Source organism: Cellulosimicrobium sp. Marseille-Q8652 (assembly GCF_965112045.1).
The window spans coordinates 57672-113997 of sequence record NZ_CBCOPS010000002.1 but is presented as its reverse complement, the minus strand read 5'-3'; the positions used below and the strand labels follow the sequence as shown (position 1 = coordinate 113997).

General features: G+C 73.8%; 51 protein-coding genes, 1 tRNA gene and 1 riboswitch (2 of these 53 only partly in view). Of the genes, 21 read left to right on the top strand and 31 right to left on the bottom strand.

What is annotated here, in order from left to right; genetic code table 11:
* Together ACWPWV_RS10525 and ACWPWV_RS10520 are read right to left on the bottom strand one after the other, a co-directional pair.
* Positions 1-1862 carry the 5' portion of a GH36-type glycosyl hydrolase domain-containing protein gene (locus tag ACWPWV_RS10525; protein ID WP_454042943.1) on the bottom strand. The gene continues 607 nt to the left of window position 1, outside the view, so only the first 1862 of its 2469 coding nucleotides appear in the window; it begins with the start codon at positions 1860-1862; the stop codon falls past the left edge of the window.
* A gap of 97 nt (positions 1863-1959) precedes the next feature.
* The gene (locus tag ACWPWV_RS10520; RefSeq protein WP_454042942.1) at positions 1960-4224 is read right to left on the bottom strand and encodes an NTP transferase domain-containing protein; all 2265 of its coding nucleotides are present in this window, start codon (positions 4222-4224) and stop codon (positions 1960-1962) included.
* Positions 4225-4414: 190 nt separating this feature from the next.
* On the opposite strand from ACWPWV_RS10520, the gene ACWPWV_RS10515 reads away from it, so the two are divergent.
* Positions 4415-5047, top strand: a complete 633-nt coding sequence (locus ACWPWV_RS10515; RefSeq protein ID WP_454042941.1) for a 5-formyltetrahydrofolate cyclo-ligase — start codon at positions 4415-4417, stop codon at positions 5045-5047.
* A gap of 244 nt (positions 5048-5291) precedes the next feature.
* Here ACWPWV_RS10515 and ACWPWV_RS10510 read toward each other — a convergent pair whose 3' ends face one another.
* Positions 5292-7877: a penicillin acylase family protein gene (locus ACWPWV_RS10510; protein WP_454044519.1), complete on the bottom strand. Its 2586-nt coding sequence runs from the start codon at positions 7875-7877 to the stop codon at positions 5292-5294.
* Between the two features lie 191 nt (positions 7878-8068).
* On the opposite strand from ACWPWV_RS10510, the gene ACWPWV_RS10505 reads away from it, so the two are divergent.
* From ACWPWV_RS10505 to mscL, 3 genes are all read left to right on the top strand, one after another.
* Entirely contained in the window at positions 8069-8398 is a 330-nt protein-coding gene (locus ACWPWV_RS10505; RefSeq protein WP_454042940.1) for an FmdB family zinc ribbon protein, read from the top strand.
* A gap of 151 nt (positions 8399-8549) precedes the next feature.
* Complete coding sequence (locus tag ACWPWV_RS10500) at positions 8550-9275, top strand: RcpC/CpaB family pilus assembly protein (RefSeq protein ID WP_454042939.1); 726 nt, start codon at positions 8550-8552, stop codon at positions 9273-9275.
* Positions 9276-9472: 197 nt separating this feature from the next.
* Complete coding sequence (gene mscL, locus ACWPWV_RS10495) at positions 9473-9949, top strand: large conductance mechanosensitive channel protein MscL (protein WP_454042938.1); 477 nt, start codon at positions 9473-9475, stop codon at positions 9947-9949.
* Between the two features lie 31 nt (positions 9950-9980).
* Here the strand turns inward: mscL and ACWPWV_RS10490 are convergent, their stop codons facing one another.
* From ACWPWV_RS10490 to ACWPWV_RS10480, 3 genes are all read right to left on the bottom strand, one after another.
* Positions 9981-10211: a hypothetical protein gene (locus tag ACWPWV_RS10490; RefSeq protein WP_454042937.1), complete on the bottom strand. Its 231-nt coding sequence runs from the start codon at positions 10209-10211 to the stop codon at positions 9981-9983.
* A 43-nt stretch (positions 10212-10254) separates the two neighbouring features.
* Positions 10255-14412: a hypothetical protein gene (locus ACWPWV_RS10485; protein WP_454042936.1), complete on the bottom strand. Its 4158-nt coding sequence runs from the start codon at positions 14410-14412 to the stop codon at positions 10255-10257.
* Positions 14413-14857: 445 nt separating this feature from the next.
* Positions 14858-15898, bottom strand: coding sequence for an NAD(P)-dependent alcohol dehydrogenase (locus ACWPWV_RS10480; RefSeq protein WP_454042935.1), 1041 nt, complete (start codon positions 15896-15898; stop codon positions 14858-14860).
* A gap of 323 nt (positions 15899-16221) precedes the next feature.
* Here ACWPWV_RS10480 and ACWPWV_RS10475 point away from each other — a divergent pair, with 323 nt between their 5' ends.
* The gene (locus tag ACWPWV_RS10475; RefSeq protein ID WP_454042934.1) at positions 16222-17316 is read left to right on the top strand and encodes a hypothetical protein; all 1095 of its coding nucleotides are present in this window, start codon (positions 16222-16224) and stop codon (positions 17314-17316) included.
* Positions 17317-17355: 39 nt separating this feature from the next.
* Positions 17356-17721, top strand: coding sequence for a hypothetical protein (locus tag ACWPWV_RS10470; RefSeq protein WP_454042933.1), 366 nt, complete (start codon positions 17356-17358; stop codon positions 17719-17721).
* Positions 17722-17737: 16 nt separating this feature from the next.
* Here the strand turns inward: ACWPWV_RS10470 and ACWPWV_RS10465 are convergent, their stop codons facing one another.
* From ACWPWV_RS10465 to ACWPWV_RS10450, 4 genes are all read right to left on the bottom strand, one after another.
* Positions 17738-18310, bottom strand: coding sequence for a mycothiol transferase (locus ACWPWV_RS10465; RefSeq protein ID WP_454042932.1), 573 nt, complete (start codon positions 18308-18310; stop codon positions 17738-17740).
* A gap of 74 nt (positions 18311-18384) precedes the next feature.
* The gene (locus tag ACWPWV_RS10460; RefSeq protein WP_454042931.1) at positions 18385-18546 is read right to left on the bottom strand and encodes a hypothetical protein; all 162 of its coding nucleotides are present in this window, start codon (positions 18544-18546) and stop codon (positions 18385-18387) included.
* A gap of 104 nt (positions 18547-18650) precedes the next feature.
* A complete protein-coding gene (locus tag ACWPWV_RS10455; RefSeq protein WP_454042930.1) occupies positions 18651-20879 on the bottom strand; it encodes a DEAD/DEAH box helicase in 2229 nt (742 codons plus the stop codon).
* 332 nt (positions 20880-21211) lie between these two features.
* A tRNA-Arg gene (locus ACWPWV_RS10450) sits at positions 21212-21284 on the bottom strand.
* 116 nt (positions 21285-21400) lie between these two features.
* On the opposite strand from ACWPWV_RS10450, the gene uriH reads away from it, so the two are divergent.
* Complete coding sequence (gene uriH / locus ACWPWV_RS10445; protein WP_454042929.1) at positions 21401-22360, top strand: uridine-preferring nucleoside hydrolase UriH; 960 nt, start codon at positions 21401-21403, stop codon at positions 22358-22360.
* A gap of 210 nt (positions 22361-22570) precedes the next feature.
* On the opposite strand, the gene ACWPWV_RS10440 is transcribed toward uriH, so the two are convergent.
* The 4 genes from ACWPWV_RS10440 to ACWPWV_RS10425 are packed head-to-tail and all read right to left on the bottom strand — an operon-like array spanning position 22571 to position 25739.
* Positions 22571-23356: an amino acid ABC transporter ATP-binding protein gene (locus ACWPWV_RS10440; protein ID WP_454044518.1), complete on the bottom strand. Its 786-nt coding sequence runs from the start codon at positions 23354-23356 to the stop codon at positions 22571-22573.
* 46 nt (positions 23357-23402) lie between these two features.
* A complete protein-coding gene (gene ehuD / locus ACWPWV_RS10435) occupies positions 23403-24044 on the bottom strand; it encodes an ectoine/hydroxyectoine ABC transporter permease subunit EhuD (RefSeq protein ID WP_454042928.1) in 642 nt (213 codons plus the stop codon).
* Positions 24041-24769 carry an ectoine/hydroxyectoine ABC transporter permease subunit EhuC gene (gene ehuC / locus ACWPWV_RS10430; protein ID WP_454042927.1) on the bottom strand — a complete coding sequence of 243 codons (729 nt, stop codon included), beginning with the start codon at positions 24767-24769 and terminating at the stop codon, positions 24041-24043. Before ehuC ends, ehuD begins: the two co-directional genes overlap by 4 nt.
* A gap of 4 nt (positions 24770-24773) precedes the next feature.
* The gene (locus ACWPWV_RS10425; protein ID WP_454042926.1) at positions 24774-25739 is read right to left on the bottom strand and encodes a transporter substrate-binding domain-containing protein; all 966 of its coding nucleotides are present in this window, start codon (positions 25737-25739) and stop codon (positions 24774-24776) included.
* A 376-nt stretch (positions 25740-26115) separates the two neighbouring features.
* Here ACWPWV_RS10425 and ACWPWV_RS10420 point away from each other — a divergent pair, with 376 nt between their 5' ends.
* Entirely contained in the window at positions 26116-26880 is a 765-nt protein-coding gene (locus ACWPWV_RS10420; RefSeq protein ID WP_454042925.1) for a GntR family transcriptional regulator, read from the top strand.
* Positions 26881-26890: 10 nt separating this feature from the next.
* On the opposite strand, the gene ACWPWV_RS10415 is transcribed toward ACWPWV_RS10420, so the two are convergent.
* The 4 genes from ACWPWV_RS10415 to ACWPWV_RS10400 all read right to left on the bottom strand — a co-directional run bounded on the left by ACWPWV_RS10415 (position 26891) and on the right by ACWPWV_RS10400 (position 29530).
* Positions 26891-27700 (bottom strand): hypothetical protein, encoded by an 810-nt coding sequence (locus ACWPWV_RS10415; protein ID WP_454042924.1) that lies wholly within the window; start codon positions 27698-27700, stop codon positions 26891-26893.
* A complete protein-coding gene (locus ACWPWV_RS10410) occupies positions 27697-28065 on the bottom strand; it encodes a PadR family transcriptional regulator (RefSeq protein WP_454042923.1) in 369 nt (122 codons plus the stop codon). Before ACWPWV_RS10410 ends, ACWPWV_RS10415 begins: the two co-directional genes overlap by 4 nt.
* Positions 28066-28157: 92 nt before the next feature.
* Positions 28158-28694: a dihydrofolate reductase gene (locus ACWPWV_RS10405; RefSeq protein ID WP_454042922.1), complete on the bottom strand. Its 537-nt coding sequence runs from the start codon at positions 28692-28694 to the stop codon at positions 28158-28160.
* 17 nt (positions 28695-28711) lie between these two features.
* Entirely contained in the window at positions 28712-29530 is an 819-nt protein-coding gene (locus tag ACWPWV_RS10400; protein WP_454042921.1) for a thymidylate synthase, read from the bottom strand.
* A 155-nt stretch (positions 29531-29685) separates the two neighbouring features.
* On the opposite strand from ACWPWV_RS10400, the gene ACWPWV_RS10395 reads away from it, so the two are divergent.
* On the top strand, positions 29686-29949 hold the full coding sequence (locus ACWPWV_RS10395; protein WP_251150233.1) for a GlsB/YeaQ/YmgE family stress response membrane protein: 264 nt from the start codon (positions 29686-29688) through the stop codon (positions 29947-29949).
* A gap of 75 nt (positions 29950-30024) precedes the next feature.
* Here the strand turns inward: ACWPWV_RS10395 and ACWPWV_RS10390 are convergent, their stop codons facing one another.
* Positions 30025-30747, bottom strand: coding sequence for an alpha/beta fold hydrolase (locus ACWPWV_RS10390; protein ID WP_454042920.1), 723 nt, complete (start codon positions 30745-30747; stop codon positions 30025-30027).
* An 83-nt stretch (positions 30748-30830) separates the two neighbouring features.
* On the bottom strand, positions 30831-31781 hold the full coding sequence (locus ACWPWV_RS10385) for an alpha/beta hydrolase (protein ID WP_454042919.1): 951 nt from the start codon (positions 31779-31781) through the stop codon (positions 30831-30833).
* A 231-nt stretch (positions 31782-32012) separates the two neighbouring features.
* Here ACWPWV_RS10385 and ACWPWV_RS10380 point away from each other — a divergent pair, with 231 nt between their 5' ends.
* Entirely contained in the window at positions 32013-33368 is a 1356-nt protein-coding gene (locus ACWPWV_RS10380; RefSeq protein ID WP_454042918.1) for an NAD(P)/FAD-dependent oxidoreductase, read from the top strand.
* 112 nt (positions 33369-33480) lie between these two features.
* A complete protein-coding gene (locus tag ACWPWV_RS10375; protein WP_454042917.1) occupies positions 33481-34854 on the top strand; it encodes a DNA polymerase IV in 1374 nt (457 codons plus the stop codon).
* A 66-nt stretch (positions 34855-34920) separates the two neighbouring features.
* Here the strand turns inward: ACWPWV_RS10375 and ACWPWV_RS10370 are convergent, their stop codons facing one another.
* A complete protein-coding gene (locus ACWPWV_RS10370; RefSeq protein ID WP_454042916.1) occupies positions 34921-35829 on the bottom strand; it encodes an RNA polymerase sigma-70 factor in 909 nt (302 codons plus the stop codon).
* 55 nt (positions 35830-35884) lie between these two features.
* Positions 35885-36619, bottom strand: a complete 735-nt coding sequence (locus ACWPWV_RS10365; protein WP_454042915.1) for an SDR family oxidoreductase — start codon at positions 36617-36619, stop codon at positions 35885-35887.
* 168 nt (positions 36620-36787) lie between these two features.
* Here ACWPWV_RS10365 and ACWPWV_RS10360 point away from each other — a divergent pair, with 168 nt between their 5' ends.
* From ACWPWV_RS10360 to ACWPWV_RS10350, 3 genes are all read left to right on the top strand, one after another.
* A complete protein-coding gene (locus ACWPWV_RS10360; protein WP_454042914.1) occupies positions 36788-37300 on the top strand; it encodes an OsmC family protein in 513 nt (170 codons plus the stop codon).
* Between the two features lie 61 nt (positions 37301-37361).
* Positions 37362-38246: a hypothetical protein gene (locus ACWPWV_RS10355; RefSeq protein ID WP_454042913.1), complete on the top strand. Its 885-nt coding sequence runs from the start codon at positions 37362-37364 to the stop codon at positions 38244-38246.
* Positions 38243-38728, top strand: coding sequence for an SRPBCC family protein (locus ACWPWV_RS10350; protein WP_454042912.1), 486 nt, complete (start codon positions 38243-38245; stop codon positions 38726-38728). The genes ACWPWV_RS10355 and ACWPWV_RS10350 overlap by 4 nt, the downstream gene beginning before the upstream one ends.
* A 32-nt stretch (positions 38729-38760) precedes the next feature.
* On the opposite strand, the gene ACWPWV_RS10345 is transcribed toward ACWPWV_RS10350, so the two are convergent.
* Positions 38761-39618: a PadR family transcriptional regulator gene (locus ACWPWV_RS10345; protein ID WP_454042911.1), complete on the bottom strand. Its 858-nt coding sequence runs from the start codon at positions 39616-39618 to the stop codon at positions 38761-38763.
* A gap of 302 nt (positions 39619-39920) precedes the next feature.
* On the opposite strand from ACWPWV_RS10345, the gene ddaH reads away from it, so the two are divergent.
* The 6 genes from ddaH (at position 39921) to ACWPWV_RS10315 (ending at position 46130) form a co-directional block, all read left to right on the top strand.
* Entirely contained in the window at positions 39921-40805 is an 885-nt protein-coding gene (gene ddaH / locus ACWPWV_RS10340) for a dimethylargininase (RefSeq protein WP_454042910.1), read from the top strand.
* A gap of 38 nt (positions 40806-40843) precedes the next feature.
* Positions 40844-42094, top strand: a complete 1251-nt coding sequence (gene rocD, locus ACWPWV_RS10335) for an ornithine--oxo-acid transaminase (protein ID WP_454044517.1) — start codon at positions 40844-40846, stop codon at positions 42092-42094.
* Between the two features lie 10 nt (positions 42095-42104).
* Positions 42105-43379, top strand: coding sequence for an aminotransferase class I/II-fold pyridoxal phosphate-dependent enzyme (locus tag ACWPWV_RS10330; protein WP_454042909.1), 1275 nt, complete (start codon positions 42105-42107; stop codon positions 43377-43379).
* Between the two features lie 177 nt (positions 43380-43556).
* Positions 43557-44558 carry an ATP-binding cassette domain-containing protein gene (locus ACWPWV_RS10325; protein ID WP_454042908.1) on the top strand — a complete coding sequence of 334 codons (1002 nt, stop codon included), beginning with the start codon at positions 43557-43559 and terminating at the stop codon, positions 44556-44558.
* Positions 44558-45406, top strand: a complete 849-nt coding sequence (locus ACWPWV_RS10320) for an ABC transporter permease (protein WP_454042907.1) — start codon at positions 44558-44560, stop codon at positions 45404-45406. The genes ACWPWV_RS10325 and ACWPWV_RS10320 overlap by 1 nt, the downstream gene beginning before the upstream one ends.
* A gap of 205 nt (positions 45407-45611) precedes the next feature.
* Positions 45612-46130: a pyridoxamine 5'-phosphate oxidase family protein gene (locus ACWPWV_RS10315; protein WP_454042906.1), complete on the top strand. Its 519-nt coding sequence runs from the start codon at positions 45612-45614 to the stop codon at positions 46128-46130.
* A gap of 90 nt (positions 46131-46220) precedes the next feature.
* On the opposite strand, the gene ACWPWV_RS10310 is transcribed toward ACWPWV_RS10315, so the two are convergent.
* The 3 genes from ACWPWV_RS10310 to ACWPWV_RS10300 all read right to left on the bottom strand — a co-directional run bounded on the left by ACWPWV_RS10310 (position 46221) and on the right by ACWPWV_RS10300 (position 49225).
* On the bottom strand, positions 46221-47165 hold the full coding sequence (locus ACWPWV_RS10310; protein ID WP_454042905.1) for a universal stress protein: 945 nt from the start codon (positions 47163-47165) through the stop codon (positions 46221-46223).
* 175 nt (positions 47166-47340) lie between these two features.
* Complete coding sequence (locus ACWPWV_RS10305) at positions 47341-48102, bottom strand: C40 family peptidase (RefSeq protein WP_454042904.1); 762 nt, start codon at positions 48100-48102, stop codon at positions 47341-47343.
* 50 nt (positions 48103-48152) lie between these two features.
* Positions 48153-48313: riboswitch (cyclic di-AMP (ydaO/yuaA leader) on the bottom strand.
* Positions 48314-48514: 201 nt separating this feature from the next.
* On the bottom strand, positions 48515-49225 hold the full coding sequence (locus ACWPWV_RS10300; protein ID WP_454042903.1) for a metal-dependent transcriptional regulator: 711 nt from the start codon (positions 49223-49225) through the stop codon (positions 48515-48517).
* Positions 49226-49373: 148 nt separating this feature from the next.
* Between ACWPWV_RS10300 and serC the strand changes: the two genes are divergently transcribed.
* Entirely contained in the window at positions 49374-50531 is a 1158-nt protein-coding gene (serC, locus tag ACWPWV_RS10295) for a phosphoserine transaminase (RefSeq protein ID WP_454042902.1), read from the top strand.
* Between the two features lie 388 nt (positions 50532-50919).
* On the opposite strand, the gene ACWPWV_RS10290 is transcribed toward serC, so the two are convergent.
* From ACWPWV_RS10290 to ACWPWV_RS10270, 5 genes are all read right to left on the bottom strand, one after another.
* Positions 50920-52266, bottom strand: coding sequence for an MFS transporter (locus tag ACWPWV_RS10290; protein ID WP_454042901.1), 1347 nt, complete (start codon positions 52264-52266; stop codon positions 50920-50922).
* Positions 52263-52721 carry a MarR family winged helix-turn-helix transcriptional regulator gene (locus ACWPWV_RS10285; RefSeq protein WP_454042900.1) on the bottom strand — a complete coding sequence of 153 codons (459 nt, stop codon included), beginning with the start codon at positions 52719-52721 and terminating at the stop codon, positions 52263-52265. Before ACWPWV_RS10285 ends, ACWPWV_RS10290 begins: the two co-directional genes overlap by 4 nt.
* A 196-nt stretch (positions 52722-52917) precedes the next feature.
* A complete protein-coding gene (locus tag ACWPWV_RS10280) occupies positions 52918-54393 on the bottom strand; it encodes an NCS2 family permease (protein WP_454042899.1) in 1476 nt (491 codons plus the stop codon).
* A 77-nt stretch (positions 54394-54470) separates the two neighbouring features.
* Entirely contained in the window at positions 54471-55154 is a 684-nt protein-coding gene (locus ACWPWV_RS10275) for a hypothetical protein (protein ID WP_454042898.1), read from the bottom strand.
* Positions 55155-55172: 18 nt separating this feature from the next.
* Positions 55173-56326: the 3' portion of a sugar transferase gene (locus ACWPWV_RS10270; RefSeq protein WP_454042897.1), read on the bottom strand. 364 nt of this gene lie beyond the right edge of the window; 1154 of the gene's 1518 nt are visible here — the last part of the coding sequence; the start codon falls outside the window, past its right edge; the stop codon is at positions 55173-55175.

Genomic DNA, 56326 nt, shown 5'->3' with positions numbered 1-56326 from the left:
CGCACGGCGTCCATGGACGCCTCGCCGCGCTCCTGCGTCGTGATGCCCGCGATGACGGGCCACGCCTGGTGCTCGAGGAAGATCTTGCCCTCGGCGTTCTCCGCCGAGCCGATCTTCACGCCGTCGCGCGTGTAGCCGCGGATCCACCACCGGCCGTCCCAGAGCTGGGTGTCGGCGACCTTCGCGATGCGCTCGCGCTCGGCGGTGAACCGCACGACGTCGGCCTCCGCGCGCTCGTCACCGGCCGCGGCCAAGGGCTCCGCGATCTCGAGGAACGCGCCGATCGCCCATGCGTGGAGGAACGTCACGAGCGACGTCTCGCCGCCACCGAGGTTGAGGCAGTCGTTCCAGTCCGCGCGCAGGCCGAGCGCGACGCCGTTCTGACCCACCTGCTCGGCGGAGAACTCGAGCGCCCGGACGAGGTGCTCGTACACCGTGGCCGGGGTCCCCTCGGCGAACGGGATCTCGAGGTCGAGGAACGCCCGGTCCCCCGTCTCCTTGACGTACTCCACGACCGACGGGACGAGCCACAGGTGGTCGTCCGAGCACGTGTCCTCGAGACCGTGGACGAGGTCCTTCGGGTCGACGGTGGGCACGATGGTCGGCGACGGGACGTCGGGCAGCTTCTCGGCGTCGGGGTCGAAGGCCTTCGGGTCGAACAGGTGCAGCCCGTAGCCGGCCTCCGTCTGGGCGCGTAGGAGCTCGACGATCCGCTGCCGCGTCTTCGTCGGGTTCGAGTGGACGACGCTCAGGACGTCCTGGGCGGTGTCGCGGTAGCCGAGGCCCGCACGCCCGCCGACCTCGACGAACGACGCGAACCGCGACCACTGCACGCACGTCTCCGCCTGGAGCAGCGTCCACGTGTTGATCATCGTGTTCATGCCCTCGTGGGGCGTGCGGATGCGCAGCGCGTCCTGCTTGGCCCTCCAGTACGCCGCGAGACGTGCGCGCTCGGCGTCGACGGCCGGGACGTCGGCGTGCAGGTCCGCGTACTTCGCCTGCATCGCCCGGCCGGCCGCGTCGCGCGAGCCGTAGCCGAGCAGGTGGACGAGGCGCTTGGTCTCGCCGGGCTGGAGCACGATCTCGTGCTGCAGCGCCGCGCAGTGGTTCTGGGTGGTCGCGGAGGTGTTCGTGCCGTGCCCGCGCTCGACCGCGACCGGGTTCGCCTCGGTGCGGTACGGGCCGATGAACGAGTCCCGCAGCGAGTCGTACGACGACGGCGTCTCGCTCGACGCGAAGTAGTGGAACGTCCACGGCTCGTAGAAGAAGTCGTACTCGACGATCCCGTCCTCGTACGAGGAGCCCGACGAGTACAGCGACATCTGCAGGTTCTGGTTGTCGATCGTGATGGTGTGGAAGCTGAACTCGACGTAGCCCGTGACGGTGAGCCGCCGCTCACGGTCCGTCGTGTTCGTCAGGCGCACGTCCCACACCTCGACGTCGTCGTCGAGAGGGACGAAGACGGTCTGCTCGGCGTCGACGCCCTTGTACTCGGCGCGGAAGGTCGTGTACCCCATGCCGTGGCGCGTGGTCCACCGGCCGGCGCCGCCTGCCGGGTCGAGCTCCTCGTCCGGACCGACGAACGGCTTGCCCACGGGCTGCCACGACACCGACCAGTAGTCCCCGTCGTCGGCGTCGCGCACGTACACGTAGTGGCCGGGGCGGTCGAGCGGCACGCCGTTGGGGCGGAAGCGCGTGATGCGCCCCTGCTGCGAGCTCTTGTAGTACGAGTACCCGCCCCCGGTGTGCGACAGGACCGTGCACAGGTCCTTCGTGCCGAGGTAGTTCGTCCACGAGACGGGGACGTCGGGGCGCTCGACGACGTACTCGTCGCGCGCGGTGTCGAAGCGGCCGTAGCGCATCGTTGCTGGGGTTCCTCTCCGGGGGTCCTGCTGGGGTGGTCGTACGTGCCCGACGACGCGCGGCCACTCGTGAGGGTGCGCGTCGTCGGGTGCGGGCTCAGACGCCGGCGGTCACGAAGCCGCGGAGCCAGTCGAGCAGCTCGCCGGCCTTCTCGGGCGTGTCCGCCTCGACGAACATCCGCAGCACGGGCTCGGTGCCGGAGAACCGCAGGAGCGCCCAGTTGTCGCCCTCGAGGAGGATCTTGGTGCCGTCGAGGTGGGAGACGGACACGACGGGGTACGGCCCGACGTGCGTGAGCGGCTCCGCGGCGAGCCGGCGAGGCACCTCGACACGCATCTCGGGCGTCGCGGGCACGCCGGCCTCGAGCGTGTGCAGGCGGCCCGTGATCGCGTAGACCGTCTCGCGGAGCTCCGAGATCCGCTTCCCGGTCCGGGCGAGCATCTCGGCGACGAGCGCGCACGCGAAGATGCCGTCCTTGCCGAGGATCCAGCCACGGATCGTCAGACCGCCCGACGACTCGCCGCCGAGGACCGCGCCGATCTCCTCCATGCCGGCCGTGACGTGCTTGAAGCCGACCTTGACCTCGCGGGACTCCTCGCCGAAGTGGGCGGCGAGGCGGTCGAGCAGGTGCGTCGTCGCGAGGTTGCGCACGACGCCGCCCTTCTCGCCGCGCACCTCGTGCAGGTACCAGTACAGGAGCAGCAGCAGGTCGTTGGTCGAGATGTACTCGCCCGTCTCGTCGACGATGCCGATGCGGTCGGAGTCGCCGTCGGTCGCCATGCCGAGGTCGTAGCGCCCGCCGCCCTGGCGGATCATCGACACGAGCGTGCTGAGCCGCTGCAGGTCGGGCGCCGGGGCCACACCGCCGAAGAGCGGGTTGTGCGCGGCGTGGATGAACTCCGAGCGCACGCGCATGTCGGACAGGATCGTGCCGAGCGTGAGCTGGCTCGTCCCGTACATCGGGTCGACGACGACCTGCAGGTCCGACCCGCGCACGGCCTCGACGTCGATGATCCGCTCGATCGCGTCGACGTAGGGGGCGGTGAGGGCGCGGTCCACGACGACTCCCGTGCGCCGCGCGACGTCGATGTCGAGCGTGATGACGTCGTCCACGGAGAGCGCGTTCGCCTCGTCCTGGTACCGGTCCGTCTCGTCGTCGAGCGGCAGGGACCCGTCCTGGCGGAACACCTTCATGCCGTTCCACTCGGGCGGGTTGTGGCTCGACGTGACGATGATCCCGTACGCCGCGCCGAGGTACGGGGCGGCGAACGTCACGAGCGGGGTGGGGACGTCGTCGGGCAGGAGCGTGACCGCGATGTTGTTGCCCGCGAAGACCTCTGCCGCGGCGACCGCCGACTCGCGCGACAGGAACCGGCGGTCGCCGCCGATCACGACCCCCTTGCGGTCGAGCCCGCGGCGCACCGTCTCGTTCGCGATGGCCTGGCACAGGCGGCGCACGTTCGCGAGGGTGTAGCCCTCCCCGATGACCGCACGCCACCCGCCGGTCCCGAACACGATCTTCGTGTCCGTGTTCTTCGTCGGGACGAACAGCCGCTTGAGGACGACGTCCGCGGCCTCCTGCAGCTCGCCGGGCGTGTTGATGCCCCGGACCTCGTCGGTGTCGTAGATCCGGTACGACGAGATCCGTCGACCGGCACCGATGACGCGGCGCGCGAGCTCGGTGAGCCGGTGCTCGCCGTCCGCGGCCATGGCCTCGAGCTCGCCGAAGAGCAGGCTCGGCGCGGCGACGTACGCGCCCACGTTGACCTCGGGCCGGTCCCCCAGCGGCGCACCGGCGCGGTCCTCGGGCTCGAGGACCGCGCTGATCTGGTCGCCCGCGCGCACCACGAGCCCGGAGCTCGGCTGCGGGTCGTCGACGACGGCCGAGAGGAGCGACAGGTCCGCCCGGGTGAGCGCGTGCCGCGTGAGCAGGCCGAGGAGCGACTCCGACCGCAGCAGCGGCGTGTCGGCGTAGGCGACGAGGACGGGCCCGTCGGCGCCCGGGCCCAGGACTGACGCGATGGCGCCCCGGGCCGCGAGGACCGCGTCGCCCGTGCCGCGCGGCTCGCGCTGCTCGACGTAGACCACGTCCTCGCCGAGCAGCTCGCGCACGGTCGGGTCGTCGGGCGAGACCACGACGACGACGCGACCGGGGTCCACGACCTTGCGCACCGTCGCGACGGCGAGCTCGACGACGGTCGCGTCCCCGAGGGGCCGCGTGAGGAGGTCGCGCGACGCGGCGTCGTGCCCGGCGGCCAGGACGACCGCCGCACGGTCCGCGCGGACGGGCGCCGCGGCGGACGCCTGCGTCGTGGGAGCGGCGGACGGGGTGGGCGTCCGGAAGGTCGTCGGCGCGGTCATGGCGTTCCCTCTGGTCGGCGCAGGCCGGCCCTGACACGAGCGACGACGCTTTTGTCAGGAGTCCGTACTAGTACGCCTCGATCATAGGTCCGCCCGGACCGTCGAGGGAACCCCGTACCGGTGCGACACCGCGCGAGACATCCCCCGCTCGGTGGACGGCTCAGCGCGGCCGCCGGGTGACAATAGGGACATGAGTGGCCCGGACCAGCCCTACCCCCTGCACGGAAGCATCGAGGTCGAGGACGCGAAGGAGATCCTCCGCAAGGCCATCCGGACGAACCGGCAGTCCCGCTCGGAACGGCTCCGCAAGGAAGCGGCCGTCGCCATCGCGGACGTGATCGAGACGATCCCCGACGTCGCGGCGGCGACCTGCGTCGCGACCTACGCCGCCCGACCCACCGAGCCCGGCACGGCCGAGATGCTCGAACGACTCTCCGCGCGCGGCGTCCGCGTGCTGCTGCCGGTGCTCGGCGCCGGGCTGCAGCGCGACTGGGCCGAGTACGACGGCCCGGCGGACCTGCAGGTCCGCGCCCCCGGACGCCCGCCCGAACCCGGCACCGCTCCTCTCGGGCCGGAGGCTCTCGCGCTCGCCGACGTCGTCGTCGCGCCCGCGCTCGCCGTCGACTCGCGCGGCGTCCGGCTCGGTCAGGGCGGCGGATGGTACGACCGCGCCCTCGAGCACACCCGGCCCGGCGCGAGGGTCGTCGCCGTCGTCTTCCCCGAGGAGGTCTACGACGCCGCCGAGCGCCCCCTTCCGCTCGAGCGGCACGACAAGACCGTCGACGCCGTCGCGACCCCCCTCGGCTGGCGCTGGCTCCCCTGACCCCTGGTCTTCAGTGCGCGGCCGTGGCCGGGCCCGGTGGTCGGGCCGGGTCACGCCGCCGCGCCGTCGGACAGGTGACGGGCAGGACGAGCGGCGGGGTCGAGGTGTGCGCGAAGGGCGTGGAAGCGCGCGAGAGAAGGCGACCGACTGCTCGAGGTGACGGCGCGCCGGCCCGAGCACACACCTCGACCCGCCGCGGGCACGACCCGCAGGCACGACCCGAGGGCGCGACCCGACTCGCGCGCTAAGGAACGAGTCGGAGCTCGTCCGTCCCGGCGTCGGCGACGGCCTCGACGGTGAAGGGCCACGCGAAGGTCTCGCCGCGGGCCCACGTGCCGAGCTGGTCGTCGTAGTGCTTCGACGCGGGGTGGCCCGACGCGCCCGTCACGGTGACCCACGTGGAGCGGTCCAGGTCGGCGAGGTCGACGACCATGCGCATGGACGGTCCGGCGGTCACCTCGAAGGAGCCCGACGCCGCGTCCCACGCCGTCGCGTTGACGATGGACGACCCGCCCGGCATGCCCACCGGGTCCGGGTTGACGTAGTCACGCACGGGCGCCGGGATCGACTGGCCGCCGAGGACGGGGTGCTCGAGCTCGAGCTGGTGCAGCTTGCCCCAGGCCCAGTCGGCGGGCTGCTTGCTCTGCTCGACGGTCAGGTCGAGCCGGGCCGAGATGAGGGCCTGCGTGAGCACCTCGTCACGGGTCTCGACGACGCTGACGGTCTGCCGGTCGTCCCAGAACGCGTCGGTGGGGTTCTCGACGAGCCGCTGCACGACGGCGAGCCACCGGCTGCCGCCGCTCGGTCGCGCCGACTCGGGCAGCTCGTCCCAGAACGTCAGCTGGAGCAGGTTGCGCCACACGGCGGCGAAGTACGCCGCGGCGGCGGAGTCGGTGTCGGTCCGGTAGTCCCAGTCGGCGAGGAGCTCCTGCCCCTGCGCCGCGAAGTCGTCGTCGATGTCCTGGTCGAGCAGGATCGGGACGAGCGCCTCGGCGTACGGGCTGCGGTCGTCGAGCTGGATCTCGTTCATGGTGTCGACGCCGATCGCCCGACCGGCCGCGATCTCCTCCTCGAGGAGGTGGCGGATGCGCTGCGAGCGGAACCCGTAGTCCCAGTCGGTCGTGAGGAACGGCTCGAGGCCGGCGGGCAGCACGGCCTGGTTGGCGGCCACGACGAACCCTTCGGCGGGGTCGACGACCCGGGGCATCTGGTCGCTCGGGACGTAGCCCTGCCAGTCGTAGCGCGCGTCGGACCCGTCGCGGGGCCACGTGCCGTCGGACGGCACGGCGGAGTCGGGGACCACCTGCCGGACCGGGATCTTCCCGGGGGCCTGGTACCCGATGTGACCGTCGGCGGTGGCGAAGACGATGTTCTGCGCGGGCACCTCGAACAGGGCCGCGGCCGCCTGCATGTCGTCCGCGTCGGCCGCGAGGTTGAACGCGAACACCGCGTCGGCGGTGCGGCCGGGCTCGAGCGCGGTCCACTGCAACGAGACGGCGTACTCCCCCAGGCGCGTGTCGGGCGCGGGGGTGTCCTCGGCCGACGCGGTCGCGGGGATGACGGTCGAGACGATCGGGCCGTGGACCGTCGAGCGGATCTCCAGCTCGACGTCGTCCCCGCCGGCGACCTCCAGGGTCTCCGTGCGGATGTCGAGCGGCTCCCACGTGTCGCCGCGCAGGTACGTGTCGTCGCGCACGCGCTCGACGAAGAAGTCCGTGACGTCCGCGCCCATGTTGGTCAGGCCCCAGGCGAGCTGGGCGTTGTGCCCGATGACCACGCCCGGGAACCCGGCGAAGGAGAAGCCCGCGACGTCGAAGGCGCAGTCGGGGCCCACGGACGTGCAGTGCAGGCCCACCTGGGCCCAGATGCCGGGGGCGGAGAGGCCGAGGTGCGGGTCGTTCGCGAGGATCGGCTGCCCGCTCTCCGTGTGCTCGCCGGACACGACCCACGAGTTCGACCCGGTGCCCTCGCCGCGCCCGATGAGGACGGGGACGGCGGCGAGCGCGCGGTCCGCCGACGCGATGGCGGCCTGCAGCCCCTCGGACGAGTACGTCTGCGCGGCCTCCGGCGAGATGTCGGCGGAGACGCGCTGCGGGTTCTCCAGCTCGCCCGGCTGGAGGACGGTCGCGTTGACGTCCGACGGGTACGCCGGGAAGAGCTCGGCGACGCGCGCGGGGTCCTGCAGGGTCCCGTACGCGAGCGCCCGGTCGAGCTCGTCGTCGTAGTTGCCGCGCAGGTCCCACGCCATGGCCTTGAGCCACGCGAGAGAGTCGACCGGGTCCCACGGCTCGGGCTCCGCGACGTCGACCTGCAGGCCGAGCACCGTGTACTCCAGCGCGATCTCGCCCGGGCTGCGGTTCTCGAGGTACGCGTTGACGCCCTCGGCGTACGCCTCGAGGTACGCCCTCGTCTCCGGGGCGACGATCTCCCACTCCTGCTCCGCGACGTCGCGCCACCCGAAGGTGCGCGTGACCTTGTCGGCGGCGATCGCGTCGGGGTTGTCGCCGACGAGCTCGGTGAGCCGCCCGGACGTGACGTGGCGCCGGTAGTCCATCTCGAAGAAGCGGTCCTGCGCCTGGACGAAGCCCTGGGCGCGGAAGAGGTCCTCGGGGGTGTCGGCGTAGATCTGCGGGATGCCCTGCGCGTCGCGGAGCACGGTGACCTCCGCGCCCAGGCCGGGGAGCGTGATCTCCCCGTCCGCCTGCGGGAGCGGCCGGCGCACCGTCGTGACGACGAGCACCGTCACCGCCACCAGCACGACGACGACCAGGGCCGCGACGACGACGAGCACGCGCCGACCGGTGCGCCGCGCCGGGCGCGAACCGGTCATGGTCTCGGGGTCGTCACCGGCGGGCTTCTCGACGGGTTCGTGCGCAGACACGGTGCGAGACTACCCCGGCCCGGGTCGCCGCCCTGTCCGCGTATGATTAGCACTCGGAAGATTCGAGTGCCAGCGAGTGTTGACCTGACGGCAGAGGCCCGGCCGCCGTCGAGGCGCCGTCACGTGAACGAGGAGAACCCGTGCCCACCTACGCGTACACCTGCACCGCCTGCGGTCACGCCTTCGACATCCACCAGTCGTTCACGGACGACGCCCTCACGGTCTGCCCGGAGTGCTCGGGCCGCCTGCGCAAGGTGTTCTCGCCCGTCGGCGTGACCTTCAAGGGGTCCGGGTTCTACCGGACCGACTCCCGCTCCGGCGGGAAGTCCACCTCGGCGTCCACGAGCGCGAAGAGCTCGACGAGCGGCAGCACGAGCACCTCGACCACGTCCTCCGGATCCTCCTCGACGAGCTCCTCGTCGGGCTCCTCGTCGACGTCGTCGTCGAGCTCCGCCCCGAGCGCCTCCTGACCGAACCGGTCCGCCGAGCGACAGGTTGCCGCGCTCGGTCGACCACAGGCCTGCGCCGTCCGGGCATCGCCCGCACCGCCACCCAGCCACCACCGCCGTCGTCCACAGGGACGACGGCGGTCGTGCGTCCGATCCCGCTAGCGTCGCGGCCATGTCCTCGCCCCCTCGCCGCGGCGTCCCCGTGCCCGACGACGCGCGCGCCCGTACCCGTTCGGCGCGCCGTCGTGCCGGCGTGCTGTGGTGGCGCCTGCGGTTCGTCGTCGCCGCCGTGTGCTGCGGCGCCGCCGCGGCCGCGGCCGTCTCGGCCCTGCGTCCCGAGCCGCCGCCGACCGTCCCGGTCGTCGTGACCGCGCGCGAGGTCTCCGCGGGCGACGAGCTCGGCGCGTCGGACGTCCGGGTCGTCGAGGTGCCCCTGGGCCTCGCTCTCGAGGCGCTCCGGTCGACCGACGACGCCGTCGGGCGGTCCGCGTCGGTGCGCATCGCGCCCGGCACCGCGCTGCAGGAGTCGCTCGTCGCAGCGGGGGACCTCGTCGCCGCCGCCCCGCCCGGGACGGTCGTCGCGCCCGTGCGACTCGACCCGGGCGTGAGCGGGCTGCTCGCGCCCGGGGACCGTGTCGACCTGCTCCTCGCGTCCTCGACGTCGGGGCTGACCGGCGTGGCCGGTGAGCCGGTCCCGGCCGACGGGACCGACCCCTACCTCGCGCGCGGCGCCGTCGTCGTGCCCGGCCGGACCGAGGAGTCCGCCGCGGGCGGTCTGCTGGGAGCCCAGCCCACGACGGCCGAGCGGGTCGTCCTCGTCGCGGTGCAGCCCCAGGAGGCCGAGCGCCTCGCCGCCGTGGCCGGCTGGGGCCAGGTGACGGCGGTCCTCGTCCCCTGACGGCGCCCCCGAGGTCTGTGCCGTTCGAGGCCGGGACCGCCGTCGCACCCGGTGGTCGGCGTTTGCTCCCCGTGGTCGGCGTTGGGAGGATCTGCCGTGCACCGGCTGCGCTCCTGCACCGGCTGCACCCACTGCATCACATGCACTGACGTGGCGCCGCCGCCACGCGGCCCCACCGAGGTGAAGGAGACGACGGGATGAGCGTGCTCAACGGGTTCAAGGAGTTCGTGCTGCGCGGGAACGCCATCGACCTGGCGGTCGGCGTCGTCATCGGTGCGGCGTTCACCTCGATCGTCACCGCGATCGTCGACGGCCTGATCAGCCCGCTCATCGCGATGATCTTCGGCAAGCCCGACATCTCGAACATGTGGAAGATCGGTCCCGTCAACGAGGCGACGATCAACATGGGCCTCATCCTCAACGCGATCCTGCAGTTCCTCCTGGTCGCCGTCGCGATCTACTTCGTGATCGTGCTGCCGATGAACCACCTCGCGGCACGACGGAAGCAGGACGTGGAGCCCGAGCCCGCCGCGCCCGCGGAGGACGTCCGCGTCCTCCAGGAGATCCGCGACCTGCTCGCCGCGCAGGCCGCCGCACCGGGCCACGGCGGACCGAGTGCACCGGGCGCCGGCCCGGCGGGCGGTGCGCCCGGCGGTCCCGCCGACCGGTTCTGACCGGCGCACCCTCCCGCGCGCGTCGCGCCCGTCAGTGCTTGCCGTAGTGCGGCGGCACGTCCTGCAGCAGGCGGTCGTCGTTCGGGCCGGCGGCGGGCGCGGGCCGTGCGTCGTCGCCCCAGCCGCCCGGGCGCTCGTCGGCGCTCGCGCCGGGGACCGACGTCGTCTCCGTGCCGCGGCGCACGGCACGGCGCGGGCGCCGGGCGCCGGGACGGGCCGACGTCGGCTCCTCGTCGGTGTCGTGCTGGGCGGCGGAGGTCATGTGCTCATCGTCGCACCACGCCGCCCGTGCCGGGCACCGACCGTCAGAGGTCGTCGTCGCCGTGGTCCGCGTCGTCGTCCAGCACCGGCACGACGACGATCCGGTCGCCACCGCCGGTCTGGGCCACCCCACCGGTCTCGGGGAGCCGCGCGTCGCGCACGCCCTGCACGACGCGCCGGATGCGCTCGGCCTCCTTCGCGGGGTCGAGGAACGCGGCCGCCGACCACACCTGCGCGACGGTCCACCCGATCCGTTCGAGCCGCTCGGCGATCTGCCGGTCCCGCACGCGGACGCTGCGCTCGGCCACGTACGCGGTGTCGTCCGTGAGGACGGCGACGAGCAGCTCGCCGGGGAGGTCCGGGTGCCCGACGACCAGCGGGATCCGGTCGCCGTCGCCGACGCCGTAGTCGGTCTCGACCACGAGGCCCGCGCGCCACAGACGCTCCGCGAGGTCGAGCACGAGCCGGTCCGGGGTGCCGCCGACGTCGACGCCGTTGCCGAGCGTGACCTGGTCGGCCACGCCGTTGCGCTGCTCGGCGAGGTCGAGGACCTCGGCCAGGAGCTTCGCGCCGCCCCCACGCAGGCGCTCCGGGTCGAGGTCGGCTGCCGTGAAGCACGACACGACGTGCAGACGGCGCCGCGTCGCGCCGACGGTGTCGAGGAGCATCGCCTCGCTGCCGGGCGTGTTGAGGATGCCGAAGCGGTGGAGCACGCGACCGTGCGGCGTCCGCCCGAAGCCGACGGACAGCACGATCATGTCGCGCACGAGCCCCGCCACGCCCGAGACGTCCGCGACGACGACCGGCTCGGGGCGCGACGCGGAGAAGAACCCGGCGAGCGCGGGGTTCTGCCGCACCTCGGCGAGCAGCGCCTCGCGGATGCGGTCGGCGTGCAGCGGCGTGACGGTGACGATCGCGAGCGACTCGTCCGGGCGGGTGAGCGCGTGCTCGATCGCGACCTCGACCACGCGGTCCACCTCGGCCTGCGTGCTCTCGACCGCGCCCGACGTCGGGTCGGGCATCCCGGCGCCGTCCACGACGTCGAGCCGGACGAGCGCCTCGGCTCGCGGCAGGGGCGCGGGCCGCAGCACGCCGGCGTAGCCGTGCTCGGCGAGGAACGTCGTGACGTACGGGTCCCGGCGCGAGCCGTCCGCCAGGAGCGTGACCGTGGGGAGCAGGTCGGCGAGGTCCCGGACGGTCGCGGCGGACGACGCCCGCGGGTCGCCGACGGCCACGACCTGGCGCCCGCGCGCGAGCGCCGAGAGGACCAGCTCGACAGGTGCGTGCTCGATCGCGTCGAGCACCACGAGGTCCACCGTGCGCGTGGGCGGGAGGAGGTGGGGCACGAGGGTCGGTGTCGCGACGACGACGGGCCGCAGCCGCCGCAGCACGTCCGGGTGCTTCTCCGCGGTCTCGCGCAGGCTGACGAGCCGTCCCTCGAGCAGCTCGGTGAACAGGTCCTCGGCCTCGTCGCGGTGCTCGCGCATCGCGGTGGCGAGGTGCTCGCGCACCGCCGAGCGGACGGGAGCGGCGAGCGACGCGACGTGCGCCCGGTCGAGCTCGCGGAACCGCCGGGCGAGCGCGTCGAGACCGGCGCCGTCCTGGCCCGCGAGGGCGTGGTCCTGCGCGAGGACCTGCTCGAAGACCGAGCTCCACCAGGCGAGCTCCAGCTCCGGGCCGACGAGCTCGGTCTCGACGCGCCGCTCGGCGAGGTCGGCGAGGAGGTCGTCGAGGCCGGCGGCGGACAGCCGACGCAGCACCGCCGTGCGGGCGGGGAGGCGGTCGAGCGACTCCGTGTCCTCCGCGAGCGTGTCGAGGCGCGCGGCGAGGTCGACGAGCGGGAGGTCGAGCAGGCCCGCTCCCTGCGGTGTGCCGGCGAGGACCGGCTCGATCTCCTCGACGTCGATGCGCACGGCCTCGTGCGTGTCCTCGATCGCCGCGAGCCCCTCGGGGAGCCGCGGCCAGCCGCCGCCGGGAGCCTGCGTCTGCCAGACCGCGCGCTGCGCCTGGACCTCGACCAGGGCCGCGTGCAGGTCCGGGACCCGGACCCCCGGGCGGACCATGTCCCTCGCCTGCCGGCGCAGGCGGCGGCGGGCGAACCACCCCATGTCCACGCCGTGCGCCTCGCGCCACTGCCGGGTCGCGGTCGCCTCGACCATGTCCTGGGCGGTGCGCTCGAAGATCATCGGCTGGAACACGTCGAGCGTGCCGCGCATGCCGCCGAGCATGCGGAGCTGGTCGCCCCACTGCCGCAGCGTCGTGGCGGGCGTGAGGCCGGTGACCTCGGCGACCCGCTCGACCTCGGCCCGCAGCTGCGGGAGCGTGTGCGTCCGCACGCGCTCGACGCGCACGAGCACGTCCTGCGCCTCCTGCCGGGTCGTGAGGTCCGCCCCGTACCAGGGGGTCGACGTCGCGCGCGTCGTGAACGCCCCCAGCTCGGCGGCGTCCCGCAGGTCGTCGGCGAGCTGGTCGCGCTGCGGCCCGACGGCGAGCACCACCTCCGGCGCGAGGCGCACGGTGGTGTCGGGCGCGGGTCGCTGCGCGACGATGCGGGCGAGCGCCTGCAGCGCGTCGTAGGCGGACACGTTCCACGGTTCGCGGACGAGGTGGAGCGCCTCGATGTACCCGGCGAGCCGGGCGCGGGAACCGAGCAGGGCGTCCCGCGTGCGCTCGACCTGGTCGTCGTCCGCCGGCTCCGGCTCGGTCGCCATCGCGGAGAGCAGGCGGTGCGAGACCGTGGCCCGCCAGGTGGGGTCAGGCGCGACGTCGAGCACGAGGCCGCCGAGCCCGAGGCTCTCCAGGCGCGCGACGAGCGCGTCGGCGGCGCGCCGGTGGCCCGGGACGTACAGGACCTGGCGACCGCTCGCCGCGGCCTCGGCGACGACGGCGGCGAGCGTCCCGGCGACGTCGGACCCGGCGGGCGCGTCGACGAACAGGTGGGAGCCGGTCGCGAGGGCGTCGACGACGTGGCGCTGCGAGGGGTCGAGGTCGCCCACCCCGCGCTCCAGCTCGGGGTCGGCGTCCCCGACCCGCGGGCCGGGGAGGTCGCGCCGCACGGAGGCGGCGACGGCCTCGTCACCGGCGAGGGCGGCGACGATCTCGTGCCGCTCGAGGCCGGCCACGAGCTCGTCGAGGTCGTCCACGAGGACCTGGCCGGGGTGCACGAACGTGCCGGCGAGCACGCGGTGCGTGAGCCCGAAGTCGCCCAGGACGGCACGACCGAGCGCCGCGATGCGGTCCGTCGCGTCCCCGGGGTCGAACCCGGCGCCGGTGAACGTGCTGCGCGCGAGGGTCACCGGGTCGAGGAGCGCGCCGTGCGCGCGCAGCGTCCGGGCGAGGAGGGGGTTGATCTCGGCCGTCGGCTCGAGCGTGAGCTCGTAGTCCGTCTCGCCGTCCCCGCGCGGCGTGACGGTCAGGGGACGCAGGAGCACCGGGGCCCGCACGGTGCGCACGCCCGCGTCCTGGGGCTCGGGCGCGGAGCCCGCGCTCTCGTCGGCGTCCGCGGGTCCCGCGGCGTCGTCCGACGGCCCGGGCACCGTGGCGGGCGCGTCACCGCTCGCCGCGTCGGGGACGACGGCGGGCGCGACCCCCGCGGCGTCGTCGTCCGGCACGACGGCCGGTCCGGCGTCCGGCATGGCGTCGGGTCCCGCCGGGACGACCTCGATCGTCGTGGCGCCGGGGCGCGAGGCACGGCCGGCGACCCGCGCGAGCGCGCCGACGTCGTCGGCCGGGCGGGACGGCGACGGCTCGCTCTCCGTCCACGTCGCGACACCGATCGCGAGGTACGTGGGTGCGACGCCGTAGCGCTGCGCGTGCTCCGCGGCGCGGACGACGACCGCCCGCGCGCGACGCCGCGCCGCGGGCAGCGACCCGCCCTCCCGGAAGAGGTTGGACAGGCGCGTGGGTCGGCCGGCGAAGAGCTGCGCGACACCGGACGGGTGGGCGGCGGTGAGATCGACGACGGCGTCGCCGAGGAGCGAGATGTCGGCGAGCGACGAACCTCCGGCGAGCTCGACCAGCCCGGCCCGCCAGCGCGCGACGGCCTCGTCGACGAGGTCGGCCGTGGTGGGCTCCGGCACGAGGACGGGCCGGGACGGCCGCGCGTCGTCGACGTCCGGGGGCGTCTGGTCCGGGTCGGTGGGCAGCCGAGCAGGATCGGCCACGTTCCGGGCGGCTGAGCTGGTGCGGGCTGCGGCATTCACGCTCTGACGCTAACCGTGCCGGACCGGCGCCGGGTCGAGGCACGCCGGGAGAGGTGCCTCCCGCCACACGGCTCCGGGCGCGGCACCGTTCCCGCCAGGCGTCACGACGACGACGAATGACGGCCCGGGGCGGACCAGGACGGCCGTCCGGACGACTTCCTGGAGAAGTCCTGGGAAATGGGCGCGGGAGGCGTTCTTCGGAGGAATGCAAAGAGCCCCGGACCAGGGTCCGGGGCTCTGCCCTCCGGCTCAGCGGCCGGGACGTGGAAACGGAGCGCACCGCGCAGGGGGCAGGCGATGCGCTCCGTCGGGCACTATTTTGCACGCTCCACGGAGGCGCGTCAACTCGCCTCCGGGTGAAGCGTCGAAGCCCTCCAGGATGGGTCCCGCGGCTGCAACAACGCATCTGGACGTCCGTCCATGTCGCGCAGCGGAATTCGCGTCGTCAGAACCGCACGACGGCACGCCCGCGCAGCGTCCCGTCCCACAGCCTCGCGTACGCGGTGGGGGCGTCGTCGACGCCGAACTCCTCCGTGTGGACGGTGAGACGGCCCTGCTGGGCGAGCTGCAGCACCTCGAACAGCTCCTGCCGATAGCCCCAGTACGGCACGAGGAAGGACGCCTCGTACGGGGACTGGAAGAAGCCCACCTTCGCCGCCGGGGAACCGTGCCCGATTCCCACGAGGGTGAAGTCGCCGCCGACGCCGAGCAGCTTCTGGCCGAGGTCGATGGTCGGCTGGACGCCGGCGAAGTCGACGACGAGGTCGGCCCCGCGACCGCCCGTGAGGTCCTGGACGGCCTCGACCGCCGCGTCGTCCGACAGCAGGGCGTGGTCCGCGCCGACCTCGCGCGCGAGGGCCAGCTTCTCGTCGTTCACGTCGAGCGCCACGACCTGGGCGCCGCTGAGCGCCTTGAGGATCTGCACACCCACGTGGCCGAGGCCGCCGACGCCGAGCACGACGGCCGTCGTGCCGGCCGTGAGCTTCGGCAGCGACCGCTTGATCGCGTGGTACGGCGTGAGGCCCGCGTCGGTGAGGGGCGCGGCCTGGACCGGGTCGAGGTCGCCGATCGGCACGAGGTGGCGGGGCGAGTCGACGATCATGTACTCCGCCATCGCGCCGGGTGCACCGAGCCCCGGAGGGGCGATGCCGAGCTCGGCCGCGCGCAGGCAGTAGTTCTCCTGGCCCGCGGCGCACCGCTGGCACACGCCGCAGCCCCACGGCCCGTAGACCGCGGCCGCGGTCCCGACGAGGCCCGGGTCGACGCCCGCCCCGACCGCCTCGACGACGCCGGCCCCCTCGTGGCCCAGGGTGAGCGGCAGCCCGTAGGCGTACTGGTCCGCGGGCTGCTCCATGACGAAGACGTCGGAGTGGCACAGCCCCGCGGCGGAGACCTTGAGCAGCACCTCCCCCGGCTTCGGCTCTGGGGTCTCGATCTCCACGACCTCGGGTCGTGCGCCGATCTCTCGGTACTGGACGGCCTTCATGGCCACTCCTCTCGCCTGGCTGTGCTGCTGTCGCCGGGCGGCCCACCGAGGGGACGGTTCGGGGACCGCCCGGCCCTTCCACCATAAACCTGAACACGCGTCTAGGTTCAGGGACGTTGGTCACTCCTCGGGTGCCGTCACACGATCTCCTCCTTCCGACACGTCCCGGTCACCTGCGCCCGCGGGCGTGCCCACACCACGTGGCTACCCTGGAAGCACGCCCGCATCCGACGCCGGACCGCGGAGCGCCCGGCGCACGCGCCGGCCGGAGGAGAGCGGGCGGGACCAGACACCCGACCCGGAAGACGCGGACCACAGACGACGTGACGACCTCCCCCAGCACCCGCCCCTCCTCGGGCGTGCCCGACGGCGCGCCCCAGGCGCCCGACGAGAAGGCCCCCGAGGCGCCGAGGCTCTCGCTCACGCAGATGATCGCGAGCGCCCTCGCCGCCGTGAGCACGACGGTGCTGCTCTCCTACTTCGGCATCGCCGGGACGATCATCGGGGCCGGCGCGGCGAGCATCATCACCGTCGTGGCGAACTACGCGTACACGCGCTCGATCCAGAAGACGCACGAGCAGCTCAAGCCCGTCGTCAGCCACCTCGCGCCCCGTCCTCGCGGCGGGACGGCGAAGCTGCCGGCCGTCCCGCGTGGCGACGACACGCAGCCGCTCCCCCGGCCGCGCTCCGCCGCGCCCGACGACGCGGCGGTCGTCTCACGGGGCAGCGTCGCGGCCGAGGACGGCGGACCGGGACGAGTCACGGCCACGGCGGGCACGGCCCTCCCCATCGACGACGCCGCCCCGGCGTCCGACGACGACGCTCGCCCCGGCCCGTGGTTCCGCCTCATCGACCGCTACGGGACGGGCAAGGTGCTCGCCGTCTCCGCCGCGGCGCTCTTCGTCGTCGTCATGGGCGTCGTGCTCGTCGCCGAGCTCGTGATCGGCAAGCCGATCTCCGACGCCGTGCGCGGTCAGGAGGGGTCGGGGACGTCGATCAGCCGGACGACCACGACCGACGACGGTGGGAGCGAGCCCGGGACGGGGACCGTGACGCCTCCGCAGGAGCTGCCCGACAGCGGCACCACGACGCCGTCCCCCGACCCCGCCGCGCCGTCCGACGACACCACCGAGGTGCCGACGGACGAGCCCTCGGGCACGCCGACCGAGGCCCCCACCGACGAGCCCACCGATCCGGTCACGCCCACGCCGGAGCCCACGGAGCCGACGGAGCCGACGGCCCCCGGCGCCGGCGAGACCGGCGGCACGGGCTCGACCGGCAGCGGGACCGGAGCGGGCGGGACGGACACGGGTGCCGACGGCACGTCGGCCGGTTCCGGCGGTTCGTCCGGCGGGACGACGGGCGGCTCGGCCGAGCCGGCCCCGGCGCCGTCGGCCTCGGTAGCGCCCGGCGCCTAGCCGGTCCGCGGGCCCTCCGCATCGAGGAGGATGGTCCGCATGGCCCGACGACGCGTCTCGACCCGGTCCGCTCTCACCGTCCTCATGGCACCGGCGCTCCTCGCGCTGGCCACGCCCCTGGCCGCCTGCGGCGGTGGAGCCGACGGCGTGCCTGACGGGGAGCCGGACGTGACGGGCGTCGTCGAGCGCACGGGCACTGACGCCGTCCTGACGGAGCCGTCCGACGACTACTTCGACGGCATGAGCCTGACGTCGGCGGAGACGTCGTTCGTCGGTGCGGACGGGGAGCCGATCGAACCCGCCGCGCTCGCCTCGGGCGACGCCGTCGAGGTGTGGATCACCGGCTCGTGCGCGGAGTCGTACCCCGTGCAGTGCGAGCTGGTCGCGGTGCGGGTCGTCGGCTGACGCCGGCCGCCCCGGCTCACGCCTCCGGGGAGTCGCGCGGGAGCATCGGCCAGTCGCGCGGCGGGTCCTCGCCGACCCGCCCGTCGATCGCCTCGCGCAGCAGGTCCATGTGACCGGTGTGCCGCCCGTACTCCTCGATCATGTCGTGGAGGTGGCGCCGCACCGTGGGACGGGCGTCGCCGAACTCGAGGTGCCCCGGCTGGTCCAGCCCGCCGTCGGCCACGAGCTCCCGCAGCCGGACGCGCGAGCGCCCGACCGCGGCCTCCCACAGCCCGTACACCTGCTCGGCCGACTCGGCGGGGTCGACCGTGAACTGCCAGCGTGCGACGTCCTCCTCGGGCACCGAGAGGAACGTGACGGGGGGCCGCCCCGACATGCGCCAGCAGAACACGTCGTCCTCGCACACGGCGAGGTGCTTGAGCAGGCCGCCGACCGTCAGCTCGGACGTCGGGACCGCGCGGGCGCGCAGCTGCTCCACGTCGAGGCCGTCGGCCTTCCAGCGGAACGTGGCACGGAGCCGTTCGAGGGTCCCGACCAGGTGCTCGACGTCGGTGCCGGCGAGCGGCGGCTCCCAGCTGGGGTCGGTCATGGCACGTCCTTGGTCTCGACGATGTGACCTGCCTCACGGTACGCCGGACCACCGACGACGCCCGGGCCGTGACCTCAGGGCCGCGGTGCCGGCCCGGCGGGCCCTTCCCGCTTCGTGACCTTCGCCAGCAGCTCCCTGGCCTTGCGCTGGTTCTCCGGCTTCGACATCTCCCGCTGGGCGACGCGAGCCGCCTTGAGCGCGACGCCGCTCTTCATCATCTTGTCGAGGAATCCCATGGCTCGCCCTTCTGTCGCGGTGTTGTGCGAGCGTAGGGCGAGGCGCGCGGGCACGCGCGTGCAGGACAGGTCCGCCACGGGACGGCGACGCGGCCTTCCGGGGATCAGCCCTCGCCGTCGGCGACGAGAGCGTCGGTGAGCATCCCGACGAGGGCGTCGAGCTGCACGTCCGTCGACGACGAGACGTCCTCCTCACGCGCCCCGTCCAGCGCGCGCGCCGCCAGGCCCGACTTGCTGTCGATCAGCTGGGCGATCCGGGCGTCGATGGTCTGCGCGGCGATGATCCGCCACGCGGTGACGGGCTCGGACTGGCCGATGCGGTGGATCCGGTCGATGGCCTGGGTCTGCTCGGCGTCGGTCCAGGACAGCTCGGCGAGGACCATATTGGACGCGACCTGGAGGTTGAGCCCGACGCCCGCGGCCGTCAGCGAGCACACGGCGATCGACACGTCGGGGTCGTCGACGAACGCGGCGATGTTCTTCTCGCGCACCCGGGGCGTCTGGTCGCCGCGGATCGAGGCGTAGCGGATGCCGCGCTGGGCGAAGACCTGCTCCGCCTCGTCCATGACGTCGACGTGCTTGGCGAAGAACACCACCTTGCCGACGTTGCGGGCGAGCTGTGCCGCGTAGTCCGCGGCCGGCCCGGCCTTGGCCTGGCCGATCCTGCGCACCATGGTGAACACGTTCTCGCCGCCCGCCTTCGAGCTCGAGTCCTTGAGCTCCGCGGCCGCCACGCGGCGCGCGAGGTCCAGGTCGATCTCGCCGCCGACCGTGTCGGCGGCGCCGTCGCCGGCGCGCGCCGCCAGGGCGGACCGGTAGCGGTCGGCGAGCCGGCGTGCGAGCACGGTCTCGGCGGCGCGGATCGAGCGGCCGGCCGCGCCGTCGAGCTCGACCGGCAGGTCCGCCACCCGGCGGGCGGGGATGTCGGCGACCACGTCGACCTTGCGGCGACGCACGATGCCCATGTCGATCACGGCGCTCCGGGCGGCGGCGTAGAACCCGCGGTCCGCCGGGGTCAGACCGGTGTCCTCCAGGGCGGTCATCAGCTTCCCGAGCGGCTTGGTGTCGTCGATCCAGCCGAGGAACTGCCAGATCGCCCGGAAGTCCTCGATGTCGTTGATGAGCGGGGTGCCGGTGAGGGCCATGAGCAGCGGCCGCGCGGTGCGGGTCCGGATCCGCTCGGAGAGCGCGAGGACGTGCTGGGAGCGTTGCGATCCCTTGTTCTTGATGAAGTGCGCCTCGTCGACGACCATGCCGCGGAAGCCCAGGTCGCCGAGCCAGCCGACGTGCCGGTCCAGGAGCTCGTAGTTGACGATGACGACGTCCGCGAACGCGTCGACCTTGTCGCCGTCACCGTGGACGACCGTGGCGCGGCGCAGCGGCGTCCACATCCCGACCTCGTGCGCCCAGTTCGTCTTGACGACGTTGGGGACCACGACGAGCAGCGGGAACGCGTCCGCCGCCTGGGCGGCGAGCAGCGCCTGCGCCGTCTTGCCCAGCCCGGGTTCGTCGGCGAGGAGGAAGGTGCGGTGGCCGCGGGCCGTGGCCGCGACGACCTGGGCCTGGTGCGGCATGAGCTCCCGGCCGAAGGACGCGGACAGCGAGCGGGCCTCGGGCAGCGCCATGCACGCGGGTGCGCCAGGGCCCGCCTGCTCGAAGGACCGGAAGAGCGGCTCGAGCAGCTCCCAGCCGGCCAGGCGGCGCGCCCGCGCGGCCGTCCGCTCGGCCGCGGCCTCGAAGTCCGGCGCGAGGAACGGGTTGGCCAGCTGGCGGGAGATCACCGACCGCGGCACGACCCGCTTCTCGGCGGGGGCAGCGGCCGGCGAGGTCGGCTGGGCCGAGGATGCAGGCTGGGCCGACGAGGCCGACGAGGCCGCCGAGGCCGACGGCGCAGCGGGCGCGGTCGGCGCAGGATCCTCGGGCGGCTCAAGCCCGCCGGCGCGCATCACGGTGGCCTTGTAGTCGCGCGCCGCGTCGGAGACCCGGGCGTCGTCGGCGAGCAGGGTGAGCAGCGAGGTGTCGCGGACGGCGATCTTGGCGAGGAGCGTCGCCACCCCGTCGAGCCGCTTGAGCTCCTGGTCGCGCTTGCCCGCGGTGAGCGAGCCGTCGGCCATCACCCGGGCGCGCTCCTCGCGCACGAGCAGGGCGACGACCTGGAACTTCGTGCGCACCGCCGGGCGCGTCGGCGGTCGCCGCACGGCGCCGTCGAGCTCGCGCGCGATACCCGCGAGCACCGGGACGATGCCCTTCTCGGTGGGCCGCTGGGTGCGCCGGCGCTGCGCGCCGGGGTCAGGGCGCGCGCGACCTGACCGCCGCTGACCTGCTCGAGCCACGTCTTCTCCTTCGTTCCACGTATACAGCGACGGCGGCAGCATGCCGGGTCGCGACCGGCCCACCCCGGCACCGCCGCGCAACGTCCCGGCCACGGGGGACGAGGCCGCGCAGCGCGGCGACGGCGTCGCACGACCCGCGCGTGCAGGCGGGACCTGCTGCGTCCCCCCCCCGACGTCCCGCAGCACGAGACAGCCTCCGGGGCGGGCCCCTCGTCCTGGGCAGGACGGCACCGTGACGATCCCGACGACGGCCCTCACGACGGCTGGACGACGCGTGCACCCGCTCGCCCAGACCTGACCGGGACGAGCGCTGCCTGAACACACCCACCCTGTGCGCCTGGGCAGATTCGAACTGCCGACACCCGCTTTAGGAGAGCGGTGCTCTATCCCCTGAGCTACAGGCGCGTGGCCCCGGGGACAGGACCGGAGGACAGCCTAGCCGCCAGGTGCCGTCCGACGCGAAGCACGCCCCGCGCCGCCGGGCACGTGCCGGGCGTGCTGCGCCGCGCGAGGATGGGCGCGTGACCCTCCAGCCCACGAACCCGCGGAAGATCGTCCTCGACTGCGACCCGGGCCACGACGACGCCGTGGCGATGCTCCTCGCGCACGGCTCCCCCGCGATCGACCTCGTCGCCGTGACGACCGTCGCGGGCAACCAGACGCTCGAGAAGGTGACGCGCAACGCACTCTCGGTCGCGGAGGTCGCGGGCATCCACGTGCCGGTCGCCGCGGGCTGCGACCGCCCGCTCGTCCGGCCGCGGATCGTCGCTCCCGACATCCACGGCGACTCGGGCATGGACGGCCCGGTGCTCCCCGCCCCGCGCCGCGCCGTCGACCCGCGGCACGCCGTCGACCTCATCATCGAGACGGTCCTGGCGGCGGGACCCGGCGAGATCACGCTCGTGCCGGTCGGGCCGCTGACCAACGTCGCGACGGCCGCGCGCAAGGAGCCGCGCATCGTCCCGCGGGTCCGCGAGGTCGTGATGATGGGCGGGGCGTTCCACGGCGGGAACCGCACGCCCACTGCCGAGTTCAACGTGCTCGCCGACCCGGAGGCCGCGCACGTCGTCCTCAACGAGGCGTGGCCGGTCACGATGGTCGGCCTCGACCTCACCCACCAGGCCGTGGCCACGCCCGACGTGCGCGACCGGCTCGCCGCCCTCGGCACCGGACCGGCACGCTTCGTCGGCGAGCTGCTCGACTTCTACGGCGGCACCTACAGCGCGACCCAGGCCTTCCCGCACCCGCCGGTCCACGACCCGTGCGCGGTCGCGTACGTCGCCGACCCGACCGTCATGACGACGCGCCGCGCGCCGGTCGACGTCGAGCTCACCGGCACGCTCACCACCGGCATGACCGTCGTCGACCTGCGCGGCGACGAACCCGCCGAGTGCCGCACCCAGGTCGCCGTCACGCTCGACCACGACCGCTTCTGGACCCAGGTCGTCGACGCCCTGCGCCGCATCGGTGACCCGGCCTGACGCCGAGCATCCACGTGGCCCGCCCGGAGAACCGGACGGACCACATGACGGTGTCGATGATGCACTGAGCGGCTGACGGTGGAGCGAGGGCTGGGGCGGGTCGTGGCGGGCGATGACTGAACAGCCGGGAGCGCCGTGCCGGGCCGCGGATGGTAGACCCGCCCCGCCCCTCGCGGAACCGTCGGCCGCGGACCCGAGCACGGGCGAACGTCAGCCGAGGACGGCCTTCAGGAACTCCTGCGTGCGCTCGTGGGTCGGGTTCGTGAACATCGTCTGGGGGTGCGCCTCCTCGATGATGCGGCCGTGGTCGAACATGAGCACACGGTTCGACACGTCGCGCGCGAACTGCATCTCGTGCGTCACGAGGAGCATCGTGATGTCCGTCGTCTCCGCGATCTCCCGCAGGACACCGAGGACGTCGGCGACGATCTCGGGGTCGAGCGCGGACGTGACCTCGTCGAGGAGGAGGATCTCCGGGTCCATCGCGAGCGCCCGTGCGATGGCGACGCGCTGCTGCTGACCGCCCGAGAGCTGGTTGGTCCGGAAGTCGCGCTTGTCCGACATCCCGACCTGCTCGAGCAGCTGCTCCGCGCGGGCGACCGCCTCGCGCTTCGGCTGCTTGAGCACGTGGACGGGCGCCTCGATGATGTTCTCCAGCACCGTCATGTTCGGGAACAGGTTGAACTGCTGGAACACCATCCCGACGCGGTTGCGCACGACGCGCCGCCGCTTCTCGGGGACCTCGACGCGCTTCTCGCCGCGGTACTCGTGCGTGTACGGGTCGCCGTCGATGAGGAGGAGCCCGCCGTCCGACTCCTCGAGGGTCATGAGCAGGCGCAGGATCGTCGTCTTGCCGGAGCCCGACGGGCCGATGAGCGTCACGCGGTCGCCCTTCGCGACGCTGAAGCTCAGGCCGTCGAGCACGACGTTGTCGCCGAACCGCTTGACGACGTCGCGGAACTCGATCGCGGGGGTCACGCCCGGGGTCGTCGGCACGGTGCCCTCCGGGGAGGTCGTCGGGTCGGTCAGGGAATCGGTCACGTCAGGCAAGGCGCCTCTCCATCCGTCGTACGAGGAGCGACGTCGGGTAGCTCGCCGCCAGGAAGATCAGGCCGACCAGGGTGAGCGGCTCGATGTAGGAGAACGTGTTCGCCCCGTAGTTCTGCGCCGCGGCGAACATCTCGACCACGTAGATGGCGAACAGGAACGGGGTCTCCTTGAACATGGAGATCGCGTAGTTGCCGAGGCCCGGCAGGGTCTTGCGGATCGCCTGCGGCAGCACGACGGCGCGCCACGTCCGCCCGCGCGGGAGGTTGAGGGCCGTGGCCGCCTCCCACTGCCCGCGCGGCACCGCGTCGATGCCGGCGCGGTAGACCTCCGACATGTACGTCGCGTAGTGCACGCCCAGCACCGCGCACCCGATGGCCAGCGTCGGGACCGTCGGCAGCAGCAGCGCGGCGAACACGAGCTGCACCAGCAGCGGCGTCGACCGGATGAACTCGACCACGACGCCGACGGGCACGGTGACCCACCGCGACCCGGACCGCCGCACGAGCGCGACGAACAGACCGAGCACGGAGGCGATCGCCATGCCGACAACCGTCGCGGCCAGGGTGGTCCGGAAGCCCTCGAGGAGGGCGGGCAGCACCTCCCAGGCGCGTTCCCAGCTCCAGACGTCGCTCATGCCGCACCTGCCTTCGCCGTCGTGGGGACCGGTGCCAGTCGCAGCACCTCGCGCAGGCTCGGGCCGGCCCCGAGCCGGTTCTTCGCGCGCACCTCGAGCGCGTTCATCCCGAGCGTCAGCAGGTAGGCGATCGCGAAGTACACGAGCAGGCCGACCGAGTAGGAGAACACGGTGTCCTGCGTGGTGCGGCGCAGCTGGTCGGTGAAGAAGTTCACGTCGTGGAGGAAGATGTAGGTCGCCAGCGCCGAGCCCTTGAGGAGCTGGATCAGCAGGTTGGTGAGCATCGGGATCATCAGGGCCCACGCCTGCGGGAAGATCACGCGACGGACGCGGTGGAGCGGACCGAGGTTGAGCGCCGTGGACGCCTCCCACTGCCCCACCGGGACGGAGTTGATCGAGCCCCGGACCACCTCGGCGCCGTACGCGCCGTAGTTGAGCCCGAGCGCGACGATCCCGACGGCCAGCGACTCCATCTTGAACCCGAACACCGGGAGCACGAAGAAGAGCCAGAAGAACTGGACGACGAGCGACGTCCCGCGGAAGAGCTCGACGACCACCCGGGAGGGCCCGCGCACCCACAGGGTGCGGGTGCGCGAGCCGAACCCGAGCAGCAGGGCGACGACCATCGCGAGGACGGCGCCGCCGACCGTGAGCTGCAGGGTGACGAGGACGCTCTCACCGAGCCGCGGTAGCCGGTCGAGGAGCGTCTGGATGTCGTCGGACATCGGGTCAGGAGTCCAGGCCCAGCTCCGGGCCGAGCTCGTCGGCGATCGCCTCGAGGTCGCCCTCGCAGAGCATCTCGGCGGTCAGCCCGTCGACGGGACGCTCGGCCTCGGTGAACCCGAACGGGCCGAGGACGTCCTCGTACCGCTGCGGGTCGGAGACGATGTCCTGGAGCTGCTCGTTGTAGGCGTCGAGCAGCTCGGTGTCGGCCTGGCGGAACACCGTGGCGCCCGCGCCGATCTGCGGCACACCGTCGATCACGGCGACGAAGGCCTCGGTCGCCTCGACGGCGGCGTCCGACCGCTCCGCGAGGGCGCGCAGCGAGATCCCGGTGAGGGCGAAGGCGTCGGCGCGCCCGGCGACGACGGCGTCCAGGCCGTCCTGCGGGCTGCCGACCTGGATCGTCTCCACGCCGGTGTCCTCGGCGTAGCCGGCCTCGACGGCACCGCCGAGCACCGCGAGGGTGACGCCGGCGTCGACGGCGGACTGCCAGTCGTCGAGCCCGTCGGGGTTGCCCTCGGGGACGAGGAACGCCGTCGTGTACATGATCTCGGGCTCGCTGAACGCGGCCTGCTCGCAGCGGTCCGGCAGGATCGACATGCCCGCGCTGATCGAGTCGAAGCGGTCGGCGTTCAGGCCCGGGATGAGCGCGTTCCACTCCGTGAGCGTGCCCTCGACGGTGTCGATGCCCAGCTCGGAGTAGATCGCCTCGTTGAGGGCGACGGCCGCGCCGGTGAGCTCGCCGCCGTCGTCCTGGAAGCTGTACGGCTCCTCGCCCGCGAAGCCCACGGTGATGCTCCCGCTCTCCTGGAGCTCGGCGAGGGTGCCGCTCCCGCCCTCGGCGGACCCGCCGCCGGCCCCGTCCCCGCCGGAGTCGACGCTCGAGCAGGCGGTGGTGAGGGCGAGGACGCCGACGGCGCTCGCGGCGAGGAGCGAGCGGGGGCGGGTCGCGGTGGTGCGCGTGGAAGTCATGGTTCCCTTCGTGCCCGTCGCCGCACGACGCGGCCACGGTCGTGGGTGGCTGGACGATCGAACACGCTAATCGCTTGTCGACCTTTCGACAATCCGCATGTCATACCGTCAGATTGTCTACAATCGGACGGACGCCGACGTCCCGCACCCACCGGCAGCCCCGACCCGGGCTCCGTCCGGCGGTCTGCACGGAGGCGCTGACCTGCGTGGACGCGGACCTGGCGACGACTGCGCCACGGGAGCCACGGCCACGCGACCGCGGGCCGCACCCCGGCCGCAGACAGGGGATGATGTGATACCGGATCGTGACCTCGACCGTCCCGCACGCACCGTGGGCCCTGCGGGCCCACCGCACGACCTCGGAGAAGGAGAGCCGATGAGCTCCGTCTCGCGCGCGCCGCTCGGCAACGCGCCCTTCCTCTCACCGGTGACGCGCCCGTCGACGGTCGACCTCATCGTGCGCGAGCTGCGCGACGCCATCTACTCCGGTGCCCTGCGCGTCGGCACGCCGATCCGCGAGGTCGAGATCGCCGGCCAGCTCGGCGTGAGCCGCGGCCCCTTCCGCGAGGCCGCGCAGCGCCTCGTCCAGGAGGGTCTGCTCACCGCGACGCCCGGGCGTGGGCTCAGCGTCGTGACGATCGGCCGCGAGCGCATCCCCGCGCTCTACGCCGCGCGCGCGACGGTCGAGACGACGGCAGCGCGCCTGGCCGTGGCCGGCGCGTCCGACCCCGAGGTCGCTGCGGTCCGCAGCGCGTACGAGGCGCTGGTCGAGGCCGGGAGGTCCGAGGACGCGCGGCGCATCGGCGACGCCGACCTCACGCTCCACTGGACGCTGGTCGCCGCCGCCGGGAACCCGTGGCTCCTGCGGTGGATGACGACCCTCATCGTCGAGGTCCGCGTCGCGAGCTTCACCGTGAGCGACGAGTACGCCGTGCGTAAGGACTCGGCCGCGTCGCACGCCGACATCGTCGAGCTCCTCGAGGCCCGCGACGCCGACGGCCTGGTCGCCGCGATCGCCGCCAACCTCGACGGTGCGGTCGAGCGGCTCACCGCGCCGCAGGACGCGGACGTCGAGACGCTGGAGGAGCCGCACCCCGTCCCGCCCCCGCGCCTCGACCCGATCGAGCCGACCGGCGTCTGACGCCCGCGCGTCAGGCGGCGAGCCACCCGAGCAGCACGGCGACGACGACCGTCCACCCCGGCACGAGGAGCACGCCGAGCAGCCCGACCCGGCGACCCTCGCGTCGCCGGCGCGCGGTGGTGGCGGGGTCCTGCAGCGGGACGACGACGGGGTCGGTCGACCGCAGGCCGGTCGCGCGCCGCAGCTCCATCCCGACGCCGAGACCGAGCAGCGCAGCGCCGAGCACGAGCGCCGGCACGGCACCGACCGCGAACAGCTCGGTCCGCAGCAGGAGGAGGGGCAGGACGAGAGCCGTCGCGCCGGCACCGATCGCGAGCGCCCCGACCACGGGGCGGTGCACGAGCATCCGCAGCACGGGCTCGGCGCGCCAGGCGAGGACCCCGACGGCCGCCGCGAGGACGACCGCGCCGAGCGCCTGGCCGACCGAGACATCGACCGGATCCCCCGCGACGAGCGCGGGCACGGACCACAGGGTGAGGAACATGCCGACGAGCTGCACGACGGTCGGGAGCACCGCGCGCGCCGTCGCGCTCGGTTCCTGCTCGGGGCTGGTCGGAAGTCCGAGGCTGCGGGCGTACTCGACCGGGTCCCCGAAGGCGTCCTGCGCTTCCTCGCCGCTCTCGGCGCAGTGGGAGTCGACCTCGCCGAGCGCCTCGCCGACGTGGGCCCCGCCCACCCCCTGGAGCCGCAGCTCGATGAGCATCGCCTCCGCCCAGCGCGGGTCGACGTGCGGCGCGACCCTGTGCTCGAGGGCGTAGCGCCGGGCGTCTCGCCGCTCCTTGCCCGTGCTCGTGCTCGTACCCGTGGCCGTGCTCTTCATCGGTTCCCCTCCGTGGTCGCCGGGCGGCGGGCGCCCTCGCGGACGATCCGGCGCGTCGTCGTGGTGAACGCCTCCCACTGCGCGGCGGACCGGTTCAGCTCGCCGGCCCCCTCCGCGGTGAGCGCGTAGTACTTGCGTCCGGGGCCACCCTCGCCGGGGCGCCACTCGGTGACGACCCAACCGGAGTCCTCGAGCCGTTTGAGCAGCGGGTAGAGCGTCCCGCCCTTGAGCGGGCCGAGGCCCCCGTCGGCGAGTGCCGACGCGATCGCGTAGCCGTAGGTCGGCCCGTCGGCGAGCACACGCAGCACGCACACCGCCAGGACGCCACGAAGCCACTCGCTGGGCCACTCCGCGTCCGAGGTCACCACTAGACCGTAGGGCACACTAGATAGCGCGTCAATATAGTCAGGGAGACGCCACCTCTCCCGCGGACCTGTGGCAGGACGCGGCGGCGACGTCAGGAGCGGAGGTAGGCCACCGTGCGATAGCGCAGGCCGGTGGACGACGTCGCCCACTCTCCCGCGTCCGCGCGCCACCCGGCCGGCACGGACGGGGCGAACGTGTCGCCCTCGACGACGGCGTCGATCTCGGTGACGACGCATCGCTCGGCCTGGTCGAGGGTCGCCGCGTAGAGCTGGGCACCGCCGATCACCCAGACCTCGCCGTCGGGAGCCGCAGCCTCGCGGGCCAGGGCGAGCGCGGCGTCCACGGACCCGACCGCACGGACGGTCGCACCGGGCTGCGGCGGCGCGTCCGCGCCGTCGGGCGCCCAGCCGTCCCGGCGCGTGACGACGACGTTCGTCCGGCCCGACAGCGGCCGGAACCGGGGCGGGAGCGACTCCCAGGTGCGCCGCCCCATGACCACGGGGTGCCCCGACGTGACGCGCCGGAAGTGGGCCAGGTCCTCGGGCAGGTGCCACGGCATGGTGCCGCCCGCCCCGATGACGGGCCGACCGGCGGCGTCGCGGGCCTGGGCCCAGATCAGTCCGAGCATCAGAGGGTCAGGCCCCGTCATACCGCGATCGGGGCCTTGATCGTCGGGTGGTGCCGGTACCCCATGACCTCGATGTCCTCGAACTCGTACGCGTCGATCGAGTCGCGCGGCGCGAGGCGCAGCGTGGGGTACGGGTACGGCTCGCGCGTGAGCTGCTCGCGCACCTGCTCGACGTGGTTGTCGTAGATGTGCACGTCGCCGCCGGTCCACACGAAGTCGCCGACCTCGAGGCCCGTCTGTGCCGCGACCATGTGGACGAGCAGCGCGTACGACGCGATGTTGAACGGCACGCCGAGGAAGAGGTCGGCCGAGCGCTGGTAGAGCTGGCACGAGAGCCGGCCGTCGGCGACGTAGAACTGGAAGAACGCGTGGCACGGCGGGAGTGCCATGGCCGAGAGCTCGGAGACGTTCCACGCCGAGACGACGTGGCGCCGCGAGTCGGGGTTGCTGCGGATCTGCTCGATCACCTGGGCGACCTGGTCGACGTGGCGGCCGTCCGGCGTCGGCCACGAGCGCCACTGGACGCCGTAGACGGGCCCCAGCTCGCCGTCGGCGTCGGCCCACTCGTCCCAGATCGTGACGCCGTGCTCCTGCAGCCACCGCACGTTCGAGTCGCCGCGCAGGAACCACAGCAGCTCGTACGCGATCGACCTGAGGTGCACGCGCTTCGTCGTGACGAGCGGGAAACCCTGCGAGAGGTCGAAGCGGATCTGGCGCCCGAACACGCTCCGCGTCCCGGTCCCGGTCCGGTCGCCCTTGGGCGTCCCGTTCTCCAGGACGTCGCGCAGCAGGTCCTCGTAGGGCGTGGGGACGGCGGACGGTGAGTCGGTGGCCACGGCCGTCAGTCTAGGCGGGACGTCGTCGTCGGACGTCTCGACGTCGCGACGTCTCCACGGTCTCGACGTTTCGAGGTGCGAGGTCGCCCGACGTCTGCCAGTGTTCTCGGTCGTAGGGGGAAAAACTCACAGATCCGACGAAACGGAGATTTACCATGGGTTGGCTCGCCTACATCGTGCTCGGGCTCATCGCCGGACTCATCGCGCGCTTCGTCCTTCCTGGCAAGCAGACCAGCTCGCTGATCATCACGATCCTCCTGGGGATCCTCGGCGCCCTCCTCGGCGGATGGCTCGGCTCCGTGCTCTTCGGCACGAGCCTCGGCGACCTCGGCGACTTCCGGACCTGGCTCCTCGCCATCCTCGGGTCGCTCATCACGCTCGGCGTGTACGGCGCGCTCACCAAGCGCAGCCACGCCTGACCTCTCACGACCCTGCGGGCCTGGTGCCGTCCTCGGACGGCACCAGGCCCGCGGTCTGTCCCGGGCCGGTCGCCCTCAGGCGGCGGCCTCGCCCACGGCGCGGACGGCGTCGAGCACGACCTGCGCGACGGCCTCGGGCTGCGAGACCGCGACCGCGTGCGACGCGCCGGGCACCTCGGTCGTGCCGCGCGACCCGGCCCGCTCGGCCACGAAGCGCAGCACCTCCGCGGGGATGTTCCGGTCCTCGGCACCGTGGACGAACCAGGACGGGACGGTCCGCCATGCCGGCTCGCCCACGAGGGGCTCGTTCAGGGCCGCCGCGGTCACGGGCCTCTGGGCCACCGCCATGAGCGCCGCCGTCGCCTCGTCGACGTCGGCGACGAACTGCTGGTGGAACAGGTCCTGACGGATCGTGAGCTCCGCGCTCCCGTCCGCCAGCGGCGTGGGCACGACGGCGTCGCCGAGGGTGCTCCCGGGGAACTTCGCCGAGAGCTCGAACGCGCTCTCGCCCGTCTCGGGCGCGAACGCACCGACGTAGACGAGGCCGACGACGTCCGGCAGGCCGGACGCGCCCTGGGAGGCGACCACGCCGCCGTAGGAGTGCGCGACGACGACGACCGGGCCGTCGATCGCGGTGAGGACGTCGCGCAGGTACGCGGCGTCACCGGACAGGGAGCGCAGCGGGTTCGCGAGGGCGACGGCGGGCACGCCGGCGGCGCGCAGCCGCTCGACGACGCCGTTCCAGCTCGAGGAGTCGGCGAAGGCGCCGTGGACGAGGACGACGGTGGGTGCGGTCATGACGGTTCTCCTGAGGTGTCGATCGAGACGTTCGGGGGTCGGACGGACGAGAGGGTCCGGCCGGGAGGCGCGACGGCGAGAGGTCAGCGGGTGCCGAGCGCGGTGCGCAGCGTGTCGACCGCCTGCGCGACGGCCGCGCTCGTGGCCGCCGTCGCGCGGAGCGGGTTGAGCATCATGAAGTCGTGGATCGTGTGGTCGTACCGCACGCACGTCGTCCGGACGCCGGCCTGGACGAGCCGGCGCGCGTACGCCTCGCCCTCGTCGCGCAGCACGTCGTTCTCGTCGACGATCACGAGCGCGGGCGGGAGCCCGGCCAGGTCGTCGAGGCTCGCGCGCAGCGGGGACGCGGTGATCTCCGCACGCCGGTCGTGGTCGGGCAGGTAGCAGTCCCAGAACCAGGCCATCCCCTGGGCCCGCAGGTGCGGACCGTCGGCGAACTCCCGGTAGGACGCCGTGTCCTGCGCCGCGTCGGTCACGGGGTAGTAGAGCGACTGGTGGACGAAGGCGACGTCCCCGCGCTGCTTCGCGAGGATCGTGAGGGCCGCCGCCATGTTGCCGCCGACGGAGTCGCCGACGACCGCGAGGCGCGACACGTCGAGGTCGTGCGACGCCCCCTCCGCCGTGATCCACCGCGCGGTCGCGTACGCCTGCTCGATCGCGACGGGGTACCGCGCCTCGGGCGACCGGTCGTAGTCGACGAAGACGACGGCTGCGCCCACGCCGACCGCGAGCTCGCGCACGAGGCGGTCGTGCGTCCCGGCGTCGCCGAGCACCCAGCCGCCGCCGTGCACGAAGAGCACGACGGGCAGCGCGCCGGCCGAGCCGGGGGGACGCACGATGCGCACCCGGACGTCGCCGACGTCGGCCGGGACCGTCAGCCACTCGTCGTCGACGTCGGGCTTGTCGACGGGCGCCGACTGGACGTCGGCGAGGACGGTGCGGGCCCTCTCGGGGCCCAGCTCGTACAGGAACGGGGGTGTGGAGACCGCCGTGGCGAACTCCTGCGCCTGCGGTTCGAGAACGGGATCGCTCATGCTCGTGCTCCTTGCTGGGAGGACGGTCCACGAGGGGGCCGGGCGGCCGGCGACGTGCCGGCCACCACTGGACACGACCGAGGCTGTCACCGTTCCGTGACAACCGCGCACGGACGTCTCGCATGGTGGCCGGGGGTGACGTACGCCATGCCCCGACGACGTCACGAAAGCGCGGGCTGCGTGGTCGAGGGGGTGAGAGCGCGCAGAGGGCGCGCCGTACAGGAGGCGGTCATGGAACGCATCGTCGTCGTCGGCGGGGGCTACGCCGGGTTCACGGCGGCCCGTGAGCTCGAGAAGGGCCTGCGGCGCGAGCTGCGCCGCGGCGAGGTCGAGCTCGTGCTGGTCGACCCGCGTCCGTACATGACGTACCAGCCCTTCCTCCCCGAGGTCCTCGCCGGGTCCGTCGAGGCGCGCCACGCCGCCGTCGCCCACCGGAGCCACCTGCGCCGCACGCGGCTCGTCGACGGCTCGGTGACGCGCGTCGACCACGCGCGCCGCGTCGTGCTCGTGCAGCCGGCCTCGGGCGAGCCGCAGGAGCTCGCGTACGACACGGTCGTCGTGACGGCGGGCGCCGTGACCCGCGTCTTCCCCGTCCCGGGCGTCGCCGAGCACGCGATCGGCATGAAGCACGTGGAGGAGGCCGTCGCGATCCGCGACCAGCTCCTCACGTCCTTCGACCGCGCCGCGGGCCTGCCCGCCGGGCCGGAGCGCGCGCGACTGCTCACCGTGACGTTCGTCGGTGGCGGCTTCTCCGGCGTCGAGGGGTTCGCCGAGCTCCTGTCGTTCGCGCACGACCTGCTGCGCGTCTACCCCGAGATCGACGTGTCGGAGCTGCGGTTCCACCTCGTCGAGCGCAACGCGCGGATCCTGCCGGAGGTGACCGAGCGCCCGGGGCGCTGGGTCGTGCGGCAGCTCGAGCGGCGCGGTGCGCACGTGCACCTCGGGGCAGGGCTCGAGTCCGCCGAGGGCGGCGTCGTGACGCTCTCGACCGGTGAGTCGTTCCCCTCCGGCCTGCTCGTCTGGACCGCGGGCAACGCGGCGAACCCCGTCGTCGCGACCCACACCGACCTGCCGGTCGACGCGCGCGGCTACGTCGTGGTCCGGCCGGACCTGCGCGTCGGCACCCCGGACGCGCCGGTCGACGACGCGTGGTCCGCGGGCGACGGCGCGGCCGTGCCCGACCTGGCGGTGCCCCGCCCGGGCGCGCTCACCGTGCCGAACGCGCAGCACGCGGTCCGGCAGGGCCGGCGCCTCGCCCGCAACCTCGTCGCGGCCCGGCGCGGGCGGCCGACCCGCCCGTACGTCCACGGCAGCCTCGGCGTCGTGGCGACGCTCGGGCTGGGCTCCGGGATCTTCCAGTACCGCCGCCTCGTGGTGCGCGGACCGCTCGCGTGGCTCATGCACCGCGGGTACCACGTCCTCGCGATCCCCACGTGGGAGCGCAAGGTCCGCGTCCTGGCCGTGTGGCTCACGGCAGGGCTGTTCGGTCGCGACGTCGTCTCGCTCACCTCGGTGCAGCGGCCTCGCGCCGCGTTCGTCGCCGCTGCGCCCGCGGCGACGGGGACCGCACCGGTCCGCGCCGCCTGACCCGCACGCGGCCGTCGGCGACACCGGACCGCGACGGCGCTCGTGCTGCGGTGTGGGAGAGACAGGGCACAGTGGTGCGGTGAATTCCGGTCGCGCACCACGCGCTCCGTCGATGCGCGCCCGCGCGACGATGGCGCACCTGGACGCTGACGCGTTCTTCGCGAGCGTCGAGCAGCACCAGCGCCCGTCGCTGCGCGGCCGCCCGGTGCTCGTCGGCGGGGTCGGCCCGCGCAGCGTCGTCGCGACGGCGTCGTACGAGGCGCGCCGGTTCGGCGCGCGCTCGGCGATGCCGATGGAGCTGGCGCGCCGGCTGTGCCCGCCGTCGACCGTGGTCGTCGTGCCGCGGTTCGCCGCGTACGCGGCATACTCCGAGCGGATCATGGGGGCGCTGCGCGAGGTCACGGACCTGGTCGAGCCGGTGAGCATCGACGAGGCGTACGCCGACCTCGACGCCGCGGCCGCTCCGGGGACGGACCTCGAGGCGCTCGCGCTGGGGATCCGCGAGCGGGCGCGAGAGCTGAGCGGGCTGTCCGTGTCGCTCGGGCTCGGCCGCTCGAAGCTCGTCGCGAAGCTCGCGTCGGAGGACGCCAAGCCGGGCGGGGTGCTCGTCGTGGAGCCTGGCGAGGAGGACGGCTTCCTCCTCGCGCTGCCCGTGCGCGCCCTGTCCGGCGTCGGCCCGGTCTCCGCCGCGCGCCTCGACGAGCTCGGGGTCCGCACGGTCGCCGACCTGCGCCGACAGCCGCTGGACACCCTGGTGACGATCGGCGGCGAGTCCGGCGGCACGAACCTGTACCGGCTCGCGCGCGGCTGGGACGACCGTCCCGTGACGACCGTGCGCGAGCGCAAGTCCGCCGGTGCCGAGCACACCTTCGACACCGACCTGCACGGCCGTGCCGCCATCACCGGGGCGCTGGACCGCGTCGTCGACTCCGCGCTCGCCCGTCTGGAGCGTCACGCGGTCGCGGCACGCACCGTCGTGGTCAAGGTCCGGCTCTCCTCGTTCACGACCCTGACGCGGTCGGTGACGCTGCCACGACCGACGTCGGACGCCGCGGCGCTGCGGGCCGCGGCGCACCGGGCCCTCGCCCTCGCCGACGTCACCGAGCCCGTGCGCCTGCTCGGCACGTCGTTCCACGCCCTGTCCGAGCATGCCCAGCTCATGCTCCCCCTCGACGACGACGCGGTCACCGGCGAGCACCCTGCAGCGGGGGTCGCCGCACCGCTCCCCGTACCGGTCGCGACCGGCCCCGTGCGCGCGACGGCGACCCTCGTCGCTCCCGGCCTCGACGTCGAGACCGAGGCCGACGGCCGCGGCTGGGTCGTGCGCGTCGGCGACGACGGCCGCGTCGCGGTGCGCTTCGAGACCGCGCAGACCGGTCCGGGCTACCAGCGCTGGGTCGGCCCCGAGGCCGAGGACCTGGTCCTCGTGCCCCCGCTCGGCCCCGACGGCGAGGAGCTCCGGCTGTCGGAGCCGGAGGACGCGTAGCGCCTGTGAGGAGCACCATCGCCACGCGTGCCGGAGGGCCGCCGTCGGGTCCCCAGGGTCGGCGAGTCAGGCCACCGCGGCGTACCCGCCGAGCTTGTCCGGGTTGACCTGGACGAACACGTGCTCGATGCCGCGCGGCGTGACCTCGAGCGAGACGAGCGCGAACGGCGCGCCGTCGATCGACACGAGCAGGGCGGGCAGGCCGTTGGCCTCGACGACGCGCACGGCGGCGTCGGCCCAGTACTTGCGCCACACGTTGTCGAAGAACAGGGAGACGCGTGCGACGCCGTGCAGCTCGACGCGCGACGCGTGCACCTTCCCTCCGCCGTCGGGCCGGGCGACCACGTCGTCGGCGAGGAACCGCTCGAACCGGGCGAGGTCGCCGTCGTGCGCCGCGGCGACGAACTCGTCGAGGAGGCGGCGGTGCTCGTCGGGGTCGACGCGCACCGCGTCACGGCGGCCGAGCCGCTCGCGCGCACGGCGCGCGAGCTGACGCGCGTTCGCCTCCGTCATGTCGAGGATCTCCGCGACGCGGCGGTGCGGGTAGCCGAAGGCCTCGCGCAGCACGTAGACCGCACGCTCCACGGGCGTGAGCCGCTCCAGGAGCACGAGGGTCGCGATCTCCAGCGCCTCGGCGCGCTCCGCGCCGAGCGCGGGGTCGTCGGACGTGTCGACCGGCTCGGGGAGCCACGGGCCCACGTACGTCTCGCGCCGGGCGCGGGCCGACGTCGCGGCGTTGATCGCGAGGCGCGTGACCGTCGTGGTGAGGAACGCCGCGGGGTTGCGCACGCGCTCGCGGTCGGTGCCCTGCCACCGGATCCAGGCGTCCTGGACGACGTCCTCCGCCTCCGGGACGCTGCCCAGCATGCGGTAGGCGATGCCGAAGAGCTGGGGACGCACCGCGAGGAACGCGTCCAGCGCCCCGGGGTCCGTGGGGACCTCGGGGCGCTCGGGCGCCGTCGGGTGCGACGTCATGCGGTCACCGTACGCCGCCGCGCGCGGCCGCGTCTGCACCTCGTCCGTGCCCCGTTCAGGCCGCGAACTGCGCGTACGTCACCTCGCCGCGCCGCGACCCGCCCTGCGGCACGATCGAGTCCTCCGCGAGGCGTGCCCCGAAGTAGGTGGCCTCGGGGTCCGCCACGACCTCGCGGTCGTCACCGCGCGCGGCGAGCGCGGTCCGGATGAACTCGTCGAACCGGAGCCGCTCCGGCCCGGCCAGCTCGACCATCCCGTTCAACGGCTCGCCCGACGCGACCTCGGCGACCGTCCGGGCGACGTCCGCGGACGCGACGGGCTGGAAGGCCACCGGCGGGATGTGGACGACGCCGTCGACCGTCGCGCCGTCCGCGATGGTCTTGGCGAACTCGAAGAACTGCGTCGCGCGGACGACCGACCATCCGCGCCCGGAGCCGCGGACCAGCTCCTCCTGGGCGACCTTCGCGCGCAGGTAGCCCGCGTCGGTCCGGTCCGTGCCGACGATCGACAGGATGACGTGGTGCCCGACCCCGGCACGCGCCTCCGCGTCGAGCAGCGTGCGCGTCGACGTCGTGAAGAAACGCATCACGTCGTCGTCCGCGAACGACGGTGAGTTCGACACGTCCACCACGACGTCCGCGCCCGCGAGCGCCTCGTCCACCCCGGCCCCGGTCAGCGTGTCCACGCCGGTGCTGGGCGCGGCGACGACCGCCTCGTGCCCGGCGTCGCGCAGCCGTGCGACGACCTGGCTGCCGATGAGCCCCGTTCCTCCGACGACGACGATCCTCATGACGGTCTCCTCTCGTGCGTGCGGCGCTCTGCCGCCTCTCACCACTGTCGACCGGTCGGCCGACGACGGTGTGACAGGTCTCCCGGGGAATCGCCGGTGCCGGTCGCGCGTTTCCCCGGAGGGCGGACCGTCAGGCCGCCGCGACCCGAGGAGTGCGAGGATCGACGCATGACGACCCAGCCAGCCGAGAGCACCCCCACCGACGAGGCGGAGCGCGACGTCCCCGCCGCGTCCCCAGCGCCGACCGACCCGCTGTGGGTGGAGCGCACGGGGAACCGCACGTACACCGGGCACTCGGCCCGCGGTGCGCAGGTGTCGATCGGCCCGGCGAGCGAGGGCGCGGTGTTCACGCCCGGCGAGCTGCTGAAGATCGCGCTCGCGGCGTGCGCGGGCATGAGCACGGACCGCACGTTCGCCCGCCGGCTCGGCGACGACTACCAGGTGACGATCCACGTCGAGGGAGCCAAGCTCGTCGAGGAGGACCGCTACCCGAAGATCACGGGCACGTACGACATCGACCTGTCGTCGCTCGACGACGACACGCGGGACCGCCTGGTGACCGTCGCCGCGCGAGCGATCGACAAGGCGTGCACCGTAGGACGGACGGTCAAGGCGGGAGCAGAGGTCGAGTACCTGTTCCAGCCGGAGGGCGCCGGCCGCGAGGTCGAGACGCAGGTCTGACCGGACCGCACGGATGACGGGAGTCGCGATGCCGCACCAGCAGGATCCCTCGAGGACCCCGATGCCCTACGTCGGCACCCCGGACTACGGGACCCCACCACGGACGGACGCACCGCAGGACGTCGCCACGCAGGACGCCGTCGAGTGGGCCGCGTACCGGCCGACGCCCCTGCTCGACGCCGCGCTGGACAAGGCCGTGACGATCCCGTCGCAGGTGATCCGGGCGCACGTTGACTCGGTGCGCCGTCGGAACCCGGAGGCGGGCCCGGCGGAGATCATCCGGATCCTCGAGCGCGAGTACCTCCTGGTCATCCAGGCCGCGGGCGGCGCCGTCGGGGCGGCCGCTGCGTTCCCCTCGGTGGGCACGGGCGTGGGCCTCGTGCTCACGTCGAGCGACATCGCGACGTTCTTTGCGTCGTCGGCGGTGTTCTCGCTCGCCGTCGCCGACGTGCACGGGATCGCGGTGGACGACGTCGCGCGCCGCCGGGCCCTGCTGCTCGCCGCGGTCCTCGGCGAGAAGGGCGCGCGCGACGTCGAGAAGGCGGCGCAGGGCTCGGGCCTCGCCTGGGGCAAGGTGCTGCTGACCCGGATGCCCGCGGGGACCCTCGTCAAGGTCAACAAGGCGCTCGGCAACCGCTTCCTGCGGACGCAGCTCGCCAAGCAGTCCGGCCTCGCGCTCGGCCGGCTGGTGCCGTTCGGCATCGGCGCCGTGGTCGGCGTCGCGGGAGCCCGCGCGCTGGGGCACGGCGTCGTCGCGCAGTCGCGCCGGGCGTTCGGCCCGCCGCCGTCGACGTTCGGCCGGATCCTCGAGGTCGTCGAGGCGGCGACCGAGGACGCCCGCCCGACGCTGGTGCCCGTCCCCGAGGAAGCCCTGCGCGCCCGGGGCCGGCGGCGGCGGCTGCTGCCCGGCCGTCGTCGGCCCGACCCGACGCGAGACGCCGGGTGACGTCCCACCGGGTCGCCGTCGGGCGCGAGCTGCCCGTCGACGCGAGCGTCGCGTTCGCCTGGGTCGCCGACCCGCGCACCCATCCCCGCTTCATCCCGCTCACGCGGATGGCGACGCCGGCCGGCCGGGGACCGGAGGTCGGTGACCGGTTCGCGATGGTGAGCGGCCCGTTCGTCGGGCGCGGGGGTGGCGGTGTCCTCGACCGGATGGTCGTGACCTCGCTGGAGCGGCCGTCGACCGCGGCCGGCCGGACCGGGCGCACGAGCGTGCGCAAGGAGGGGCCCGTGCTGCTCGGCGACGCGGGGTTCGACGTCGAGCCGCTCGGCACCGGGCGCTGCCGCGTCGTGTGGTGGGAGGACGCGTACCTGGCGGGTCCGCTCCCCCGGGCCGTCACGGCGCCGCTCGTCGCCCTCGCACTGCGCTGGATGCTGCACGCGTCGCTGCGCCGGCTCGAGGCGCGCCTCGCGGCACGCCACACCTGATCGTCACCGGGCGCCGACGTCGGTCGGTCAGGTCACGCGGTCGGCCGGTCCTCCGCGCCCCACGGCTCGTCGTCGGTCGTCGGCGCGTCCTCGACGTCTGCCGGGGCGTCCGACGGCGTCGGTCCCGCGAGGATCAGGTAGAGGTCCCGTCGGGTGCGCTCGAGCAGCTCGGCCGCAGCCTTCGCCTGCTCGTCGGTGCCCGTGCGGGCGACCTGGTGCACCGCGGCCGCGACGGCCTCGACGCCGGCGCGCAGCGCGTGGCGCGAGCGCCCGCCTCGTCCTGCGGCCTCGGCGAACGGGTCACCGAGCTGGTCGGCCTGCTCGGTGACGACGGCGCGCCCCGCCTCCGTGAGGGAGGCGAGCCGGCGCCCGCCCTCGGCCGAGAGCTCGACGAGCCCCTCGTCCTGGAGGAGGTTGAGCGCCGGGTAGACCGCACCCGGGCTCGGGCGCCACTGGCCCTCGCTGCGGTCGGCGATCTCCTGGATCAGCTGGTAGCCGTGCATCGGCCGGTCGGCGAGGAGGAGCAGGATCGCGGCCCGGACGTCGCCGCGGCCCGCGCGACGCGGTCCGCGGCCGCGGTGGCCGCCGCGGTGCCCGCCCGGGCCGAAGCCCGGACCGAAGCCGGGACCGAAGCCCGGGCCACGGCCCTCGGGGCCGCCGAACCCGCGGCCCTCGGGACCGCGCGGGCCGTCGGCCGGGCCGCCGAAGCCGCCGGGTCCGCGACGGGCGCCGCCCCGGCCTCGGCCGGAGGGGGCGTCGCCGCGGAACCAGGCCGCGTCGTCGGGCACGGGAGGGAAGCCGCCGCGGCGACGGCGGCGCGGGCCGCCCTGCTCGCCGGAGGGCTGGGACGTCTCGGGGTGACGACCCCGGTGGTGGTGTGCGTAGCTCATGGAGGTTCTCCTGGGTGATGGTGTCTGGAGGGCCCGGGGCGTGCGCGGCGGGCCGGTCACCGCGGTTCCCGGCGACGTGTCGTCGCCCGCGCGATGGGCGCGAGTCGCATCGAGTGGCTCAGCGACACGCCAACGATATATCGCTGGACTATCGCTGTCAACGTCTCGCCGGACGCGCGCGGTGCCGGGCCGCGCGGCGCGCGCGGACGTACGCTGGCAGCCAGCACGTCCCCCGGCCGGACACCCCCGCCCGGGTCACCCCGGGCCCCCACCCGCGGCCCGGTCTCAGCGAGGAGGCGGCGATGCGCGCAGACCACCCCCGGCGATACCTCATGTGCCGGCCGACGTACTTCACGGTCAGCTACGAGATCAACCCCTGGATGGACCGCAGCAGGCCGGTGGACACGCCGCTCGCCGTCGCCCAGTGGGAGCGGCTGCGCGACACCTACCTCGACCTCGGGCACACCGTCGAGACGATCGACCCGGTCCCCGGGCTGCCCGACATGGTCTACGCCGCGAACGGCGCGACCGTCGTCGACGGGCTCGTCTACTCCGCCCGGTTCCTCCACCCCGAGCGCGCCGCGGAGGGCCCCGCCTACCTCAAGTGGTTCGCCGACCACGGGTACGTCACGCACCTCGCGGAGCACGTCAACGAGGGCGAGGGCGACCTGCTCGTCGCGGGCGACGTCGTGCTCGCGGGCACCGGGTTCCGCACGGACCGCGCCGCGCACGCCGAGGCCGCCGCGCTGTGGGGGCGCGAGGTCGTGACGCTCGAGCTCGTCGACCCCCGTTTCTACCACCTCGACACCGCCCTGACGGTCCTGCGCGGCAACCAGGGTGGCGTCGTGCCCGACGACGGCGCCCACCCCGCGCTCGTCGGCGCGCCCTCCGTGGACGTCACCTACTACCCCGACGCCTTCTCCCCCGCCGCGCAGGAGGTGCTGCGCGAGCGCTTCCCCGACGCGCTGCTCGCGACCGAGGAGGACGCCGTCGTGCTCGGGCTCAACGCCGTGAGCGACGGGACGCACGTGGTGCACAACCCGCGGGCCGAGCACCTCGCGGGAGCGCTGCGCGAGCGCGGGTACGAGCCCGTCGGCGTCGACACGTCGGAGCTGCTGCGCGGCGGCGGCGGCGCCAAGTGCTGCACGCTCGAGATCCGCGGGCTCCACGCCGGTGGTGCCGCGTGACCGCGCAGGACGTGCGATCACCGGGCCCGGACGCCGCCGTGCGCACCGCGGCCGCCAGTGCCGGCGGGCACGGCGCGCTCGCGCACAATTACCACCCGCTCCCCGTGACGGTCGCGACCGCCGAGGGCGCGTGGGTCACGGACACGGGCGGCCGCCGCTACCTCGACCTCCTCGCGGGCTACTCGGCGCTGAACTTCGGCCACCGTCACCCGGCGCTCGTCGACGCCGCGACGCGCCAGCTCGGGCGCGTCACCCTGACGTCGCGCGCGTTCGACCACGACCTCCTGGTGCCGTTCGCCGACGCGCTCGCCGCGCTCGTCGGCCCGCTCACGACGGGTGGCGCCGAGGGCGGCCCGGGCACGGCCGTGCTGCCCATGAACACCGGCGCCGAGGCCGTCGAGACCGCGGTCAAGACCGCGCGGAAGTGGGGGTACGACGTCCGCGGGATCGCGCCGGGCGAGGCGACGATCGTCGTGGCGTCGGGCAACTTCCACGGCCGCACGACGACGGTCGTGTCGTTCTCCGACGACCCCGACGCGCGCGACGGGTTCGGCCCGTACACGCCGGGGTTCCGCCTCGTGCCGTTCGGCGACGTCGCCGCGGTCGCGGAGGCGCTCGACGACACCACGGTCGCGGTGCTCATGGAGCCGATCCAGGGCGAGTCGGGCGTCGTCGTGCCGCCCGACGGGTACTGGCCCGCGCTGCGCGCGCTGACCGCCGAGCGCGACGTGCTGCTCGTGGCCGACGAGATCCAGTCCGGGCTCGGGCGCACCGGCACGACGCTCGCGTGCGAGCTGTGGGACGCGCGGCCCGACCTCGTGACGCTCGGCAAGGCGCTCGGCGGCGGGATCCTGCCGGTGTCCGCTGTCGTGGGCCGCCGGGACGTGCTCGACGTCCTCACCCCGGGGACCCACGGCAGCACGTTCGGCGGGAACCCCCTGGCGTGCGCGGTCGGGCTCGCGGTGGTCGAGCTGCTCCGGTCGGGCGAGCCGCAGGCGGCGGCCCGCGCGCTGGGCTCGTCGTTCCACGCGAGGCTCGGCGGGTTCGTGGAGACCGGCCTGCTCGACGGCGTCCGCGGCGTCGGGCTGTGGGCCGGGCTGGACCTGGACCCGGCGCGCGGGACCGGCCGCGACCTGTGCGAGGCGTTGCTCGCCCGCGGGGTGCTCGCCAAGGACACGCACGGGTCGACCATCCGGCTCGCTCCCCCGCTGACCATCTCGGCGGACGACCTCGAGACCGGTCTGTCCGCTCTCGAGAATGCCCTGACGGCGCTGGCCGACGGTCGGTAGAGTCCGAAGGGTGACCACCGCGCACCCCGACACCTCCGCCCTCGCCGCGTCCCTCGACGACCTGCGCCGCGCCTACGCGGACCTGCAGGCCCTCGGTCTGCACTTGGACCTCACGCGCGGCAAGCCGTCCGCCGAGCAGCTCGACCTGTCCGAGGCGCTGCTCGCCCTGCCGGGCGAGGGGGTCCACACGGACGCCGACGGCACCGACGTGCGCAACTACGGCGGCCTCGACGGGCTCCCGCAGCTGCGGCGCATCTTCGCCGAGCTCCTCGGCGTCCCGGTGGAGCAGCTCCTCGCGGGCGGCAACGCGAGCCTCACGATGATGTACGACACGCTGGTCGACGCGACGCTGTTCGGCGTGCCCGGTTCCGAGCGCCCGTGGGGCCGTGAGGAGCGCGTGCGCTGGATCTGCCCCGTCCCCGGCTACGACCGCCACTTCTCGGTGTGCGAGGCGCTGGGGATCGAGATGGTCACGGTCCCCATGACGGCGGACGGCCCCGACGCCGAGGCCGTCGCGGCGCTCGTCGCCGACGACCCGAGCATCAAGGGCATGTGGGTCGTGCCGACGTACGCCAACCCGGACGGATCGGTCGTGACGGAGGAGGTGGCGCGCCGGCTCGTGTCGATGCCGACCGCCGCCCCCGACTTCCGCATCCTGTGGGACAACGCGTACGCGCTGCACCACCTCACGCAGGACGAGGTGACGACGGCTGACGCGATCGGCCTCGCCGCGCAGGCCGGCAACCCGGACCGCGTCGTCCTGTTCGCCTCGACGTCGAAGATCACGTTCGCGGGCGCGGGCGTCGCGTTCCTCGCGTCGTCGCCGGCCAACGTCGCGTGGTTCCGGAAGAACCTCTCGTCGCGGTCCATCGGCCCGGACAAGGTCAACCAGCTGCGCCACGCGCTGTTCTTCGGCGACGCCGAGGGCGTGCGCGAGCACATGCGCCGGCACCGCGACATCCTCGCGCCGAAGTTCGAGGCGGTGACCGGCATCCTCGCCGAGCGCCTCGGGCCGTGGGGCGTCGCGTCCTGGACCGAGCCGAAGGGCGGCTACTTCGTGAGCCTCGAGGTTCCCCCGGGCACGGCGTCGCGCGTCGTGGAGCTCGCGAAGGCTGCGGGCATCGCGCTGACGCCCGCCGGCGCCGCCTACCCGTACGGCAAGGACCCGGAGGACACCGTGCTGCGCCTCGCACCGTCGCTGCCCCCGCTCGAGGAGGTGCGCGTCGCGATTGACGGCGTCGCGACGTGCGTCCTGTTCGCCGCCGCGGAGCAGTCCGCGAGGTAGGCCCTGGTCCACGGAGTCGAGAGGGCCGTTCCGCGGACGGCGGACGAAACTCCCTGGACCGTGTCGGACCGTCGGCGCACGATGGACGGGTGCACCGATGAGTTCCACCGGGCGACCCGGTCGGAGCGTGGGTGGTGGGACCGCCCGGGTGCCGCCGCGTGCGACCCGAGGAGGGACATGAGCTCGTCGACCGGTGACCTCGCCGTCGAGGCGAGAGGTCTCGTCAAGCACTTCACGTCCAAGAAGTCGGTGACCAAGGCGGTCGACGGCATCGACCTGGCGGTCCCCGAGGGCACCGTGCTCGGGGTGCTCGGCCCGAACGGCGCCGGCAAGACGACCGCGGTCCGGATGCTCGCGACGCTGCTCCAGCCGGACGCAGGGACGGCCACCGTCCTGGGCCACGACGTGGTGCGCGACGCCGACAAGGTGCGCTCCGTCGTCGGGCTCACGGGGCAGTACGCCTCCGTCGACGAGGACCTCACCGGGACCGAGAACCTCGTGATGCTCGCGCGGCTCTACGGGTTCCTCGGGGGGACGGCGCGCCGCCGCTCGGCGGACCTGCTCGAGGCCTTCGGCCTCGGCGACGCCGGCGACCGCCAGGTCAAGACGTACTCGGGCGGCATGCGCCGCCGCATCGACCTCGCCGCGAGCCTCGTCATGAGCCCCCGCGTGCTCTTCCTCGACGAGCCGACGACGGGCCTCGACCCGCGCAGCCGCAACCAGGTGTGGGACATCGTGCGCGTGCTCGTCGCGGACGGCGCGACCGTGCTGCTCACGACGCAGTACCTCGAGGAGGCCGACCAGCTCGCCGACAAGATCGCGGTCATCGACCACGGCAAGGTCATCGCGGAGGGGACCGCGACGGAGCTCAAGCGCTCGGTGGGCGAGGGCGCGGTGCACCTGCGGCTCGCGGACTCCGCGCAGCGCAGCCGGGCGGCGGAGATCGTCGGGGCCGTGCTGGGCACCGAGGTGTCGCTCGCCAACGACCCCTACGCCTTCTCGGCCCGCGTTCCCGACGACGGCGCCACCTCGGTCGCGGGGCTCCTGCCCGCGCTCGGCGACGCCGGCATCTCGGTCCCGGAGTTCACGCTCGGCCAGCCGAGCCTCGACGAGGTGTTCCTCGCCCTCACCGGTCAGCCGGTCGACGAACCGGACGAGCAGATCGAGGAGGTGGCCTGATGGCTACCGAGCCCAGCACCGCCGCCGAGCTGCGCGCCCCCGAGGCGAGCGCACTGCGCGAGGCCGTCGCGCTCGAGCACCGACCGAGCCGCCCGTCGCCGGTGTCGGCGACGTTCACGTACACGTGGCGCGCGCTGCTCAAGATCAAGCACGTGCCGGAGCAGCTGTTCGACGTCACCGTGTCGCCGATCATCTTCACGCTGATGTTCACGTACCTGTTCGGGGGCGCGCTCGCCGGCGACGTGCAGAGCTACCTCCAGTTCCTGCTCCCGGGGATCCTCGTGCAGGCCGTGCTCTTCACGACGATCTACACCGGCTACACGATGAACACCGACATCTCGAAGGGCGTCTTCGACCGGTTCCGCTCGCTGCCCGTGTGGCGGCCGGCGCCGATCGTCGGCGCGCTCCTCGGCGACACCGTGCGCTACACCATCGCGTCCGCCGTCACGCTCGCGCTCGGGCTCGTGCTCGGCTTCCGCCCGCCGGGGGGCGTGGTCGGTGTCGTGCTCGGGATCCTGCTGCTGCTCGTGTTCTCGTTCGCGCTGAGCTGGGTGTTCACGGCGCTCGGTCTCGTGCTGCGCTCGCCCAACGCCGTCATGGGGACGTCGATGCTCGTGCTCATGCCGCTGACGTTCGCGTCGAACATCTTCGTCGACCCGTCGACCATGCCGGTGGTCCTGCAGCGGTTCGTGGAGATCAACCCGGTGACGCACCTCGTGACCGCCGTCCGCAGCCTCATGGCCGGCGAGCCGGACATGGCGGGGATCATGTGGGTCCTCGTCGCCTCGGTGGTCCTCACCGCGGTGCTCGCCCCCATCACGATGCGGCTGTACCGCAACCGCTCATGACTCGGCGCCCACCTGGGCGGTGATCGCCGGCAGACCGTTGGCGCGGCGGATCTCGTCGAGCGCGGCGACCTGCGCCCGAGGGTCCCCGCCGCCGAGGTCGCGCAGTTGGTCGCGATGCCCTCGCGCGAGCCCGCACGGAGCTCGCCGACGGTGTGCCGGTCCGCGAACAGCACGTCGCGGCACACGACAACTGGAAGGAGCAGCTATGCCGCACGCACCCGACACCCGCGGCGAGCAGCTCGCGCAGGGGGACCTCGCCCTCCTCGCGACGCCGCAGGCCCGGGCACTCCTCACGTCGCGCGTCCCCGCCCGCGTGGCGTACGTCGCCGCGGACGGAACGCCTCGCGTGTTCCCCACCCACTTCGTGTGGGACGGGCACGAGGTCGTCATGGGCACCTACGCCGGCGCCTACAAGATCGCCGCGCTCCGGGCCCGCCCGGCGGTGGCGATCACCATCGACACCGAGGGGTTCCCGCCGACGGTGCTGCAGCTCCGCGGCGAGGCACGGGTCACCGACCACGACGGCGTGGTGCCCGAGTACGCCGAGGCGATGCGGCGCTACGTCGGACGCGAGGTGGCGGACGAGCTCCTCGCCGAGACCGACGTCCCCGGCGTCCGGATGGCGCGCATCGCCGTCCGCCCCACCTGGGTCGGCCTGCTGGACTTCGAGCGCCGGTTCCCGGCCGCCCTCTCGAGCGGCGGGCCTCCCGACGACCAGCGCTGACCGACGCTCGCCGGTGGTGTGACGAGTGCGAGAGGTGTGACGAGTGCGAGAGGCGTGACGGGTGCCGAGACGCGGAACCGGTGCGGTGCGTCAGGCGGCCTGACCGGTCGGCTCGTCGTCGCACTTCTTCGTCACGACCATGACGGGGCACGCCGAGTGGTGCAGGACCGCCTGGCTCGTCGAGCCGAGCAGCAGGCCGCGGAACCCGCCGCGGCCCCGAGAGCCGACGATGATGAGGTCGGACGCGGTGGAGAACTCGGTGAGCAGCTCCGCGCCGGTCCCGTCGAGCACGATCCGCTTGATCGTCAGGCCGGGGTTCTCGGCCTCGTGCCGCGCGATGATGACGTTGAGGCCCTCGGTGACGTCGGCCAGCACCTGCTCGTGGTCGATGGACGCGGGGAGCCACGCCAGCAGCCCTGCGCCCGCGCCGACCGGTACCCCCGCGACGGCGACGAGCTCGGCGTCCCACGCCCGGGCCTGACGGATCGCGTGCCGCAGGGCGATCTCGGCCGACGGCGACCCGTCGACGCCGACGACGATCCGCCGCAGCGGGGTGACGACGGGCAGCTCCTCGGGCGCGGCGTCGTCGCCCTTGGTCCGCGCGCGGAACGGCACGACGACCGTGGGGCAGTGCGCGTGCGCCGGGAGGGCGGAGGACACCGTACCGAGCAGGCGCTCGGTGAACCCGCCGCGCCCGCGGGTGCCGACGACGACGAGCGAGTGCTCACGGGACATCTCGACGAGCACACCGGCGGCGTCGCCCGTCGTGACCGTCGCGGTGACGCGCACGCCGGCGGACTCCGCCCGTGCGCGCGCCTCCTCGAGCACGGCGCGGGCGCCCTCCTGGATGGCGCTGTCGTCGAGCGCGGCGTACCCCCCGTCGAGGGACGCGGCCGTGAACGACGGGAGGGAGTAGGTGCAGACCACGTGGAGCGACCAGCCGACGCGCAGCGCGTACGCGGCCGCCCAGTCGAGGGCGTGGAGGCTGGGCGCCGACCCGTCGACGCCCACGAGGACGGTTTCCGTGCGGGTCATCAGTGACTCTCCTCTCGACGGCCGCGTGCCGTCCGGCGAGCGACGTCGCCGAGGCGCCCCGGGCAGAACCTCCACCACAGGTCACGAACGAGTCAAGAATGCCACGAACCCCGCCCCTTCGCGACGACTCGCGGAGGGACGGGGTTCGGGTGGCGTGATGCCCTGAGACCTGCGATCAGGCGACGCGGATGAACGTCGGGTTCGACTGCCAGATCTGACGGAACTGGATGGTCTTGCCCGGACGCGGCGCGTCGATCTGCATGTTGTCGCCGGCGTAGATCGAGATGTGGCCCGGCGTCCAGATGAGGTCGCCCGGCTGCGCCTCGGAGCGCGGGACCTTGGTGCCGACGGAGCCCTGGGCGCCCGACGTGCGGGGGAGGCTGATGCCGACCTGCGCGTAGACGTAGCTCGTGAAGCCGGAGCAGTCGAAGCCGTCGGGCGTGGTGCCGCCGTAGACGTACGGGACGCCGACGTAGCGGGCCGCGATCGAGACGATGGTGCTGCCGTAGGCCGAGGCCGGGACGGAGACCGCGGCCTCCTCCTGGACGGGAGCCTCTGCCTCGGTCTGCGTCGACTGACGCTCCTGCGTGCGGCTGGTGTTCTCGGTCCGCTCGACGACGGGCTCCGGCTCGGGCTCGGGCTCCGGCTCGGGAGCCGGGGTCACCGTCACGGGTGCGGCCTCGATCGAGAACGCGGCGTCGGCGGCGACCGTGACGGCCGGGGCCGCCTCGAGGGCCTGCCGCGCCTGCGCGGTCAGAGCGCTGAGGTCGACCGAGTTGAGCTTCGGCTCGGAGTCGACGGGGGCCGCGGTGGCGGGGGCGGCGGCGCCGATCATCGAGACGATGAGACCGGAGGACGCGGCGACGACGGCGGTACGGCGCCCGACGGTCGACATCTGGTCCGAGGCTGCCTGGGCGATGGTGCTGAGTGGCGTCATGGGACGCCGCGCCGCGCGGTGGCGGGCGCGAGTCGTGCTCACGGTCACGTGTTGCCTCTCCTGGACGCCTGCGAGGTCAGCTGTCGGGTTCGGGTGGGAGATACACCCGGCCTGACGGACCGAGGTCCGTCGGGCTTCACCCCAAGGACGCTGTCTCCAGCGCCCGGATTTGGGTCCCCCGTCCCTGTCGTCGGGTTGTCGTGAACCTCGGGCAGCGACAGGGTTAGGCGTTCCGCTCGAGGACTCCGCCGGACAGGTCTTCCGATGGAGCAGCACTGACCGTACAGGACACCCTGTCAAATGTCACGTTCCCATCACGGCTCCCGGGCGCCGGGCCGTGCGGACAGGGGTAACGACGACGTCTCCGCAGGTCAAGGCGCTGTGGGAGCGCTACCCCGACCGGCACCTCGGGTCAGGCCTGGGTGACGAACAGGTGCCGTGCGATCTCCTCGGGGAGGTCCAGGACGATCTCGGAACCCTTGCCCTGGACGACGAGACCACCGGCCGCCGGGCGCACCACGAGCGTGCGGCGCGGCAGCACCCCGGCCTCCGCGAACCGCGCCAGGAGCTCGACGTCGACCTGGATCGGCTCGGCGATGCGCTGCAGCACGACCTCGACCTCGTCCTCGCCCGCCGCGCGGCGCTGCACGACGTAGGAGGGCAGCGGCACGACGCCGTCGAGGAACTCCACGCCCTCGAACTGCTCGCCCAGCTCGGCGAGGCCCGGGATCGGGTTCCCGTACGGGTCGAAGTGCGGGTGGTCCAGCAACCCGATGAGCCGCTCCTCGACGAGCTCGCTCATCACGTGCTCCCACCGGCACGCCTCCGTGTGCACGTGCTCCCAGTCGAGCTTGATGACGTCGGTGAGCAGGCGCTCCGCGAGGCGGTGCTTGCGCATCACTCGCGTCGCCTTGTCGTTCCCCGCGGGCGTGAGCTCGAGGTGCCGGTCCCCCGTGACGACGACGAGACCGTCGCGCTCCATGCGCGCCACCGTCTGCGACACCGTGGGGCCCGAGTGCCCGAGGCGCTCCGCGATGCGCGCCCGGAGGGGGGTGATGCCCTCCTCGACGAGCTCGTAGATCGTCTTCAGATACATCTCGGTGGTATCGATCAGATCGGTCACGTCGCGCTCCCTGTCGTCCGTCGGCTGGGGCACAGTCTATGGCGATCCCCTGACGCGATCCGGGGAGAATCCCGGAAGAACGAGCGCCGTCGACCGACGTTCCCGGACGGCGCGGAGCCCGTGCCGGGCGCGCGCGTAGGGTGACGCTGTGACCGAGCACGCATCGCCCACCGACACCACCGCCCCGCTCACGATCCCCGCGGACCTGCTGCCGGCCGACGGCCGCTTCGGGTCCGGGCCGAGCAAGGTGCGCGCCGCCCAGGTCCGGGCCGTCGCCGACGCCGGGACCTCGCTCCTCGGCACCTCCCACCGCCAGGCACCGGTGAGGTCGCTCGTGCGTCGCACGCGCGAGGGTCTCGCGACGCTCTTCGACCTCCCCGAGGGGTACGAGGTCGTGCTGGGCAACGGGGGCTCGACGACCTTCTGGGACGTCGCGACGGCGTGCCTCGTGCGGCGCAAGGCGCAGCACGCGGCGTTCGGCGAGTTCGGCGCGAAGTTCGCGGCGGCGACGACGGCGGCGCCCTTCCTCGACCCGTCCCAGGTGATCACCGCCGCCCCGGGCACGGTCGCGCACCCCGAGCCCGCGGACGACGTCGACGTGCACGCGTGGCCGCACAACGAGACGTCGACGGGAGCGATGGCGCCCGTGCGCCGCGTCGCGGGCTCGCGCGAGCGCGGCGCGCTGACACTCGTCGACGCGACGTCGGGCGCCGGGGCGCTGCCCGTGGACGTGGCGGAGACCGACGTCTACTACTTCGCGCCCCAGAAGGTCTTCGGGTCCGACGGCGGCCTGTGGCTCGCGCTGTGCTCGCCCTCCGCGCTCGCGCGCGCGGAGGAGATCGAGTCGAGCGGGACGCGCTGGGTACCCGAGTCGCTCTCGCTGCGCACCGCGGCCGCGAACTCCCGTCAGGACCAGACCCTCAACACCCCGGCCGTCGCGACGCTCGTCATGCTCGCCGAGCAGGTCGAGTGGCTCCTCGCCCAGGGCGGCCTCGCGTGGGCTGCCGCGCGCTCCGCCGAGTCCGCGAACCACCTCTACGGCTGGGCCGAGGCCCGCGAGTGGGCCACACCCTTCGTCGCGGACCCCGCCGAGCGCTCGACCGTCGTCGGCACGATCGACCTCGACGACTCCGTCGACGCCGCCCAGGTGGTCGCGACGCTGCGCGCCAACGGGATCCTCGACGTCTTCCCCTACCGCAAGCTCGGCCGCAACCAGCTCCGCGTCGCGATGTTCCCCGCCATCGACCCCGACGACGTCCGCGCCCTCACCGCGTGCGTCGACCACGTCGTCGACCGCCTGGCCTGACGGCGGTCGCCGCCCGTTCGTCGCCACCGCGGGCGGCGCGGCCTCGGTGCTCGGGCGGCCGCGCCGTCACGTCGGGCGTTCGGTGCCAGTCGCCACCGCGGGTGGGGCGGCGTCGGTGCTCGGGCTGCCGCGCCGTCACCTCGGGCGTCAAGCCGTGCGTCTCCGCGCGCGGCTTGACGCCCTTCGCATCCGACGCCGCCCCATCCGCTCGTCCGTCGTGTCACCAGGCTCGCCAACACGGGAGGTGACCTGACGAGGGCGGTAGGGGGCGCTTGCGCCGGGTCGTGGCGGGTCTGGCGGGAGCGGTGCGAGGAACGAGCGCCGCGGATGGTAGACCCGGCGCGAGCGCCCCCGACCGCCACCCAGCCCGAGCACCGAGCAGCAGGACTCAGGCCGCGCGCGCGGCCTCTTGCGCGTCCTCGGTGCCGAGCCGACGCCGCGTCTCGTCGCGGGCGCCGGCCTCGACCGCCGTGCCCACGTCGAGGTAGCGCACGAGCAGGTGCGGCCGCTGGAGCACGCGGTAGCGCACCTCGAGGTGCCAGTTCCGGACGGCCCACACGGCCGCGCCGACGGCGACGAGCGCCGCGGTGATCGACCCGATGCCGATGGCCCAGCGCGGTCCCCACGCCTCGGCGACCCAGCCGATGAACGGCGACCCGACCGGCGTCGCACCGAGGAAGACGATCATGTAGAGCGACATGACGCGTCCGCGCATGACGGGGTCGACGGACATCTGGATGGTCGAGTTGGCGGCGGTCATCATGGTGAGCGACGCGAGGCCGACCGGGATGCACGCGACGGCGAAGCTGGCATAGGTGGGCATGAGCGCCATCGCGCCGGTGGCCACGGCGAACCCGAACGCGGAGCCGATGACGAGGCGCACGCGGGGTCGTTCGCGCCGCGCGGCGAGCAGCGCGCCGGTGAGCGACCCGATCGCGAGGATCGACCCGAGGATGCCGTACTCCCCCGGGCCCATGCCGAACTCGACCTTGGCCATCATCGCGGAGGTGAGCTGGAAGTTGAGCCCGAACGTCGACACGACGCCGACGACGACCATGATGACGATGATGTCGGTCCGGCCGCGCACGTACCGGATGCCCTCGCGGATCTGGCCCTTCTGCCGCGGGGCGCTCGGCATGGTGTGCAGCTCGCGCGTGCGCATGTAGCCGAGCGCGAGGATCGTCGCGGCGAAGGTCACGCCGTTGATGACGAAGATCCAGCCGGAGCCGACGACGGCGATGAGCAGGCCGGCCACACCGGGTCCCACGAGGCGCGCGGCGTTGAACGACGCGCTGTTGAGCCCGACGGCGTTGGACAGCTTGTCGGCGGGGACCATCTCGGCGACGAACGTCTGACGCACGGGGTTGTCGAACGCCGACACGACGCCCAGGAGCGTCGCGAACACGTACACGTGCCACAGCTGGACGTGGCCGGAGAGCACGAGCGCACCGAGCCCCAGCGCGAGCAGGCCCATGGCGCCCTGCGTGGCCATGAGGAGCCGACGGCGCGGGAGCCGGTCGGCGAGGACGCCCGCCCACGCGGACAGCGCGAGGACGGGCGCGAACTGCAGCGCGGTGACGACGCCGACGGCGATGCCGGACTCGTCCGTGAGGTCGGTGAGGACGAGCCAGTCCTGCGCGACGCGCTGCATCCAGGTGCCGATGTTCGCGACGAGCGCGGCGCCGAACCAGACGCGGTAGTTGAAGTACTGGAGGGAGGAGAACGTCGCGCTCATCGGGCGGCGATCCTGATCAACAGCTCACTGGCGCGGGCCAAGGTCTCTCTCTCGTCGGGGGTGAGGGTGGTCAGCTGCTGCGTGAGCCACGCGTCGCGACGGCGGCGGGTCTCCTTGACCTCGTGCACGCCGACGTCGGTGAGCCGCACGACGACCTGGCGGCGGTCGGTCTCGTGCTCGACCTTCTCGACGAGCCCGAGCTCGACGAGACGGTTGACGGCGCGCGTCATGGACGGCGGACGGACGCGCTCGTGCTCGGCGAGCCCGCCGGGCGACATGGCGCCGTGCTTGTGCAGGACGGTGAGGACGCCGAACTGCCCCTCGGGGAGGTCGGCCTCGCCGCGCTGCGAGCGCAGCCGTCGGGAGATGCGCGTGAGCGCCACGCGGAGCTCCCCGCCGAGCGTCGCGGGCCGGCACTGGCTCCGGGTCGGGGCAGTGGGGTCCGCAGCAGGCATGATCATTACCCTAACTCATTACCTCGGGTAATGAAAGGACCCGGGTCCGCCGCCGGCGGGTGCGTGGGACCGCTGCGCCTCGACGCGCACCGGTACGACGCGGGGGCCGCGGGCGGGGCGTCCGCCCCTGCACCGCGACCCCCGCTCCAGGGTCACCGCCCCGGCGTCGTCTCCCCCGGGGTCCTGCGTGGTGGCCCTACAGGCCGAGCACCTCGCGGATCGGGCCGAGGAGGAAGTACACGACGAACATCGCCGAGGAGACCCACATGAGCGGGTGGATCGCCCGGACCTTGCCGAGCGCGAGCTTGATGAGCACGAACGCGAGGAAGCCCGCGCCGATGCCGTCCGCGATCGAGTACGTGAACGGCATGACGATGATCGTGAGGAACGCCGGGATCGCGATCTCGACGTCCTTCCAGGAGATGCCGGCGATCTGGGTCATCATGAGGAACCCGACGAAGACGAGCGCGGGCGCCGCGGCCTCGTAGGGGACGAGCGCGACGAGCGGCGACAGGAACGTCGCGAGCAGGAACGCGACACCCGTGACGACCGACGCCAGGCCGGTCCGAGCGCCCTCACCGGCACCCGTGGTGGACTCGACGAAGCTCGTGTTCGACGACACGGAACCTGCACCACCGGCGGCCGCGGCGATCGAGTCGACGACGAGGATGGCGCGCGAGCGCGGCGGGGTGCCGTCGGCGTCGAGCAGCTTCGCCTCCGCACCGACGGCGACCATCGTGCCCATCGTGTCGAAGAAGTCGGCGAGGAGCAGCGAGAAGACCAGCAGGATGACGGTGACCGTCGCGATGTTCTCGAACGAGCCGAGCAGGGAGAACTGCCCGAGGAGGCCGAAGTCGGGGACCTGCACGACGCCGTCGAACGTCGGGGCGTTGAGGTTGAAGCCGTCCGGGTTCGAGCCGTCAGGCGCCTTCGCCCCGATGCCCAGGGTGTTCTCGAGCACGACCGCCAGGGCGGTGGCGGTGAGGATCGCGATGAGCAGCGCGCCCTTGACCTTGCGCACCCAGAGCACGATCGTCAGGACGAGACCCACGACGAACACGAGGATCGGCCACGTGCCGAGGTCGCCGAGCGCGAGGAGCGTGCCGCTGCCGGCGGTGACGAAGCCCGCGTTGACCAGCCCGATGAGCGCGATGAACAGGCCGATGCCGACGCTGATCGCCGTCTTGAGCTCGACCGGCACGGCGCGGAACACGGCCTCCCGGAACCCGGTGAGGACGAGCAGCAGGATGATGAGGCCCTCGATGACCACGAGGCCCATCGCGTCGGCCCACGTCACGCCCGGCAGGGACGCGATGGAGTACGCGACGACGGCGTTGAGGCCGAGCCCCGCGGCCAGGCCGAGCGGGAAGTTGGCGAACACGCCCATCGCGATGGTCATGACGCCCGCGACGAGCGCCGTCGCCGCGGCGACCTTGCCGAAGTCGGGTGCGTCGCCGCCGCCGAGGAACTGGCCCGTGCCGTCCTGCACGGTCCCGATGATCAGCGGGTTGAGCACGATGATGTAGGCCATCGCGAAGAACGTCACGAGACCGCCGCGGATCTCGGTGCCGACGGTCGAGCCACGCTCGGTGATCTTGAAGAAGCGGTCGATCGCGCCGCTGGCAGGCGGGGAAGCCTGCTCGTCCGCACGGACGGAGGTGGGGGATGACATGGGGAGAATGCTGCCAGACGCGGGTTACGCGGGCGTAACCGCGGTGCGGCGCCCCAGGCCGGCTCCTCCGGCGGCGCTCAGGCGGCGCCGAGCGCGACCGGGACCGGCGCTCCGGTGAGCTCCGCGTGCGCGGGGTCCGTCGCCTCGCGCGGCGTCCCCGCCGCGAGCTGGAGGGCGTGGAGCGCGTCGAGGATCCCCACGGCCCGCTCCCCCGCGGCACCTCCCGGGACCCCGTACAGCAGCCGCGCCGGGCGCAGCGTGTCGAGGACGGCGTGGCCGGGGCGGTGCTCGTCCGGCACCCACACGACGTCGGCCCGCACGCCGTCCGCGACGAGAGACGCGGCTAGCCACGCCGCGGTGCCGGGCAGCACGTGCGCCCGACCGACGACGAGGTCTCCCGGACCGAGGTGCGGCGCGAGCTCCTCGACGACGTCGCGCAGCACCGCCGTCCGGGCACCCGCGCGCACGTCGTCGTCCCCGGCGGTCAGGCCACCCGGGACCACGCCGGTCCCGACGCACAGGACGTGCACCCGGGCGCCGGCGACGGCCGTCCGGTCACCGGTCACCCGGAGCCGACCGCTCAGGAGGGCGAGGGCCAGGAGCCGCCGCAGCCGCGGCTCCGCGGTCGCGGGGAGACCGGACCGCAGACGGCGACGGACCGACGGGTCCTTCTCGAGGGCGACGACGTCATGACCGGCCGCGGCGAGGCACGCCGCCTGGACCGCGCCGCGGCGGCCGCACCCGATGACGGAGACCCGCACGACGGTCCACCTCCGACCTCAGTAGGCGCCGTGCCCGCCGAACACGGCACGCGCCGTGCGGGCGAGGATGAGGAAGTCGCCGAAGAGCGTCCAGTTCTCGACGTAGTAGACGTCGAGACGCACGCTCTCCTCCCACGACAGGTCGGAGCGACCGCCCACCTGCCACAGCCCGGTGAGCCCGGGCTTGACCAGCAGACGACGACGCACCTTCATCTCGTACTTCTGGACCTCGCTCTGCAGCGGCGGGCGCGGCCCCACGAGGCTCATGTCGCCGCGCAGCACGTTGAGCAGCTGAGGGAGCTCGTCGAGCGAGTACCGGCGCAGCACGCGGCCCACCCGGGTCACGCGGGGGTCGTCGCGCATCTTGAACAGGGGCCCGGCGCCGTCGTTCTGGTCGACGAGCGCGCCGACCTCACGGTCCGCGCCGGTGCGCATCGAGCGGAACTTGTACATCGGGAACACGCGACCGTTGCGGCCCACGCGCTCCTGGCGGTAGAACACCGGCCCGCGGCTCGTGAGCCGCACCGCGAGCGCCACGACCACGAGGACGGGCAGCAGCACGAGGGTGATGAACGCCGCCCCGAACCAGTCGGTCGCGGTCTTCACGACGAACCGGGGCCCCGTGAAGCGCGGCGCGTCGACGTGCAGGAGCGACACGCTCTCGGCCGGGGTGATCGTGATGCGCGGTCCCGCGACGTCGGCGAGCTCCGCGGTCAGCATGAGGTCCACGCCGTACGGCTCGAGCTCCCAGCCGAGGCGTCGGACGACCTCGGCCGTGATCGCGTCGGAGCCGGAGACGGCGACGATGTCGGCCTCGACCCGCGCGGCGACCTCGCCGGCGTCGCGCAGCGAGCCCAGCACGGGGATGCCGCCCACGGTCTCGCCCTCCTCGATGCGTCCGGACGGGACGCACACGCCGACGACGCGGTAGCCGGACTCGGTGCGGCCGTTGAGGTCGCGGATGAGCCGCTCGGCCTGGTCGCGGTGCCCGATGGCCAGGACCGCGGACCGCGCGAGCCCGTGGGCGCGCTGCCGGTGGAGCCACTGGCGCCACGCGTAGCGCCCGAGCAGGACCCCGCCCAGACCGATCGGGAACGCGAACGCCAGGTAGCCCCGGGCCTCCTGGAAGCGCAGGAGGAAGGCCAGGACGGCGAGGACCGCGAAGAGCCGCC

Excerpts from the sequence above, each read along its gene's own strand:
- ACWPWV_RS10500 (WP_454042939.1), top strand. The coding sequence starts at position 8,550 with ATGTCCTCGCCCCCTCGCCGCGGCGTCCCCGTGCCCGACGACGCGCGC.
- ACWPWV_RS10310 (WP_454042905.1), bottom strand. The coding sequence starts at position 47,165 with ATGACCCGCACGGAAACCGTCCTCGTGGGCGTCGACGGGTCGGCGCCC.
- ACWPWV_RS10510 (WP_454044519.1), bottom strand. The coding sequence starts at position 7,877 with ATGACCGGTTCGCGCCCGGCGCGGCGCACCGGTCGGCGCGTGCTCGTC.
- ehuD (WP_454042928.1), bottom strand. The coding sequence starts at position 24,044 with ATGAGCGACGTCTGGAGCTGGGAACGCGCCTGGGAGGTGCTGCCCGCC.
- ACWPWV_RS10365 (WP_454042915.1), bottom strand. The coding sequence starts at position 36,619 with ATGAGGATCGTCGTCGTCGGAGGAACGGGGCTCATCGGCAGCCAGGTC.
- ACWPWV_RS10405 (WP_454042922.1), bottom strand. The coding sequence starts at position 28,694 with ATGCTCGGACTGATCTGGGCCCAGGCCCGCGACGCCGCCGGTCGGCCC.
- ACWPWV_RS10375 (WP_454042917.1), top strand. The coding sequence starts at position 33,481 with ATGCGCGCCCGCGCGACGATGGCGCACCTGGACGCTGACGCGTTCTTC.
- ACWPWV_RS10290 (WP_454042901.1), bottom strand. The coding sequence starts at position 52,266 with ATGAGCGCGACGTTCTCCTCCCTCCAGTACTTCAACTACCGCGTCTGG.
- ACWPWV_RS10420 (WP_454042925.1), top strand. The coding sequence starts at position 26,116 with ATGAGCTCCGTCTCGCGCGCGCCGCTCGGCAACGCGCCCTTCCTCTCA.
- ACWPWV_RS10325 (WP_454042908.1), top strand. The coding sequence starts at position 43,557 with ATGAGCTCGTCGACCGGTGACCTCGCCGTCGAGGCGAGAGGTCTCGTC.
- ACWPWV_RS10470 (WP_454042933.1), top strand. The coding sequence starts at position 17,356 with ATGGCCCGACGACGCGTCTCGACCCGGTCCGCTCTCACCGTCCTCATG.
- ACWPWV_RS10370 (WP_454042916.1), bottom strand. The coding sequence starts at position 35,829 with ATGACGTCGCACCCGACGGCGCCCGAGCGCCCCGAGGTCCCCACGGAC.
- ACWPWV_RS10490 (WP_454042937.1), bottom strand. The coding sequence starts at position 10,211 with ATGACCTCCGCCGCCCAGCACGACACCGACGAGGAGCCGACGTCGGCC.
- mscL (WP_454042938.1), top strand. The coding sequence starts at position 9,473 with ATGAGCGTGCTCAACGGGTTCAAGGAGTTCGTGCTGCGCGGGAACGCC.
- ACWPWV_RS10305 (WP_454042904.1), bottom strand. The coding sequence starts at position 48,102 with ATGACGCCACTCAGCACCATCGCCCAGGCAGCCTCGGACCAGATGTCG.
- ACWPWV_RS10465 (WP_454042932.1), bottom strand. The coding sequence starts at position 18,310 with ATGACCGACCCCAGCTGGGAGCCGCCGCTCGCCGGCACCGACGTCGAG.
- ACWPWV_RS10355 (WP_454042913.1), top strand. The coding sequence starts at position 37,362 with ATGCCCTACGTCGGCACCCCGGACTACGGGACCCCACCACGGACGGAC.
- ehuC (WP_454042927.1), bottom strand. The coding sequence starts at position 24,769 with ATGTCCGACGACATCCAGACGCTCCTCGACCGGCTACCGCGGCTCGGT.
- ACWPWV_RS10360 (WP_454042914.1), top strand. The coding sequence starts at position 36,788 with ATGACGACCCAGCCAGCCGAGAGCACCCCCACCGACGAGGCGGAGCGC.
- ACWPWV_RS10415 (WP_454042924.1), bottom strand. The coding sequence starts at position 27,700 with ATGAAGAGCACGGCCACGGGTACGAGCACGAGCACGGGCAAGGAGCGG.
- ACWPWV_RS10480 (WP_454042935.1), bottom strand. The coding sequence starts at position 15,898 with ATGAAGGCCGTCCAGTACCGAGAGATCGGCGCACGACCCGAGGTCGTG.
- ACWPWV_RS10285 (WP_454042900.1), bottom strand. The coding sequence starts at position 52,721 with ATGCCTGCTGCGGACCCCACTGCCCCGACCCGGAGCCAGTGCCGGCCC.
- ACWPWV_RS10390 (WP_454042920.1), bottom strand. The coding sequence starts at position 30,747 with ATGACCGCACCCACCGTCGTCCTCGTCCACGGCGCCTTCGCCGACTCC.
- ACWPWV_RS10395 (WP_251150233.1), top strand. The coding sequence starts at position 29,686 with ATGGGTTGGCTCGCCTACATCGTGCTCGGGCTCATCGCCGGACTCATC.
- ddaH (WP_454042910.1), top strand. The coding sequence starts at position 39,921 with ATGCGCGCAGACCACCCCCGGCGATACCTCATGTGCCGGCCGACGTAC.
- ACWPWV_RS10315 (WP_454042906.1), top strand. The coding sequence starts at position 45,612 with ATGCCGCACGCACCCGACACCCGCGGCGAGCAGCTCGCGCAGGGGGAC.
- ACWPWV_RS10385 (WP_454042919.1), bottom strand. The coding sequence starts at position 31,781 with ATGAGCGATCCCGTTCTCGAACCGCAGGCGCAGGAGTTCGCCACGGCG.
- ACWPWV_RS10345 (WP_454042911.1), bottom strand. The coding sequence starts at position 39,618 with ATGAGCTACGCACACCACCACCGGGGTCGTCACCCCGAGACGTCCCAG.
- ACWPWV_RS10515 (WP_454042941.1), top strand. The coding sequence starts at position 4,415 with ATGAGTGGCCCGGACCAGCCCTACCCCCTGCACGGAAGCATCGAGGTC.
- ACWPWV_RS10425 (WP_454042926.1), bottom strand. The coding sequence starts at position 25,739 with ATGACTTCCACGCGCACCACCGCGACCCGCCCCCGCTCGCTCCTCGCC.
- ACWPWV_RS10280 (WP_454042899.1), bottom strand. The coding sequence starts at position 54,393 with ATGTCATCCCCCACCTCCGTCCGTGCGGACGAGCAGGCTTCCCCGCCT.
- ACWPWV_RS10520 (WP_454042942.1), bottom strand. The coding sequence starts at position 4,224 with ATGACCGCGCCGACGACCTTCCGGACGCCCACCCCGTCCGCCGCTCCC.
- ACWPWV_RS10320 (WP_454042907.1), top strand. The coding sequence starts at position 44,558 with ATGGCTACCGAGCCCAGCACCGCCGCCGAGCTGCGCGCCCCCGAGGCG.
- ACWPWV_RS10460 (WP_454042931.1), bottom strand. The coding sequence starts at position 18,546 with ATGGGATTCCTCGACAAGATGATGAAGAGCGGCGTCGCGCTCAAGGCG.
- ACWPWV_RS10380 (WP_454042918.1), top strand. The coding sequence starts at position 32,013 with ATGGAACGCATCGTCGTCGTCGGCGGGGGCTACGCCGGGTTCACGGCG.